Raw genomic sequence first — 54,707 nt, 5'->3', positions numbered from 1 at the left:
TCATCCACGTAGATATCGCTCGCACTGTGCGAAGGTGGCGGAATTGGTAGACGCGCTAGCTTCAGGTGTTAGTGTCCTTAGGATGTGGGGGTTCGAGTCCCCCCCCTCGCACCACGACTTTAAAGAATTGAACTAAAAATTCAAAAAGCAGTATATCGGCGAGTAGCGCAGCTTGGTAGCGCAACTGGTTTGGGACCAGTGGGTCGGAGGTTCGAATCCTCTCTCGCCGACCAATTTTGAACCCCGCTTCGGCGGGGTTTTTTGTTTTCTGATATCGCAAAAAATCCTCGTATCTCCCTGATTTAAAAAATAAAACCTCCCTGCTTCTACCACTATTATTTGTCCAGAAAACTCCCAATTCACCCTCAGGGGAGATGTCATCTCCACAGAACCTGTGCGATAATAAACGGGTAGATGCTCATTCCATCTCTTATGTTCGCCTTAGGGCCTCATAAACTCAGGAATGACGCAGAGCCGTTTACGGTGCTTATCGTCCACTGACAGATGTCGCCATTATCTGGTCTCATCAAACACCATGGACACGACGTTGAGTGAAGCACCCAATTTGTTGTCAAACAGACCTGTTTTAACGCCCGCCCTGATTATCAGTGCGGGCGTTTTTTTCTTTCAGGGGCTGGTAAGAAAAGGGCAGGGGATAAACGGAGAAGGCGGCGTGCAGAGAGAAGAGCGCTGTCGCCCCGGATGAGGCGACAGCGGCAGGGACGGCTACTGCGGCGTATTGTTCTGCAGGGTTAGCAGCAGGCCATCGCGGCGCAGAGTGGCGGCCTCTTCCGGCTGGTGCAGCCGGTCGAGCGTATCGGCCAGCCAGGCGTAGTCAAACGCATCCGGGCGCTGCTTCAGGGCGGCGCGGAACGCGATGCTGGCTTCCTGCCATTCGCCATGACGCATCAGCGATTGCCCCAGCGTACTCCACAGCAGCGGACGATCGCCGACGGCTTTGATCTGCTGGCGCAGCACTTTTTCCAGCTGTTCCGGATTGTTGGTCTTCAGGCGCGGGATAAGCATCACCAGGCGATCGTCATACTGCTTTTTCAGACCGTCGATAATAATCTGCTGCGCGGTATCGTGGTCATCGCTCTCGATGAGCAGATTGGCCATCGCCACCTGCAGCGCGACCTGGCCACGCGTTTTGCGGCTTTGGTTTTTCCACCATTCGCGCAGGCCTTCGCTGCCCCGATCGGCCAGCGTCTTATCCATTAATCCAATCCACGCCTGCTGCTCCAGCGCGGCGCGATGCTCTTCATCGCTGACGTTGGCTTTGGCCATCGACGGGATGATGTCCAGCAGCGAGTGCCAGGCGCCGGTGCGGGTGTAGGCCTGCTCCGCGAGACGCAGGACTTCAGGATGGCGGGGAGTGATTTCCAGCAGCTTATCAATACCGTGGCGCGCCGCATGATTTTCATTGCGCGCCAGCTGCAGGCGCACGCGGGCAATCTCTACCGGGATCAGATCGTCACCGGCGAGCTCCGTTGCGCGCTCAAGATGCTGATTGGCGCGGGCTTCATCGCCGCGCTGCTGGGCCGCTTCCGCCGCCAGGAGATAGTTAACCACCGGCTGCTCGGCATGATCGGCATTTTTGGCCATCAGCTTTTCAACCTGCTGATAGTCGCCTTCCGCCAGTTTTAGCAGCGCCTGCTCGGTTTGCTTGCGCGCGCGGCGGCGTTTACGTCCTACGAACCAGCCGCGAGTATGGGCGCTGGTGCGAAAAATACGCCGCAGCAGCCATTCGATGGCAAACAGCACCACCATTGTGAGGATCAGTACGATCGCCAGACCGGTGACGCTGGTTTCAATGTTGTAGTTATCGGTTTGGATCAGCACGTAGCCCTGATGGCCAGAAATGATCGGACCGATAACGATCCCGGCGATCAGCAGTGCGAAGAGTAAGAGAATTTTCAACATGCGTTACTCTCCTTGTGGCGCAGGGGCTGGTGCCGGCACGGCTGGCGTCGGGGCGGGAGCCGGAGCACCGCTCTGCGCGACGGCGGGTTGTGCCATCAGGTTACGCACTCGCGTCTGCATCAGCTTCTCGAGTATGGCCTGACTCTGCAGATTTTCCGGTACGCTCATGGTGATGCTCTGCTGGCTCAGCTTATCGACTTCCTCAAGGAAGGCTTTGGTGGTGGCATCGTCAGTATCGTAATAGGCGCGAACCCAGGTCGATACGTTTTCCAGAGCCTGCTTGTACGTCTCTTCCTGGTGGCGCGGAACCGCCTGCGCGGCGACCAGCAGGCGGGAGCGAATATTCTCGCGCAGGTAGACGTCCTGGTTTGGCGCCAGCAGCGGCACTGCCGTTTCATCGCGGCGGCGGATGGTGATAAAGCTGTCCATAAAGCTCTGCCAGCTCTTCTGCAGGTTAATGCGCCACTCGCCGATTGAGCTGGACAGCTCTTCGCTGTCGGAATCCATCGGGGAGTCGTCGTCGTTATTATCCGCCAGACGCAGATTGTCTATCTGATTAGCGAGCTGATTCACTTTGAGAATGATGCCGTCGTAGTCGACCTGGCTTACCGCCGAGAGCGAGGCGATATCGTCGGTGATGGCGCGGCGGGCGCCAATCAGGCTGGGGTCGTTCATGTCGGCGAGGCTGGCATCGGCGCTTTTGAGCAGCGCGGCGGCGGTGGTGACGTCCTGATCGCTCCACAGCTTGCGTCCGGCAACTTTCACCAGGAAATCAGCCTGCGCCAGCAGCCAGGTTTTAGCGTCGCTGCCGGAGATAACGGCCACTTTCTGCTGCACTTCTTCCAGCTGCTTCGCCAGCGCATCCTGCTGACTTTTGGCTGCGGTCAGCTGGTCAGCCTGCTGCCTGATGATGCCTTCGAGTTCGGTTTTTTGGCCTTCCTGCGATTTCTGCAGGGCCGCAATCTGCGCGGCTAATGCTGAGCTGGCCGCGTTCTGTCGGGATAGCTGCTGCTTGTGCACGCTGTACAGACCCACGCCGGCGGCGAGGGCAATAGCGATAGCGACCGCGCTCAAAACAAGACTGGTTTTATTCCCGCCCTTTTCCTTCCCGGTTTTCTCTGGCTGTGGCGTCTTTTCCACGGCCTCCCTGGTCTCTTCAACCACGGCGGATTGATTTTGTTGTTCCGTCATTATGGCTTCCAATGTTGAGAGTTATTGTAATGCGCGTAGCAGCGTATCGTTGTCGGCGCTTTCGGCAACCTGGATATCCTGCCAGCCCAATTCCCGTGCCTGCTGGGCCAGGCGCTCGCTGACAACTAAAATGCGACAGCGGAGGAGCCACCGTTCTCGATACCATTGCGGGATCAGCGTCCAAAGCTGTTGCAGCATCTCACCGCTGGTGACGACCAGCGTGGAGACGCCGCGAGACTGCCAGCGCATTGCTTCTTCTGCACCATCATAATGCTTTGCACAACGTTGATAGCACTCACAAAAAGTGACATCAGCGCCGCGCTCGCGGAGCGTTTCGCCGAGTAATTCCCGGCCGCCGTTGCCGCGAAGCAGGAGGGCCTTCTTACCAGCAATGTTTTGTAATTCAGGTAATTGTAGCAAGACTTCGCTGATTTCCCGATCTAATGGGTAGCGAATATTCTGGCTGCTGACCTTATGCAGGGTCAGCGCCGTGGTGCGGCCAATGGCAAAATAGCCGGGAGCCAGCGGCCAGCGCAGGCCCTGCTGCTGCAGGTGAGCGTGGGCAAACTCCACGGCGTGCTGCGAGAGGGCGAACAATAGATCGCCCGCGGAGAGGGCCGCCAGCCGGTCGCCGAGCGTGTGCAGCTCGCGGCCGGGCGTAAATTCAATCAGTGGAAAGCTCCAGGCCACGCGTCCCAGCCCGCGCAGGCGGCTGACCAGCTCTTCGCCCTGCGGCAGCGGACGGGTGACCAGGATACTCATCGTGGTGCTTCTCCAGCATAAACGGCGGTCAGGATCTCCCGGGCACCGTTATCCAGCAGCTCTTCCGCCAGAGAGACGCCAAGGCGCTCGGCGTCTTCAGGGCGCCCGCGGCGTTCGCCGTGAACCAGCTGTGAACCGTCCGGCGCGCCGACTAGCGCGCGTAGCCACAGCTCGCCGTCAATAAGCTCGGCGTAGCTGCCGATCGGCACCTGACAGCCGCCCTCAAGGCGGGTGTTCATCGCCCGCTCGGCGCGAACCCGTATCGCCGTTGGCGTATGGTTCAGCGGCGCCAGCAGCGCCTGCGTCCACTCGTCGTCAAGGCGGCACTCAATGCCGACTGCGCCCTGCCCGACGGCGGGGAGAGATTGTTCTGGGCTTAACGGCTGGCGAATACGCGCTTCGAGCCCGAGGCGTAGCAGCCCCGCCGCGGCGAGAATAATCGCGTCATACTCACCGCTATCCAGTTTGCCCAAACGGGTACCGACGTTACCGCGCAGGGAACGAATCTGCAGATCCGGGCGCCGTGCGGCCAGTTGACACTGGCGGCGTAAACTTGATGTGCCAACGATGCTGCCCTGAGGCAACGCGTCAATAGAGGCATAGTGATTTGAGACAAAAGCGTCGCGCGGATCTTCTCGCTCACAAATCGTTACCAGCCCGAGGCCCTCGGGAAACTCGACGGGAACATCCTTCATAGAATGGACGGCGATATCGGCGCGCCCTTCCATAATGGCAAGCTCTAACTCTTTGACAAACAGGCCCTTGCCACCCACTTTTGCGAGGGGTGTATCAAGGAGCACGTCGCCGCGAGTGACCATTGGCACCAGTTCAACCTTGAGCTGCGGATGGCAGGACTCAAGGCGCTCTTTCACATAATGCGCCTGCCATAGCGCAAGTGGGCTTTGCCTTGTGGCAATTTTCAAAACTTTGTCTAACATGCTTGTTACCGTCATTGTCGACCACAAACCATCCTAACATTGTTGTCTTATGGATGTTAGTTTTGTGGGTCAGGGCCTTGGCCATCTCTTTATTGGCCTTTTATGCGCATACCGGTTGCCGAACCGTAGAGAGGAATTTACACGCAGTAAACGGTGCTACACTTGTATGTAGCGCATCTTTCTTTACGGTCAATCAGCAAGGTGTTAGATTGATCACGTTTTAAACCATTTGTCCGTCAGCAGTTCATCACAACCACACCGACGACGAATGGTGACGGTTTTTGTTGAAATACTGAAACCCGGTACTGGCTATGGTACGTCGGGTTTTTGAACATCAGGCGATATGTCTTGTACCTCTATATTGAGACACTGAAACAGAGACTGGATGCCATCAACCAACTGCGCGTAGATCGCGCGCTTGCTGCCATGGGACCCGCTTTTCAGCAGGTTTACAGTCTACTGCCGACATTACTACATTATCATCACCCGTTGATGCCGGGTTACCTTGACGGTAACGTTCCCCGAGGCATTTGCCTTTACACGCCTGATGAAACCCAACGCCACTACCTTGACGAGCTTGAGCTAAACCGCGGAATGCTGACGCAGGAGCCGCCGAAAGGCGAGCTGCCGATTACCGGCGTTTACTCCATGGGCAGCACCTCATCCGTCGGCCAAAGCTGCTCTTCCGACCTTGATATCTGGGTTTGCCACCAGGCCTGGCTCGATACCGACGAGCGCCAGCTGCTGCAGCGTAAATGCAGCCTGCTGGAGAGCTGGGCGGCGTCGCTTGGCGTGGAAGTCAGCTTCTTCCTGATCGATGAAAACCGCTTCCGCCATAACGAAAGCGGCAGCCTGGGCGGCGAAGACTGCGGCTCCACGCAGCATATCCTGCTGCTGGACGAATTTTACCGCACCGCCGTGCGCCTTGCCGGCAAGCGTATTCTGTGGAACATGGTGCCGTGCGACGAAGAAGAGCACTATGACGATTACGTCATGAGCCTCTACGCGCAGGGCGTGCTGACGCCGAACGAATGGATGGATCTCGGCGGCCTGAGCTCGCTGTCGGCGGAAGAGTACTTCGGCGCCAGCCTGTGGCAGCTGTATAAAAGCATTGATTCGCCTTATAAAGCGGTGCTGAAAACGCTGCTGCTGGAAGCCTATTCCTGGGAATACCCCAATAACCGCCTGCTGGCGAAAGATATTAAACAGCGCCTGCACGACGGCGAGATCGTTTCCTTCGGTCTCGATCCCTACTGCATGATGCTGGAACGCGTCACGATCTACCTGCAGGCCATCGAGGACGAGACGCGCCTCGACCTGGTACGCCGCTGTTTCTACCTGAAAGTATGCGAAAAGCTGAGCCGCGAGCGCGCCTGCGTGGGCTGGCGTCGCGAGGTGGTGAGCCACCTGGTGAAAGAGTGGGGCTGGGATGAAAAGCGTCTGGCGATGCTGGACAACCGGGCCAACTGGAAGATCGACGAAGTACGCAAAGCGCACAACGAACTGCTTGATGCGATGATGCAGAGCTACCGCAACCTGATTCGGTTTGCGCGTCGCAACAACCTCAGCGTTTCCGCCAGCCCGCAGGATATTGGCGTGCTGACCCGCAAGCTGTACGCGGCGTTTGAAGCGCTGCCGGGGAAAGTGACCCTGGTGAACCCGCAGATATCGCCGGATCTCTCCGAACCGAATCTGACCTTTATCCACGTGCCGCCGGGCCGCGCTAACCGCACCGGATGGTATGTCTATAACCGCGCGCCGGATATGGAATCGATCGTTAGCCATCAGCCGCTGGAATATAACCGCTATCTGAACAAGCTGGTGGCATGGGCGTGGTTTAACGGCCTGCTGACGTCGCGCACCCGCTTGTTTATTAAGGGCAACGGCATTGTCGACCTGGCGAAGCTGCAGGAGATGGTGGCCGATGTTTCTCACCACTTCCCGCTGCGTCTGCCTTCGCCTACGCCGAAAGCGCTGTATAGCCCCTGCGAAATCCGCCATCTGGCGATTATCGTTAACCTTGAATACGATCCGACCGCCGCGTTCCGCAATCAGGTAGTGCATTTTGACTTCCGCAAGCTGGACGTATTTAGCTTTGGCGAAGAGCAGAAGTGCCTGATAGGCAGCGTGGATCTGCTGTATCGCAACTCGTGGAACGAAGTGCGAACCCTGCACTTCAACGGCGAGCAGGCGATGATCGAAGCGCTGAAGACCATTCTGGGCAAAATGCACCAGGACGCGGCGCCGCCGGATAGCGTTGAAGTGTTCTGCTACAGCCAGCATCTGCGCGGGCTCATCCGCACTCGCGTGCAGCAGCTGGTCTCCGAGTGCGTTGAGCTACGCCTCTCCAGTACCCGTCAGGACACCGGCCGCTTCAAGGCGCTGCGCGTCTCAGGGCAGACGTGGGGCCTGTTCTTCGAACGTCTTAACGTCTCGGTGCAGAAGCTGGAAAATGCCATTGAATTCTATGGCGCTATCTCGCACAACAAGCTGCACGGTCTGTCGGTTCAGGTAGAAACCAACCACGTCAGGCTGCCGCAGGTGGTGGATGGCTTTGCCAGCGAAGGGATTATTCAGTTCTTCTTTGAAGAGGCGGATAACGACAGCGGGTTTAATATCTATATTCTCGACGAGAGCAACCGCGCCGAGGTTTACCATCACTGTGAAGGCAGTAAAGAGGAGCTGGTGCGTGACGTTAGCCGCTTCTACTCCTCCTCGCACGACCGGTTCACCTACGGCTCCAGCTTTATCAACTTCAACCTGCCGCAGTTCTATCAGATCGTTGACGTTGACGGCCGGCCGCAGGTCATTCCCTTCCGTAGCCAGGCCATCGGCGCCGTGACGGCACCGGTCAATCAGGATGCCGCGGCGTCGCCGATGCTCCAGCAGCACTACTCCTGATATCGCGTCCTGATATCGCGAAGTATTCCCCGGCTGCGCGCAGCGTACCGGGGATACCGATGAGCGTAGCCAGCTAGCCCGCTTTAACGGAAGCTCACCGCTTCGCCTGCCTGATGCGTTGCCGCCTGCTCCAGCAGATCCCAGAAGGTTTCGCCGCTGCGATCGCAGATCCACTCGTCGCCTTTGAGGTCAAAATGGTAGCCGCCCTGCTTGGTCGCCAGCCAGACCTGATGCAGCGGTTCCTGACGGTTAATAATGATTTTGCTGCCGTTTTCAAAGCTAATGGTCAGCACGCCGCCGTTAATTTCACAATCGATATCGCTATCGCCGTCCCACTCGTCCAGGCGCTCTTCGATAGTCATCCACAGGCTGTCGGCCAGGCGATGGAATTCACTGTCATTCATGGTTCTACCCTGCTTTTTTGAAGATGGCGGCAGTATAGCGCGAAACAAAAGCGCGCGCAGTCGGATGCTAAACGCTTGCTTTTACGTCTTCTCCTGCGATGATAGAAAGCAGAAAGAATGACTCACGGGCAACTATCAATGAAAAACGTTTTTCCTACGCTTGCCGTTCTGCTGGCGATCTTCAGCCTCACCGGCTGTGGTCTGAAGGGGCCGCTCTATTTCCCACCGGCGGATAAAACGGCACCGCCGCCGACTAAACCGGTCGATAGCGGTATCCAGAGCGCGACGCCGGATCGTAACGATCGCGGCGATAGCGGTGGCCCGACCCAGGTAGACTACTGACGCTACTCCCCGGGACGAACGGCCTGCCGTCCTCCTGAAACGCAAATTAGTTAGAGTACAGATGATGCAGTTTTCTAAGATGCATGGCCTGGGTAACGACTTTATGGTCGTTGACGCGGTAACACAGAATGTTTTTTTCTCTCCGGAGCTGATTCGCCGGCTGGCAGACCGGCATCTTGGCGTGGGCTTCGATCAGCTGCTGGTTGTCGAGCCGCCCTACGATCCGGATCTGGATTTTCATTACCGCATCTTTAACGCTGACGGCAGCGAAGTGTCGCAGTGCGGCAACGGCGCGCGTTGCTTTGCGCGGTTTGTACGTCTGAAAGGCCTGACCAATAAACGTGATATCCGCGTCAGCACGGCGAACGGTCGTATGGTATTAAGCGTAACGGAAGACGATCTGGTGCGCGTGAATATGGGCGAGCCGAACTTCGAGCCGTCCCAGGTCCCGTTCCGCGCGAACAAAGCGGAAAAGACCTATATTATGCGCGTCGCTGAGCAGACAGTATTGTGCGGCGTGGTCTCAATGGGGAACCCGCACTGCGTCATCCAGGTCGATGATGTGGAAACCGCGGCGGTGGAAACGCTTGGCCCGGTGATGGAAAGCCACGAACGCTTCCCGGAACGCGCGAACATCGGTTTTATGCAGATAGTCGAGCGTCATCGCATTCGCCTGCGGGTCTTTGAACGCGGCGCGGGCGAGACCCAGGCCTGCGGCAGCGGCGCCTGTGCGGCGGTCGCGGTCGGTATCCAACAGGGGCTGCTGGCCGAGGAAGTACGCGTGGAATTACCAGGCGGGCGTCTTGATATCGCCTGGAAAGGCCCGGGTCAACCGTTGTTTATGACTGGCCCGGCGGCACACGTCTACGACGGATTTATTCATTTATGAAACAACTCGGGGAAGAACAGCAGGATACGATCGGCGCGCTGGATGACCGTGCGGTGGTGGACTATCTGTTGCAACATCCTGAATTCTTTATTCGTAATGCCGCTCTTGTGGAGCACATGCAGGTTCCTCACCCAGTTCGGGGGACGGTTTCGCTGGTCGAGTGGCACATGGCACGCGCACGTAATCATATCAACGTGCTGGAAGAGAACATGTCGCTGCTGATGGAGCAGGCGACGGCCAACGAAAGCCTGTTTCAGCGGCTCCTCCATCTGCAGACGCGGCTGGCGGCGGCAGAAAGCCTCGATGAGATGCTCAATCGCTTTCATCGCTGGGCCCGCGAGCTCGGCCTGGCCGGCGCGACGGTGCGCCTGTTCCCCGACAGCTGGCGGCTCGGCGCGCCCTCAAAATTCACCCACCTTGCGTTGACCCGACAGGCCTTTGAACCTGTGCGCATTCAGCGTCTCAGGCAGGAGCGCCACTACCTCGGTCCGCTGAACGGACCGGAGCTGCTGGTGGTGCTGCCGGAGGCGAAAGCCATCGGCTCGGTGGCGATGTCGCTGCTGGGCGGCGATGATGCGCCCGGCGTTATGCTGTTCAGCAGCCGCGATGCGCAGCACTATCAGCAGGGGCAGGGCACACAGCTGCTTCAGGAAATTGCCCTGATGCTGCCAGGCCTGCTGGAGCGCTGGGTTGAACGCGCATGACCGACTCTCCGCTGTTTACCGCCGTTGCCCGCTTCCTGCGCTATCTTGGCGTGGAGCGTCAGCTTAGCCCGATTACGCTGCTTAACTACCGACGACAGCTTGATGCGCTGGTGGCGCTGGCTGAAAACGCCGGCTTGAAAAGCTGGCAGCAGTGCGATGCGGCTCAGGTGCGCGGTCTGGCGGTGCGGAGTCGAAAACAGGGGCTGGGCCCGGCAAGCCTGGCGCTGCGCCTCTCGGCGTTGCGCAGCTTCTTTGACTGGCTGGTGGCGCAGGGCGAGCTGACCGCCAACCCGGCAAAAGGAATTTCGGCGCCTAAAATACCGCGCCATTTACCGAAAAATATCGACGTCGACGACGTTAACCGCCTGCTGGATATCGATCTGAACGATCCGCTGGCGGTACGCGACCGGGCGATGCTGGAAGTGATGTACGGCGCGGGCCTGCGTCTTTCTGAGCTGGTGAACCTCGACATTAAGCACCTCGACCTGGAGTCAGGAGAGGTGTGGGTGATGGGGAAAGGCAGCAAAGAGCGCCGCCTGCCGATTGGCCGCAGCGCGGTGGCGTGGATTGAGCACTGGCTGGATCTACGCGGCCTCTTCGGCACCGATGACGATGCGCTGTTTTTGTCGAAGCTTGGCAAACGCATCTCCGCGCGCAATGTTCAAAAACGTTTTGCCGAGTGGGGAATTAAGCAGGGGCTGAACAGCCACGTTCATCCGCACAAGCTGCGCCACTCCTTTGCCACGCATATGCTGGAATCGAGCGGCGATCTGCGCGGCGTGCAGGAGCTGCTGGGCCATGCCAATCTCTCCACCACTCAAATCTATACCCATCTTGACTTTCAACACCTTGCCTCGGTGTACGATGCGGCGCATCCGCGCGCCAAACGGGGGAAATAATGCGTTTTTACCGACCTCTGGGCCAGATTTCAGCACTGACGTTTGACCTGGACGATACCCTTTACGACAACCGCCCGGTCATCGACCGGACGCTGCACGAGTCGCTGGCCTTCGTGCGCAGCTACCACCCTTCGCTGAGCCAGTTCGACGCCCATCACCTGCAGCAGCTGCGCCAGACGCTGCTGGAGACCGAGCCGGATATTTACCACGACGTGACCGAATGGCGACGGCGTGCTCTGGTGCTGGGGATGATGAACACCGGACTCTCTGCCGCGCAGGCCGAATCCGGCGCCGATGCGGCGATGGCGAACTTTGCCCACTGGCGCAGCCTGATTGACGTACCGCAGGAAACCCACGATACCCTGGCCGCGCTGGCGGAGAAGTGGCCGCTGGTGGCGGTGACTAACGGCAATGCGCAGCCGGAACTGTTCGGCCTGAGCGACTATTTCCGCTTTGTGCTTCGCGCCGGGCCGGACGGGCGTTCTAAGCCGTTTGCCGATATGTATCATCTGGCGGCGGAGCGTCTGGCGCTGCCGCTGGGGCAGATACTCCACGTCGGCGATGACCTGACCACCGACGTGGCGGGCGCTATCCGCTGCGGCATGCAGGCCTGCTGGATTAAGCCCCAGGGCGCCGACCTGATGCACACCACCGACAGCCGGCTGCTGCCGCACATTGAAATTTCGCGGTTGGCATCTCTGACCTCGCTGATATAATCACCATTAGTTCTGTATATATTAACAGTATGCCCGCCAGGCTAAGCGCTGCCGGGCTGCTCATTTCCGGCGGTGCCAATGGACGTTTCTTACCTGCTCGACAGCCTTAATGATAAACAGCGTGAAGCCGTCGCGGCCTCGCGCACCAATATGCTGGTTCTGGCTGGAGCGGGCAGCGGTAAGACCCGCGTACTGGTGCATCGCATTGCCTGGCTTATCAGCGTAGAAAACTGTTCGCCCTACTCCATTATGGCGGTGACCTTTACCAACAAAGCGGCGGCGGAAATGCGCCATCGTATCGGCCAGCTGATGGGCACCACCCAGGGCGGCATGTGGGTAGGCACCTTCCACGGCCTGGCGCACCGTCTGCTGCGTGCCCACCATCTTGATGCCGGGCTGCCGCAGGATTTCCAGATCCTCGATAGCGAAGATCAGCTGCGCCTGCTGAAGCGGCTGATCAAAGCGATGAACCTCGACGAGAAGCAGTGGCCGCCGCGCCAGGCGATGTGGTACATCAACAGCCAAAAAGATGAGGGGCTGCGCCCGCACCATATCCAGAGCTACGGCAATCCGGTGGAGCAGACCTGGCAGAAGGTGTATCAGGCCTACCAGGAAGCCTGCGATCGCGCAGGGCTGGTGGATTTTGCCGAGCTGCTGCTGCGCGCGCACGAGCTGTGGCTCAACAAGCCGCATATTCTTCAGCACTACCGCGAACGCTTTACCAATATCCTCGTCGACGAATTCCAGGATACCAACAATATTCAGTATGCCTGGATCCGTCTGCTGGCGGGCGATAGCGGCAAGGTGATGATCGTCGGCGATGATGACCAGTCGATCTACGGCTGGCGCGGCGCGCAGGTTGAGAATATCCAGCGCTTCCTGACCGATTTCCCCGGCGCTGAGACCATTCGCCTGGAGCAGAACTACCGCTCAACCAACAATATCCTCAGCGCCGCCAACGCCCTGATTGAAAATAACAGCGGACGTCTGGGCAAGAAGCTGTGGACCGACGGCGCCGACGGCGAACCGATCTCCCTGTACTGCGCCTTTAACGATCTCGACGAAGCGCGTTTCGTGGTTAACCGGATTAAAACCTGGCAGGAAAACGGCGGGGCGCTGGAGCAGTGCGCCATCCTTTACCGCAGCAACGCCCAGTCGCGCGTGATGGAAGAAGCGCTGCTGCAGGCCAGCATGCCGTACCGTATTTACGGCGGCATGCGCTTCTTCGAACGTCAGGAGATCAAAGATGCGCTCTCCTACCTGCGCCTGATTGCCAATCGCAACGATGACGCCGCGTTTGAGCGCGTGGTCAATACGCCGACCCGCGGCATCGGCGATCGCACCCTGGACGTGGTGCGCCAAACGTCGCGCGACCGCCAGCTGACGCTGTGGCAGGCGTGCCGCGAGCTGCTGAAAGATAAAGCCCTCGCGGGCCGCGCCGCCAGCGCCCTGCAGCGCTTTATGGAGCTGATCGACGCGCTGGCGCAGGAGACGGCGGATATGCCGCTGCACGTTCAGACCGACCGGGTGATTAAAGATTCCGGCCTGCGCATCATGTACGAGCAGGAGAAGGGCGAAAAAGGCCAGACGCGTATCGAGAACTTAGAAGAGCTGGTGACGGCAACGCGCCAGTTTAGCTACAACGATGAAGATGAGGATTTAATGCCGCTGCAGGCGTTCCTTTCTCATGCCGCGCTGGAGGCGGGCGAAGGGCAGGCTGATACCTGGCAGGATGCGGTCCAGCTGATGACCCTGCACTCGGCGAAAGGTCTGGAGTTCCCGCAGGTGTTTATCGTCGGCGTGGAGGAGGGGATGTTCCCGAGCCAGATGGCGCTCGACGAGGGCGGACGCCTGGAAGAAGAGCGGCGTCTTGCCTACGTGGGCGTAACCCGCGCGATGCAGAAGCTCACGCTGACCTACGCCGAAACCCGTCGCCTGTACGGCAAAGAGGTTTACCATCGTCCGTCGCGTTTCATCGGCGAGCTGCCGGAGGCGTGCGTGGAAGAGGTGCGCCTGCGCGCCACGGTGAGTCGTCCAGTGAGCCATCAGCGCATGGGCACGCCGATGGCGGAGAACGATACCGGCTACAAACTGGGTCAGCGCGTGCGCCATCCGAAATTCGGTGAAGGCACCATCGTGAATCTGGAAGGCAGCGGCGAGCATAGCCGTCTGCAGGTGGCTTTCCAGGGGCAGGGCATCAAATGGCTGGTGGCGGCCTATGCGCGGCTGGAAACAGTGTAACAGTAAGAAAAGTATCGTTTTTTTGTAATAATCTGCTAGCCTTATATGCTAAAGGGCAGGATTTGCTCTTTAGCGTTTCGTTGCGTGTTGACGCCGTTTTTGCGCTGGCGTAACATGCGCGCACGATTACGCTAAGAGGACATTCGCCTTGGACACACCCAGTAGATGCTGGCTCAACTTCCTGTCCGTCAGGAACAACTCCTAAGGCTATCCTCTTATGCTGATAGCCTTAGCGGTTGTCAGCGACCCGTCATTCCCGTCGCTCTGAGTCAGGCTTAATGGTCTGAAACCCCTTTTGTTTCTGTGTGCCCACCGAACTGTCCGATAATTTTTTTGCATTGGGAGTCCCGGTCATGCTGAGCGCATTTCAACTGGAAAATAATCGTCTGACGCGCCTGGAAGCCGACGAGATCAAGCACCTTGCCAGCTCGGTGTGGGTCGATCTGGTCGAGCCTGACGATGAAGAACGTAGCCGCGTGCAGACGGAACTGGGTCAGAACCTGGCAACCCGTCCGGAGCTGGAAGATATCGAAGCGTCGGCGCGTTTCTTCGAAGATGAAGACGGTTTACACATTCACTCATTTTTCTTCTTTGAAGATGCAGAGGATCACGCCGGTAACTCCACGGTGGCGTTTACCATCCGCGAAGGGCGCCTTTTTACCCTGCGCGAGCGTGAGCTACCCGCATTCCGTCTCTACCGCATGCGCGTGCGCAACCAGTCAATGGTTGATGGTAACGCCTACGAGCTGCTGCTCGATCTGTTCGAAACAAAAATCGAACAGCTGGCGGATGAAATTGAAAATATCTACAGCGACCTGGAAAAGCTGAGCCGGGTGATTATGGAAGGTCGCCAGGGCGACGAGTACGATGACGCGCTCTCTACCCTGGCGGAACAGGAAGATATCGGCTGGAAGGTGCGCCTGTGCCTGATGGATACCCAGCGGGCGCTGAACTTCCTCGTGCGCAAGGCGCGCTTGCCGGCGGGCCAGCTGGAGCAAGCGCGTGAGATCCTGCGAGATATCGAATCGCTCCTGCCGCATAACGAATCGCTGTTCCAGAAGGTGAACTTCCTGATGCAGGCGGCGATGGGCTTTATCAACATCGAGCAGAACCGCATCATCAAGATCTTCTCGGTGGTCTCCGTGGTCTTCCTGCCGCCAACCCTGGTGGCATCAAGCTATGGGATGAACTTTGAGTTTATGCCTGAGCTGCACTGGAGCTTTGGTTATCCGGGGGCGATCGTCTTTATGATGCTGGCCGGCCTGGCGCCATACCTCTACTTTAAGCGTAAAAACTGGCTTTAAAACAATAAATTATATCAAAACCGGCTGCCTTATAAGGTGGCCGTTTTTTTTCGCCTTTATGTCAGCCGCCGCGCCGGAGAACGGAAACAGGCTGTGATTATCGCGAGTGACTTAATTCTCTACGCATCATAAGTGTGGGCAATAAGTCACATAACGGCTGAGGGATAATTGTTACCATCGCAATATTCCCAATAAAAAAAAGGTGAAATTTTAGAATGAAAAGTATCTTTACACTACCCTTCCTGGCCCTTGCCTGCCTCTCCCTTAATGCACACGCTGTTGAAAAACTTGCTGGTAATGAGATTCTTGCGGTTCAAAAAGGCGGCGTTGCGGATAAGGTCTACGCCGAGAATTATCCTCAGCTGAAGATTGCGACCTATAACATCGGCAAGAATGAAGCTTCCGATAACGCGGCGGATTTTACCTCACTCAATTTAGCGATTAAGCACATTGGCGCCGATATTATTGCGGTTCCGGAGGTCGATAATAAAACCGCCAGAAGCCAAAAGATCGATCAGCTAAAAACTATCGCGGACGCCAACCATTATTACTATGCCTTCGGCAAGGCGCTGGATTTCGACGGCGGAGAATATGGCGTCGGTATTCTGTCCAAATATAAAATTGACCACACCCAGGTGATTAAGCTGCCGTCGGGGGATGCCGAGCAGCGAATCGCGCTGTTGGCGCAAATCGCCGTTCCCGGCTTTGACAGCCCGGTGCTGGTGATGGTGACCCATCTCGACTGGCAGAAGGATCCGACGATGCGCGTGGAGCAGGTTCGCCATCTTCTGGACGTGAGCATCGGCGATGCCCCATCCGACTTTAAAGATATCGCCTCATCGATCAAAATCCTCGCGGGTGATTTTAACTCCACGCACGATGAGCAGCCGTTAAAAGAGGTGGGTTATTTCTTTAACCCCGTAATGAAGCAGGGGACGGATTACCGCACCTGGCCCGCGGTTAACCCGGCAATCGATATTGACCATATTTTTACCTTCAAGGGGCAAAAATGGAATGTGAAAAAAATCGAGGTGCCGCATAACTCGCCGGCCTTTGCCTGGTCATCCGCCAGCGATCATTTACCCCTGATTGCCGAGCTGGAGCTCACCGAGCAGTAAAAATAACGCGCCGGCCTCTGTGGATGAGAGGCCGACGCGTGATGCGGGCGCGACGACGTTAAGCCCGACGCAGCCGGCGCTGGGTGTACAGCGCGTCGACGATAAATACCGCCAGCGCGACCCAGATAAAGGCGAAGGTGACCATCTTATCTGCCCCCGGAACTTCCCCGTAAAACAGCACCGCCAGCAGGAACATCAGCGTTGGGCCAATGTACTGGAAAAAGCCCAGCGTGGAGAGGCGCAGGCGGGTGGCCGCGCCGGTAAAGCACAGCAGCGGGATAGTGGTCACGACGCCGGCAGCCATCAGCAGCAGGTTCAGCGACCACGGGTTTTGGCCCATATGGCTGGTGGGGCTATCGGCAATACCGAACAGGTAAAGGGCGGCAACCGGCAGCAGCCACAGGGTTTCAAACAGCATCCCGGTTTGGGCATCAACGGCAATCTTCTTGCGCACCAGCCCGTAGAAGGCAAAGCTAAACGCCAGTCCGAGGGCAATTATCGGCAGCGAGCCAAAGGTCCATAGCTGCACCAGCACCCCGCAGAACGCCAGCAATACCGCCAGCCACTGCATGCGGCGAAAACGTTCACCGAGGAAAAGCATCCCCAGCACAATGTTGACCAGCGGGTTAATAAAGTAACCCAGGCTGGCTTCCAGCATATGGTGGTTATTCACCGACCAGATGAAGAGCAGCCAGTTGCCGCCAATCAGCACCGCCGACAGCGCCAGCAGGAGCACCTTTTTTGGCGTCTGCAGCAGCTTTCTCACCTGCGGCCACTGGCGGCTAAGGCTGATAAGCGCCAGCATAAAGAAGAAGGACCAGATCACGCGGTGAGTCAGAATTTCATCTGCGGGAACGTAGTAGATAAGCTTGAAATATGCGGGTGCAATACCCCAGATAAAATAGGCGGCAAGAGCCAGAATAACGCCAAGCCGCGTTTGTTTTGCATCCATCGGTAAAATCCGTTACGCCAAAACAGCGATGTTACTCGATTTACGCCGATCAACCCACCATATACGTCGCCGTGGCGCTGGCGATATAAACCTGATCTTCGTTATGTAATTCTACGCGGGCGACCGCCACTTTATTCCCGGCGCGCAGCAGGCTGCTGGTGGCGGTGAAGTGCTCTCCGCGCCCCGGCCGCAGGTAGTCGACGCGCAGGTCGATGGTGCCCATACGCGACAGGCGCTGGCGCAGCTCTTCTTCGTTAATGGTCTCATGGCGGGTCAGCGTACTGCCGACGCACACCAGGCCGGCGGCAACGTCCAGCGCCGAGGCGATCACGCCGCCGTGCAGAATGCTTTGCGCCCAGTTGCCGACCATCATAGGCTGGTTTTTAAAGCTCAGCTGGGCGAACTCTTTTTCGTAACGCTCCAGCTTCAGGCCTAAGGCGCGGTTAAACGGCATATGGTTGACAAAAATTTCTCCCACCAGCTTTAGGGCGGCTTCGGAAGTGAGTTCAGACATAGCGGGTGTATCCATTCGTTAATGAGATGTTGATTTTATGCCTCTAAAATATTGATTTCCACTTTCGGAACGGATAACCGAGCAGGGAGTCGATAAACAGGTAAAATAAGCCCGGTGTAAAATAGAAATAAAAATCACTCTTTCAGGAGAACAGTAATGCGTATCTCTTTGGCCTGGCTGCTGGCGCTGGTTGCGCTCCCGGCCGGCGTTTTGGCGCAGGACGCGCCGATTAATCATCAGATCCACGATACTCCCGCGGTGCGCGGTAGCATTATCGCTAACCTGCTGCAGGATCATGATAATCCGTTCCTGCTCTATCCCTATGAGAGCAACTATTTGCTCTATACGTGGAGCAGCGATATCAACAAGGAAGCGATCTCCAGCTATGACTGGGCCGAAAATGCCCGCAAGGATGAGGTGAAGTTCCAGCTCAGCCTCGCCTTCCCGCTGTGGCGGGGGATCCTCGGTGATAATTCGCTGCTCGGTGCTTCCTATACGCAGAAATCCTGGTGGCAGCTCTCAAACAGCAAGGAGTCTGCACCGTTTCGCGAAACGAACTATGAGCCGCAGCTGTTCCTCGGCTTTGCGACGGATTATCGGCTTGCCGGCTGGACGCTGCGCGATATTGAGGTAGGCTATAACCACGACTCCAACGGCCGCTCCGATCCCACCTCCCGCAGCTGGAATCGCCTGTATACCCGCCTGATGGCGCAAAACGGCAACTGGCTGGTGGAAGTGAAGCCCTGGTACGTTATCGGCAGCACCGATGATAATCCGGACATCACCAAATATATGGGCTATTACCGGCTCAAAGTTGGCTATCAGCTAGGCGATGCCATCCTCAGCGCGCAGGGGCAATATAACTGGAATACCGGCTACGGCGGCGCAGAGGTTGGCGTCAGCTATCCGATTACCCGCCACGTGCGTTTTTATACCCAGGTCTACAGCGGCTATGGCGAGTCGCTCATCGACTATAACTTTAACCAGACGCGCGTCGGCGTCGGCGTGACGCTCAACGATCTGTTTTAATCGTTGCACTCTGGCTCACGGGCGCTGAAAATAGCGCCTGTTTTTCTTTTCAGGCAGACGGGGTCAATGTGGCACAGGCGGAAGTATTGAATCAAACATTGCTGGCAAAGCAGGTTTTACAGGAAACCTTCGGCTACCAGCAGTTCCGCCCGGGTCAGGAAACCATTATCGACACGGCGCTGCAAGGGCGTGATTGCCTGGTCGTGATGCCAACCGGCGGCGGCAAATCGCTGTGCTATCAGGTGCCGGCGCTGGTGCTGGGCGGCCTGACGGTGGTGGTATCGCCGCTGATCTCGCTAATGAAAGATCAGGTCGATCAGCTGCTGGCGAACGGCGTGTCGGCGGCCTGCCTGAACTCAACCCAGAGCCGCGAGCAGCAGCAGGAGGTCATGGCCGGCTGCCGCAGCGGACAGATTCGCCTGCTCTACATCGCCCCTGAACGCCTGATGCTGGATAATTTCCTCGAGCATCTCAGCCACTGGAACTTGTCGATGCTGGCGGTGGATGAGGCGCACTGCATTTCCCAGTGGGGGCATGATTTCCGTCCGGAATACGCCGCCCTGGGGCAGCTGCGTCAGCGGATGCCGCAAATCCCGTTTATGGCGCTGACCGCCACCGCCGATGACACCACCCGTCGCGATATCGTTCGCCTGCTGGGGCTGAACGACCCGCTGATTCAGGTCAGCAGCTTCGATCGCCCCAACATCCGCTATATGCTGATGGAAAAATTTAAGCCGCTGGACCAGCTGATGCGCTACGTGCAGGACCAGCGCGGCAAGTCGGGCATTATTTACTGCAACAGCCGCTCGAAAGTAGAAGATACCGCCGCGCGCCTGCAAAGCCGCGGCGTCAGCGCGGCGGCCTACCACGCCGGGCTGGAGCATCAGGTCCGTGCCGATGTGCAGGAGAAGTTCCAGCGCGATGACCTACAAATCGTGGTGGCGACGGTGGCCTTCGGAATGGGCATCAATAAGCCGAACGTCCGCTTTGTGGTGCACTTTGATATTCCCCGTAACATTGAGTCCTACTATCAGGAAACCGGCCGCGCCGGGCGTGATGGCCTGCCGGCGGAGGCAATGCTGTTTTACGATCCGGCCGATATGGCGTGGCTGCGCCGCTGCCTTGAGGAGAAGCCCGCCGGGCCGCTGCTGGATATTGAACGCCATAAGCTGAACGCCATGGGGGCCTTTGCCGAGGCGCAAACCTGCCGCCGCCTGGTGCTGCTGAACTACTTTGGCGAAGGGCGTCAGGAGCCGTGCGGCAACTGCGATATCTGCCTTGACCCGCCGAAGCAGTACGACGCGTTAATGGATGCGCGCAAGGCGCTGTCGACGATTTATCGCGTCAACCAGCGGTTCGGGATGGGCTACGTGGTGGAGGTTCTGCGCGGCGCCAATAACCAGCGTATTCGCGATATGGCCCACGATAAGCTGCCGGTTTACGGTATTGGTCGCGATCAGAGCCACGAGCACTGGGTGAGCGTGATTCGCCAGCTGATCCACCTCGGGCTGGTGACGCAGAATATCGCCCAGCACTCGGCGCTGCAGCTCACCGAAGCCGCTCGCCCGGTGCTGCGCGGCGAAGTTCCGCTACAGCTGGCGGTGCCGCGCATCGTGGCGCTGAAGCCGAAAGCGATGCAAAAATCATTTGGCGGCAACTACGACCGCAAGCTGTTTGCCAAGCTGCGTAAGCTGCGTAAAGCCATTGCCGACGAAGAGAATATCCCGCCCTATGTCGTCTTTAACGATGCGACGCTTATCGAAATGGCCGAGCAATCGCCGATTACCGCCGGCGAGATGCTCAGCGTCAACGGCGTCGGTACGCGCAAGCTGGAGCGCTTCGGTAAAGAGTTTATGGCGCTGATCCGCGCGCATGTTGATGGTGAAGAGGAGTAGTCAGGCGGGCGAAAAGGTGCCAGGATGTTCTCTTCATCCTTCAAGCTGCTCTGCGTTGACTGCGCTCACTCACCCTCGTCGCCGGCTGTTTTTCGCGCCTGGGAATGTCCTCATTTGTCACCCTGACGCATCTTGATCACTCTATTCCAGTGGGTTAACTATGCTGATGCTTTTTCTTACCGTCGCGCTGGTGCACATCATCGCGCTGATGAGTCCGGGCCCGGACTTCTTCTTCGTTTCGCAAACTGCCGTCAGCCGCTCGCGCAAAGAGGCGATGATGGGCGTACTCGGGATCACCTGCGGGGTCATGGTCTGGGCGGGCGTGGCGCTGCTCGGTCTGCACCTGATTATTGAAAAAATGGCCTGGCTGCACACCATTATTATGGTCGGCGGCGGGCTCTATCTCTGCTGGATGGGCTATCAGATGCTGCGCGGCGCGCTGAAAAAGAGCGAGGCACCTGCCGCAGAACCGCAGGTTGAACTGGCCCGCAGCGGGCGTAGTTTCCTCAAAGGGCTGCTCACCAACCTGGCTAACCCGAAAGCGATTATCTACTTCGGCTCGGTTTTCTCGCTGTTTGTTGGCGATGACGTCGGCGCGGGCGAGCGCTGGGGTATTTTCCTGCTGATCGTCCTGGAAACGCTGGCGTGGTTTGCGGTCGTGGCCAGCCTGTTTGCGCTGCCGGCGATGCGCCGCGGCTACCAGCGGATGGCGAAGTGGATTGACGGCGTGGCCGGCGCGCTTTTCACCGGGTTTGGCATTCACCTGATTATTTCACGCTAAGTCCGAAGACCCGCCAGGCTGCGCCTGGCGGAGTTATTCACCTCAGGCGTGGCGTGCCGAAGCCAGCAGCGCGCCAACCAGCATAAACAGCGATCCAAAGACCTTGTTCAACGCCGTCATCTGCTTCGGCCCCTTAATCCATGCCGCAATGCGCTGTGCCAGGGTGGCATAGCCGATCATCACGATGATATCGACCACAATGGTGGTGACCCCCAGAACCAGATACTGCATCACCTGGGGCTGATGCGGCACGATAAACTGCGGGAACAGGGCCGCGAGGAACACGATGCTCTTCGGGTTGGTCAGATTAACGAAAACCGCCCGCTGGTATAATTTCCCCTGGGTTTGCGCCTTAGCCAGGGTGGTCAAGTTGATTGCCCCCGCGGCCCGCCACTGCTGAATGCCCAGCCAGATAAGATAGGCCGCACCCGCCCATTTCAATACTTCAAAGGCCAGCACCGAGCGGGAAAACAGCGTTCCCAGGCCAATACCCACCAGAACGATGTGAATCGCCAGCCCGGTCTGCAGGCCGGCAATCGAGGCCGTTGCCCCGCGGTAGCCGTGGCTGATTGAGGTGGTCATGGTATTAATCGCCCCTGAACCCGGGGACAGGCTGAGAATAATCGATGTCAGCAGATAGGCGAACCACCACTCGAACGTCATGAGAAACTCCCTGGTTGTCTGTTTTTATGCCACAATACGCTATTGTGTAAGCCTTGTGTGATACACGGTAAAAAAACGATTTCTGGCGGTTAACAGGGGTGTAAACCCGATGTTTTGGCAGCAAAAGGATTGGGACACACGAGAAAACGCGTTTGCGGCTTTCACTATGGGGCCTCTGACCGATTTCTGGCGACAGCGGGAAGAAGCGGAATTTACGGGCGTCGACAGTATCCCGGTCCGCTTTGTTCGCTTCTGCGCCAAACAACACGACCGGGTGGTGGTTATCTGCCCTGGGCGTATCGAAAGCTACGTGAAGTACGCCGAGCTGGCCTACGATCTGTTCCACAGCGGTTTCGATGTGATGATTATCGATCATCGCGGACAGGGGCGATCGGGGCGCATATTAACCGACAGCCACCGTGGCCACGTCGTCAACTTTAGCGATTATGTTGACGATCTTGCTGCGCTTTGGCAGCAGGAAGTTGCGCCAGGCCACTGGCGAAAACGCTTTATACTGGCTCACTCAATGGGCGGCGCAATCGCGACCTTATTTTTGCAACGCCACCAGCAGCATTGTGATGCCATCGCGCTGTGCGCGCCGATGTTCGGGATAGTCATGCGCTTTCCGGACTGGATGGTGCGCCATATTCTCGACTGGGCTGAGGGCTATCAGCGCATTCGAGAAGAGTACGCCATTGGCACCGGCCGCTGGCGGGCGCTGCCCTTCTCGGTCAACGTCCTGACGCATAGCCGCCAGCGCTACCGGCGCAACCTGCGCTTTTATGCGGACGAACCCCAGCTGCGGGTGGGCGGGCCAACGTACCACTGGGTGCGCGAGGGGATCCTCGCGGGCGAAGAGGCGCTGGCTGGCGTAGAAAAAGATATTACCCCCACGCTGTTGTTGCAGGCTGAAGAAGAACGCGTGGTCGACAACCGTATGCACGAGCGCTACTGCGAACTCCGCGCTGCGGCGGGCCATCCCTGCGAAGGTAATAAGCCGCTTGTTATAGAAGGGGCATACCATGAGATCCTTTTTGAAAAGGACGCCATGCGCTCAGTCGCGCTAAATGCCATCGTCGATTTTTTCACTCGACACAATTAGAGCCTATCCCCGCAGGTGTCAATTGTTGCCGCCAGTGGGGCACGGTCAGCGCGGAACAACCGGAGCGTACAGGTCGTACGTGAGGATTGTGAGCACTGCCCAGGTCCGCAATGGCAAATAAAATAGCCTGATGGGATAGGCCCTTAATCCGACGAAGACTCTCGTCGCCCTGCTTAGAGGTTAAAATTTTTATGTACCAGGTTGTTGCGTCTGACTTAGATGGCACGCTGCTTTCCCCCGATCACACCCTAAACCCCTACGCGAAAGAGACGCTGCAGCTGCTGACCGCTCGCGGCATCAACTTTGTTTTTGCTACCGGCCGTCATTACATCGACGTCGGGCAGATTCGCGATAATCTCGGCATTAAGTCCTACATGATCACCTCCAACGGCGCGCGCGTGCACGATAGCGAGGGCAATCAGATATTCGCCCATAACCTCGATCGCGATATTGCCAGCGATCTGTTTGAGATGATGCGCAGCGATCCGCTGGTCGTCACCAACGTCTATCGCGAAGACGAATGGTACATGAACCGCCACCGCCCGGAAGAGATGCGCTTTTTCAAAGAGGCGGTGTTTAACTACAAGCTGTACGAGCCCGGCGAGCTTGATTCCCAGGGGATCAGCAAGGTGTTTTTCACCTGCGAGGATCATCAGCATCTGCTGCCGCTGGAGCAGGCGATCAACGCCCGCTGGGGCGATCGCGTGAACGTCAGCTTCTCAACGCTGACCTGTCTGGAAGTGATGGCGGGCGGCGTATCGAAAGGTCATGCCCTCGAAGCGGTTGCCAAAATGCAGGGCTACGCCCTGAAGGACTGTATCGCCTTTGGCGACGGCATGAACGATGCAGAGATGCTGTCGATGGCGGGCAAGGGCTGCATTATGCTGAATGCACACCAGCGCCTGAAAGATCTTCACCCCGAGCTGGAGGTGATTGGCAGCAACGCTGACGACGCGGTGCCGCACTATCTGCGCAGGCTCTATCTCTCCTGATAAAGATTGACGACTGGCGATTTATTATCCAGTTGTCAACCTGACTCTTCGCTACAATGAGCGTTCTTCCTCCTGAGAGACATTCATTGTGGCGCTACTGATTATTACCACCATCCTGTGGGCCTTCTCCTTTAGCCTGATCGGCGAGTACCTGGCGGGCAGCGTTGATAGCTATTTTTCGGTGCTGATGCGCGTTGGGCTGGCGGCGCTGGTATTCCTGCCGTTTTTGCGCACCCGCGGGCAGTCGCCGCGGACTATCGTGCTGTATATGCTGGTAGGGGCCATGCAGCTTGGCATCATGTATCTGCTGGCGTTCCGCGCTTACCTCTACCTGACGGTCTCCGAATTTCTGCTGTTTACGGTGTTTACGCCGCTCTATATCACCCTGATTTATGACCTGATCAGCGGGCGCAGGCTGCGCTGGGGCTATCTGCTCAGCGCCGGGCTGGCGGTGCTGGGGGCGGCCATTATTCGCTACGATAAAGTGAGCGATCATTTCTGGACCGGGCTGCTGCTGGTTCAGCTGTCGAATATCTGCTTTGCCATCGGCATGGTGGGCTACAAACGCCTGATGGAGCTGCGGCCGATGCCCCAGCACAACGCTTTTGCGTGGTTCTATATGGGAGCGCTACTGGTGGCGGTAGCGGCCTGGCTTATGCTGGGCAACCCGCACAGGCTGCCGACGACCACGGTGCAGTGGAGCATTCTGGTATGGCTTGGCGTGGTGGCTTCAGGGTTGGGGTACTTTATGTGGAACTACGGGGCGACGCAGGTGGATGCCGGAACGCTGGGCATCATGAATAACGTCCATGTTCCAGCCGGGCTGCTGGTTAACCTTGCCATCTGGCAGGAACAGCCCCACTGGCCGAGCTTTATTATCGGGGCTCTGGTGATCCTGGCCTCGCTGTGGGTCCATCGCCATTGGGTCGCTCCGCACTCCGGACAAACGGCAGATGATCGCAAGCGTGGTTCCGCGCTGAGCGAATAAATGCTTCGGTAACCGGCTGACGCTGCTCGCCGTCGCGCACGGCGGAGTATAGCCGGCTCCACAGGCCTTCACCCAGGGTTTTGGTGACCACCAGACCCTGGCGTTCAAAATTCTCCACCACCCAGTGCGGCAGCGCCGCGATGCCCATCCGCGCGGCAACCATCTGAATGAGCAGCAGCGTATTATCGACGCTCTTCAGCTGCGGGCTGATACCTGCCGGCTGCAGAAAGTGGCGCCAGATATCCAGGCGACTGCGTTGCACCGGGTAAATCAGCAGCAGCTCTGCGGCCAGGTCTTCCGGCACAATCCGCGTTTTCAAGGCCAGCGGATGATCCGGCGCCAGCACCAGGCGCACTTCAAAATCAAACATCGGCGAATAGTGCAGCCCGCTGCGCGGCAGAATATCGGACGTCATCACCAGATCCAGCTCGCCCTGCTGGAGCGCGGGCTGCGGGTCAAAGGTCACCCCGGACTGGAAATCAACCTCAACGTGCGGCCAGCTGGCGCGGAAGCTCTCGAGCGCCGGCGTCAGCCACTGTATGCAGCTATGACACTCAATGGCGATGCGCAGCCGGGTTTGCTGCGGCTCGTTACAGTCCTGCAGGGCGCGGGTGATTTGCGGCAGCACCTGGTGTGCTAGCTGCAGCAAAATTTCGCCCTGCGCGGTGAAGCGCAAAGGCTGACTTTTACGCACAAACAGACGGAAGCCAAGGCGCTGTTCCAGATCGCTGAACTGGTGGGACAGGGCGGATTGGGTCTGGTGCAGGGCCGCCGCAGCGCCCGCGAGTGAACCGCTATTCCGCAACGCCAGCAGCGTTTTCAGGTGTTTAATTTCGATCATGAAAGTCCTTCACTTCGGCATGAATAATTTGCGCTTGAGGAATATACAGTAACCGCCAATTATGGATGTGTAAACATCTGGACGTCTAAATCCTTTATCTTTCGAATTTATGGTGCGTTGGCCGCACTTCCTCACCCCGGTCACTTACTTATGTAATCTCCCGGGGATGAGCAAACTTGCCGCCTTCTCTGAATTTAAAATCCTTAGGATTGGCACATCATGAGGCTCAAAAAATGACAATTATCAATCACACCCTCGGTTTCCCTCGCGTTGGTCTTCGCCGCGAGCTGAAAAAAGCGCAAGAGAGCTACTGGGCGGGTAACGCAACCCGTGAAGAGCTGCTGGCAGCGGGCCGTGAGCTGCGCGCTCGCCACTGGGATCAGCAAAAGCAGGCGGGTATCGATCTGCTGCCGGTGGGCGATTTCGCCTGGTACGACCATGTTCTGACTACCAGCCTGCTTCTGGGCAACGTGCCGGCTCGTCATCAGAACAAAGACGGCTCCGTCGATATCGATACGCTGTTCCGCATTGGCCGCGGCCGCGCGCCGACCGGTGAGCCGGCGGCAGCGGCGGAAATGACCAAATGGTTTAACACCAACTATCACTACATGGTGCCGGAGTTTGTGAAAGGTCAGGCGTTCAAACTGACCTGGACCCAGCTGCTGGACGAAGTTGACGAAGCGCTGGCGCTGGGCCATAAGGTGAAGCCCGTGCTGCTTGGCCCGGTTACTTATCTGTGGCTGGGTAAAGTGAAGGGCGAGCAGTTCGATCGCCTGGCGCTGCTGAATGACATTCTGCCGGTCTATCAGCAGGTGCTGGCTGAGCTGGCAAAACGCGGCGTTGAGTGGGTGCAGATTGATGAGCCGGCGCTGGTGCTGGAGCTGCCGCAGGCGTGGCTGGATGCCTTCAAGCCGGCATACGACGCGCTGCAGGGCCAGGTTAAGCTGCTGCTGACCACCTATTTTGAAGGGGTTAGCGCCAACCTCGACGTCATCACCGCGCTGCCGGTGCAGGGTCTGCACGTTGACCTGGTTCACGGTAAAGATGATGTTGCCGGGCTGCACGCGCGCCTGCCGTCAGACTGGCTGCTCTCCGCGGGCCTGGTCAACGGTCGTAACGTCTGGCGTGCAGATCTCACCGAGAAATATGCGCAAATTAAAGAGATCGTCGGCAAACGTCAGCTGTGGGTCGCCTCCTCCTGCTCCCTGCTGCACAGCCCGATCGACCTGAGCGTGGAAACCCGCCTGGATGCGGAGGTGAAAAGCTGGTTTGCCTTCGCTCTGCAAAAATGCGCCGAGCTGGCGCTGCTGCGCGATGCGCTGAACAGCGGCGATACCGGCGCCATTGAGGCGTGGAGCGCGCCGATTCAGGCCCGCCGTCACTCAACTCGCGTACACAACGCCGCGGTGGAAAAACGTCTGGCGGCCATTACCGCCCGGGACAGCCAGCGCAACAGCCCGTACGCAGAGCGTGCCCAGGCCCAGCGCAGCCGCTTTAACCTGCCGGCGTGGCCGACCACGACCATCGGCTCTTTCCCGCAGACCACCGAAATTCGCGGCCTGCGCCTGGACTTCAAGAAAGGCAATCTCGACGCTAATAACTACCGTACCGGCATCGCGGAGCATATTAAGCAGGCGATCGTTGAGCAGGAGCGTTTAGGTCTCGACGTGCTGGTGCACGGTGAAGCCGAGCGTAACGACATGGTGGAGTATTTCGGTGAGCACCTCGACGGCTTTATCTTTACGCAAAACGGCTGGGTGCAGAGCTACGGTTCGCGCTGCGTCAAGCCGCCGGTGGTGATTGGCGACGTCAGCCGCCCGGAAGCTATCACCGTTGAGTGGGCGAAATACGCGCAGTCTCTTACCGACAAGCCGGTGAAAGGCATGCTCACCGGTCCGGTGACGATCCTGTGCTGGTCATTCCCCCGCGAAGACGTCAGCCGCGAAACCATCGCGAAGCAGATTGCGCTGGCGCTGCGTGACGAAGTGGCGGATCTGGAAGCGGCCGGTATCGGCATTATCCAGATTGATGAACCGGCGCTGCGAGAAGGCCTGCCCCTGAAGCGGAGCGACTGGGATGCATACCTGCAGTGGGGCGTGGAAGCCTTCCGTATCAACGCCGCCGTGGCGCAGGATGATACCCAGATCCATACCCATATGTGTTACTGCGAGTTCAATGACATCATGGATTCTATCGCCGCGCTGGATGCGGACGTGATTACCATTGAGACCTCGCGTTCCGACATGGAGCTGCTGGAGTCGTTCGAGGAGTTCGAATATCCGAACGAAATCGGCCCGGGCGTGTATGACATCCACTCGCCTAACGTCCCGAGCGTGGCGTGGATTGAAGCCCTGCTGGAGAAGGCCGCTCAGCGCATCCCGGCGGAGCGTCTGTGGGTTAACCCGGACTGCGGACTGAAGACTCGCGGCTGGCCGGAAACCCGTGCGGCGCTGGCGAACATGGTCAAAGCCGCGCAGAACCTGCGTCAGGCGTAATGTAGCGCTCGCAAGAAGTTGCTCGGCGGTGCGGCGCTTGCATCGGCCCACGGGAATCGCATAATCCATTGATATTGCAGTTTTTAGGCGGTAGGTCAGGCGCCATCCGGCAGAGATTCGGGCGACGGTAGCCCAGCCAAGCGCAGCGCGACCCGGGTAATGCCAGCCCAATATCCCACATCTACTTCAGGAGGCTTCGGCCTCCTTTTTCGTTTCTTCCCCCAATAGCGATCGTTAATTCGCCTTTATGACACCCTTCACAAACATGATAACATTATATTGTTATAACAATTGCCGCCAAAATAATAAAGGAACCTCTGTATGGACTACAACCAGGTGGGAAACGCGATTGTGAAGCACTGTGGCGGCTTATCCAATTTGCTGCATGTCACTAACTGTATGACCCGCGTGCGGATAACTATCGGTGACCAATCACTCGTGGATATCACCGCGCTTAAAAGTATTGCAGGCGTGCTCGGCGTGGTGGAGGACGACACCTTGCAGGTTATCGTCGGGCCGGGTAAATCGTCGAAGGTTGCCAATGTGATTAACGACCGGCTCAAGGGGCAACCGGCGGATGATACCCCGCTCAGCGCCGTCGAGCTAAAAGCTAAGCAGGCGCGGGAAAAGGCGAAAAAGCAGACCCGGACTAAAATCATTCTCAAACATATCGCCAATATATTCGTGCCCATCCTGCCGTCATTGATTGCTGCCGGTATCCTGATGGGCATTAACAACATGCTGTCGAACTCTGCCGCCTCCTGGGCGCTGGCACATCATGTGGCGGCGTTGGGCGATCTGTCGCCAACTCAGGTGGTGCTCGATCAGCGGCACATGCTGGGCGTCAGCCAGTTCCTTGATATCGTCTCTAAGGCGCTGTTTGGTTTCCTCTCCATCTATACCGGCGTGACGGCGGCGAAGGAGTTTGATGGCAACGCGGTGATGGGCGGCCTGCTGGGGGCGATCACCATCGTGCCGCAAATTACCGCGCTGGGGCTGATCCCGGGGCAAGGTGGGCTGGTTGGCGTCATTCTTTGCGCCTGGCTGATGTGTCTGCTGGAAAAACAGGTCCGCCGCTTTGTCCCGGATATTGTTGATGTCGTGGTGACTCCGACCATTGTTCTGGTGGTGATGGCGGCGGCGTTGCTGTTCGTAATCATGCCCGTTGCCGGAGTCGTTTCCGACGGCATTCTTCATAGCCTGAACGGCCTGCTTGCTGGCGGCGGTATCGCTGCAGGCTTTGTTCTCTCTGCACTCTTCCCGTTTTTAATCTCTCTTGGCCTGCACCATGGCCTGTTTCCTATTCATATTGAAATGATTAACGCCACCGGCCACGCGCCGCTGTTCGCCATCCAGATTATGTCCAACGCCGGAATGGTTGGTGCGGCGACGGCGGTACTGCTGCTGACGCGTGACCCGATGATGAAGAAAATAGCCAAAGGGGCGATCCCGACCTCCATCCTGGCTGTCGGTGAACCGACTATTTTCGGCGTCAATATTCCGGCCGGATTCGCTTTTATTACCGGTTCTATTGGGGCGGGCTTCGGCGGGATGATGGTGGTGCTGCTGGGCGTTTCGACTAATGGCATCGGGGCGGCCGGACTGTCCGCACTGCCTCTCATCGCAGACGGTAAATATTTACAGTACATCATGTCGTGGTTAACCGGCTGTGCCGCAGCCTTCGTGCTGACATATATCGTCGGAAAAATACGTGGTTACGATAAAGAAACGGCGTGAACGAAAAACAAGGAGTAAAGCATGAAAGCGATTATGTTGATGTTTGATTCGCTGAACAAACGTCTGTTGTCAGCTTACGGCAGCGATCGGGCGATCACGCCGAATTTTCAGCGACTGCGGGAGCGCACGGTGCGTTTTGATAACTTTTACGTTGGCAGCATGCCGTGTATGCCTGCCCGTAGAGAGTTGCATACCGGGCGCTACAATTTTCTCCATCGTGGCTGGTCGCCGCTCGAGCCATTCGATGATTCTGTCCCGGAAATACTGAAGAAAAAGGGTATTCACACTCACCTGGTGACGGACCATAAGCACTACTGGCGAGATGGCGGGGCGACCTATCATTCGCGCTACAGTTCTTTTGAGTTCGTGCGCGGGCAGGAGGGCGACGCCTGGAAGGGGGTCGTGAAGAAACCAGAATACCGCTACGAATCGGGTGAACCGAATGAGATTAAGCAGCGACGAATCGCCAGCCGGGTGCAGCACCAAATTAACGTGCAGTTTATGCAGAACGAAGAAGACCACCATCTGGCGAGGACGATCGGCAAGGGGCTTGAGTTTATTGATACCAACCATGCCAGCGACAATTGGTTCTTGCAGCTGGAGTGTTTCGATCCGCATGAGCCGTTTTTCGTGCCGGAAAAGTACCTGAAGATGTACGGCATTGATGATCCTGCGCAGTTCGACGGCTGGCCGCCCTACTATTTTGTCACCGAAACTGCCGAACGTAAGAGTGTCATCCAAAAGTATTATATGGCGCTGCTGACTATGGTGGATACGTATGTTGGCAAAGTTCTGGATTATATGGATCGTTACGATCTGTGGCGCGACACCATGCTTATCGTCAACACCGACCACGGTTTTCTGCTCGGCGAGCACGAATGGTGGGGGAAAAATATTATGCCGCTGTATAACGAAGTCGCGGATATACCCTGCTTTATCTGGCATCCGCAGTACGGCGGCGCGGGGGAGTCCCGCCAGGCGCTGGCGCAAACTATCGATATTCCCGCAACGCTTCTCGACTGTTTCGGTGTCGATAAACCGGCGGATATGCAGGGCATGTCGCTGCTTCCCGTGCTGCGCGATGATACGCCGGTACGCGACTATGCCCTGTTTGGCTATCATGGTTGCCATATCAATATTACCGATGGGCGCTATGTTTATATGCGCTCGCCCGTTGAGAGGGGCATTGATGGCCTGTTCGAATATACCCTGATGCCGACCCGTATCAATCGCCGCTTTACGCCGCAGGAACTACGTGAAACGACCCTGCATCCACCGTTTCGTTTTACCAAAGGCTGTCCGGTAATGAAAATCCCCGTCGAGTCGGTGATGACTCGCAGCGTCGATCGCTTTGGCCACCGTTTATATGATTTAGAGACCGACCCGACGCAGCAAACCCAGTGCCGTGATGAACAAGCGGCACAGAGGCTGCGAGAAAATATGATTAGGATCATGCAGGAAAACGATACGCCCGGTGAACTGTACGTGCGCTATGGCCTGGATGATAAACAGAGCCCGCTGTTGGGGCTGGACCCGCATCTGTTGCCAGAACTGGCCGACTTTGAACCGCAGGTGCGCTATGGCCTGTTTGCGTTGTTCCAGCATCTGGAGGGGAGCGGTCAGCAGGCGCTGGCGGCAAAACTACGGGCTACCTGCGAAGCTGAATGGACTCGCGAAAATCTGTGGACCTTCGTACAGAACGAGGTTCCGGAGGAGCAGCATCAGAGTGTGTACTATAAGATGGCGTTAGAAATGCGACTTGATTGAGTGGTATCCCCGGCTGAGGCCGGGGTAACGGAGTGAGAAGTTTATGAAAGAAGAGCTGGATTATTCTCGTGGTGCGAAACCTTTATACGCCCAACTATACGACATTCTGCTGAAGAGGTTGAAAACCGGCACCTACAAAAAAAATGATGTGCTGCCGACTGAAGCGGAGTTTGAAGAGTTGTTTGGTGTGAGCCGCATTACGGCTCGGCGGGCGCTGGCCGAGCTGGTGGCGAAAGGGTTGGTAAAACGCCAGGCGGGCATTGGTACGATGGTTATCAGCACCTCTGAGAAACAGGGGGTGAAAACTCGAATTCGATTAGTGGATGGGCAACAGCAGCATCCTATTTCACGTAATAACCTGAAGCTGGAGCGGCTGTTGCCGCCGGAGCCGATCGCACGCGAGTTCGATCTGAATGCTGGAACCATGATCTATCGGCTGACCAGGACAATCTTCCGGCAAAATGAGTTGCCTGCACAGGTGAACTATATCTGGCTAACCCCGCGTCTGGGTCAATTGACGTTGGAGGCATTTGACGGCGGCTTGTACAGCATGCTGGAGGAAAATAACGAAAATATTGAAAGCTTCCAGGACATTATTACCGCGGAGCTTCCCACGGAAAGCGATAGTGAAATTCTGCAAATCAGCGCGTCAGAGCCTCTGCTGGTAAAAAACCGCCGAGGCTATAACGAGCGAGGGGAACTGGTGGAGTTTGGTATCGCTAAGCATATCGCCAGCTGCTACCAGTATATCGTCGAGAATAGCCGATGAAATGGATAAGCGAGGGCAAAGCGCCTGACTACCGTTTTTCATTGGCGAATGAACGCACGTTTCTGGCCTGGATTCGTACCGCGCTGGCGTTTATGGCAATGGCTATTGCTGTCGACCAGTTCGCGGAAAATCTCGCTTCCTCTAATGTGCGTGAGCTGCTGGTGGGCGTGTTGAGTCTCACGGCAGCCCTGCTTTCCTGGTACGCCTATCGCCGCTGGTCGGGTAACGAGCGCGCGATGCGTGAAGGTACTGATTTAGCCTATCCCGGAGTGCTGGTCTGGCTCAGTAGCGGGCTGGCGGTGACCATATTACTTACCCAGGCAATATTACTTCTGCTATGACGACGAGACGACGTCTCCGCGACCCGGGGCTTCAGCCTGAGCGAACGGCTCTTTCCTGGCAAAGAACGACATTTTGCGTTTTGATCCTTGCGCTGGCCGTGAGTCGTGGCGGTTTCTCCCGTGGAGATGCGGTAGTCGCAGGTCTTGGGAGCCTCGCATCAGGGTTGGCCCTGGCACTGGTGGTTATCTCGTATTATCGGCAGAAAAAAACGGTGCGGGATGAGGAGTTAACAACACGTTCTTCGGTTCAGATTAAACGGCTGCTGAGTTTTATTCTCAGCCTTATAGCGCTGTCGCTGGTATTCCCGATATTTCTCAGACTGCAATAACAAGGATTTTTCTGACATGGCGATAAGCGGCTGTCACGTGATGGCGAAGCCCACGGGTTCGGTATGTAATATCGATTGTGCCTACTGTTTTTATCTTGAGAAAGAAGCACTTTACCCGGAGCGTAATGCGAACTGGCGTATGTCCGATGAGACGCTGAAAAATTATATTCGTCAGCATATTGAAGCCCAGTCGGGTGATTCGGTTACGTTTGCCTGGCAGGGGGGAGAACCGACGATGATGGGGCTGCCGTTTTTTTATCGCGTCATCGAAATATGTAACGAATATGCCGGCGGGAAAAAAATAACGCACGCGCTGCAGACGAACGGAATGCTGCTTGACGAGTCGTGGGCCTGCTTTTTTGCCGAACATCGTTTTTTGGTGGGGCTGTCGATAGATGGTCCCGCGCAATTACATAATCAGTATCGTGTTAATCGCGCGGGAAAGGGCACTCATGAAAGGGTGATGGCGGCGATGTCGTTACTGAAGGCACATCATGTTGAGTTCAATACGCTAACCGTTGTCGGTAAACATAACGTTGAGCATGCCCGCGAGGTCTATGAGTTCCTGCTGGCTGCGGGTTCGCGCTACATGCAATTTATACCTCTGGTAGAGCGTCTTAGCAGCGACTCATCGTCGTCGTTACAGCTGGTATTGCCCGGTGAAAGTGCTGCAAAGCTCGCGCCCTGGAGTGTACCTTCGTGGCAGTTTGGTGATTTTCTTCGCCAGATTTTCGATGTATGGATACGACGTGATGTTGAGCGAGTCTCGGTACAGATGTTTGACGTCGCGCTGGCGGCCTGGACCGGGCAACCGCCCGTGCTATGCGTTCATTCGGCAACCTGCGGACACGCTTTTGCGTTGGAATCAAACGGCGATCTCTACAACTGCGATCACTATGTTTACCCGGAACATAAGCTGGGGAATATTCATCAGAACAGTATCCATGAGCTTAATCATAGCGAACGGGCGATCGCTTTTGGCGAGGCGAAAGAAACGACGTTAACGGCGGATTGTCGTCGCTGCGAATTCCGGCCAGTATGTCATGGCGGCTGCCCAAAACATCGTTTTGCGGTGTCGCCGGGCGGTCATCCTGGTCACAACTATTTGTGTGCGGGCTATAAGCATTTTTTCAAACACATCACGCCTTATATGAATGTCTGGCAGCAGCTTCTGGAAAGCGGCTACCCGTCATCGGCGATCATGCAGTGGCTGGCCGAAGAGGAGCAACAGACGTTAGCGGCAGCGTGTCGAAACGATCCCTGCCCGTGCGGAAGTCGGCGAAAGTATAAAAAATGCTGCGGGACATAACCTGAAAGGCGTTATGTGCGCTCCGCAACAGGCAGAGCATTATGAATTTATTCTTCGCGGCCTGACAACACGGCTGGAGGACGGGATGATTGCCGAAATGATTAACTGTCATAATCGGCAATCAAGAGCGGTTTAGGTGCGCTTCCCGCCATACTGAGCAAACCACGCCAGCATGCGCTGCCAGCCGTCCTGCGCCGACTCTTCATGGTAGCTGGCACGATAGTCGGCATTAAACGCGTGGCCGGCCTGCGGGTAGACCACGATCTCTGCCGTCGCGTTGGCGGCGCGCAGCGCCTGGCGCATGGTTTCTACCGTATCCTGCGGGATGCTGTCATCCTTCGCGCCGTAAAGTCCCAGCACCGGGGCGTTAAGATCGACGGCGACGTCCACCGGATGCTTCGCGGAGTTCAGCGTTTTCTGCCCGACCAGCTTGCCGTACCAGGCGACGGCGGCCTTCAGCTGCGGGTTATGCGCGGCATAGAGCCAGGTAATGCGTCCACCCCAGCAGAAACCGGTGATCAGCAGGCGATGAGCATCGCCCCCGTGACGTCCCGCCCAGCTGGCGACATGATCAAGGTCTGCCAGCACCTGCGAGTCCGGGACTTTGCTGACCAGCTCCTGGAATAGCGTCGGGATATCGGTGTACTCGTTCGGATCGCCCTGGCGAAAGTACAGCTCTGGGGCGATCGCCAGATAGCCTTCCAGCGCCAGACGACGGCAGACGTCGCGGATGTGCTCATGGACGCCGAAAATTTCCTGCACCACGATCACCACCGGAAGCGGGCCATCGCTATTTTTCGGCCGGGCATGGTACGCCGGCATGTTCTCGCCCTGAGAAGGGATCGAGGTTTCTCCAGCGGTAATGCTCTCTTCCGGCGTATAAACGGCGGTAGAAGCGTGCGGGGTGGCTGCAGGTGCAAAGCCGGGTTGCTTGGTTGTGGTCATGGTATTCTCCGTACCCTTAATTTATTAGCGCATCGATAACTATAGACTCTTAAGACCGGACGTTAACAAATCACAGTGCCCGAAACAGGCTATCTTTTGTTCAGGCACGGTGAATATAACTTGTTAATGTGACGTAACTCACTATTTAATGGAATATTGTTGCAATGATTTTCATTCATGGTGATTGGTGTCACAAAATTAAGCGGATGGCTTCTGTAAAGTACCGTTTTGCTTCTGCTGATAATTCGACCCACAGAGGAGTTTTTTATGTCTAAGTCTGATGTTTTTCATCTCGGCCTCACCAAAAACGATTTACAAGGGGCTACGCTGGCTATCGTCCCTGGCGATCCGGAGCGTGTGGAAAAGATCGCCGCGCTGATGGATAAGCCGGTCAAGCTGGCATCGCACCGCGAATTTACCTCCTGGCGCGCCGAGCTTGACGGCAAGCCGGTGATCGTATGCTCTACCGGTATCGGCGGCCCGTCGACGTCGATTGCCGTTGAAGAACTGGCTCAGCTGGGAATCAATACCTTCCTGCGTATCGGCACCACTGGCGCCATCCAGCCGAATATCAACGTTGGCGACGTGCTGGTGACCACGGCATCCGTGCGCCTTGACGGCGCGAGCCTGCACTTTGCGCCAATGGAATATCCGGCCGTCGCTGACTTTGCCTGCACCACCGCGCTGGTGGAAGCGGCTAAATCAATCGGCGCAACGACCCATATTGGCGTGACCGCCTCTTCCGACACCTTCTATCCGGGCCAGGAGCGCTATGACACCGTTTCCGGTCGCGTGGTGAGCCGTTTTAAAGGCTCGATGGCAGAGTGGCAGGCGATGGGCGTCATGAACTACGAAATGGAATCCGCCACGCTGCTGACCATGTGCTCCAGCCAGGGCCTGCGTGCCGGGATGGTTGCCGGGGTTATCGTTAACCGTACCCAGCAGGAAATTCCTAACGCCGAAACCATGAAGCAAACCGAAAGCCATGCGGTGAAAATTGTCGTTGAAGCGGCCCGCCGTCTGCTGTAGTTCCTCCCCTTATCGTGAAGGCCGGCTCGCCCGGCCTCTCTTTTTTGCGCTGCGCCTCGCAGGAAATTCCTTTTAAACTGGACGTTTGTACAGCACAATTCTATTTTTGTGCCGTAGGCGGTTGCAGTAGCAGGGGGCGTTGTGGATATCTCAATTATTATAAGTGCCATCGCGGCGCTGGTCGTAGGGCTGGTCGTCGGCTGGCTGGCGACGAAGGCCGCTGCCGATCAAACGCGTGCCGACCTCATCGAAGAGCGGCGCGAGCTGGATATTGAGCTGAGCTCGGCCCGCCAGCAGCTGGTGCAGGCGGCCCACTGGCGCGATGAGTGCGAGCTGCTGAATAATGAGCTGCGCAGCCTGCGCGATATCAATAGCTCGCTGGAGGCTGACCTCCGTGAAGTCACCACCCGCCTCGAATCCACCCGGCTAAATGCGGAAGAGAAAGTTCGCCAGATGGTGAACAGCGAACAGCGCCTCAGCGAGCAGTTTGAAAATCTGGCGAACCGCATTTTCGAGCACAGCAACCGCCGGGTTGATGAGCAGAATCGACAAAGCCTGCACGGCCTGCTGACGCCGCTGCGTGAACAGCTGGACGGCTTTCGTCGCCAGGTACAGGACAGCTTCGGCCAGGAGGCGCGAGAGCGCCACACGCTGGCCCATGAAATCCGCAATCTGCAGCAGCTGAATACCCGGATGGCGCAGGAAGCCCTGAACCTGACCCGCGCGCTTAAGGGCGATAACAAAACGCAGGGCAACTGGGGGGAAGTGGTTTTAACCCGCGTGCTGGAGGCTTCCGGGCTGCGGGAAGGCTACGAATACCAGACCCAGGTCAGCATTGAAACGGAAAACCGCTCGCGGATGCAGCCGGACGTGATCGTCCGTTTGCCGCAGGGAAAAGACGTGGTCATTGATGCCAAAATGACGCTGGTGGCCTATGAGCGTTACTTCAACGCTGAAGATGATTACGCCCGCGAGGCGGCGCTGCAGGAGCACATTGCCTCGGTGCGCAGCCATATCCGCCTGCTTGGCAGGAAAGACTATCAGCAGCTGCCGGGGCTGCGATCGCTCGACTATGTCCTGATGTTTATCCCCGTTGAGCCCGCATTTCTGCTGGCGATAGACCGCCAGCCAGAGCTTATCAGCGAAGCGCTGCAGCACAATATTATGCTGGTCAGCCCCACCACGCTGCTGGTTGCGTTACGCACGATAGCCAACCTCTGGCGCTATGAGCATCAGAGCCGCAATGCGCAGAAAATTGCCGAACGCGCGGGCCGCCTGTACGACAAGATGCGGCTGTTCGTCGATGACATGTCCGCAATAGGCCAGAGCCTCGACAAAGCGCAGGATAATTACCGCCAGGCGATGAAAAAGCTGGCCTCCGGTCGCGGCAACCTGCTGGTGCAGGCTGAAGCCTTTCGCGGCCTCGGGGTGGAGGTTAAGCGCGGGATTAATCCGGACTTAGTCGAACAGGCAACCGCCCAGGACGACGAATACCGGCTGGACGACGATGATAACCCATCGGAAAGTAACGGTTTTTCATCCGAACCTTCCGCCGCATCGATGGCGGGCGAGGGTTCTCAGCCGCGTTGAACCGTATGGGAAATGCGCTAAATCTGTTACACTCGGCGAACATTTTCTTGATAAGCAAGCAGGCATTGAGATGGTTGAGGATTCACAAGAAACGACGCACTTTGGCTTTCAGACGGTTGCCAAAGAGCAGAAGGCGGACATGGTTGCGCATGTATTCCATTCTGTGGCCGCGAAATATGATGTGATGAACGATTTGATGTCGTTTGGTATTCATCGTTTGTGGAAGCGTTTCACCATCGATTGTAGCGGCGTGCGTCGCGGGCAGACCGTGCTGGATCTGGCCGGCGGCACCGGCGACCTGACGGCAAAATTCTCCCGCCTGGTCGGTGAATCTGGCCGCGTCATGCTCGCCGATATTAACGATTCAATGCTGAAAATGGGCCGCGAAAAGCTGCGCAACGTCGGCATCGTCGGCAACGTTGAGTACGTTCAGGCCAATGCCGAAGCGCTGCCGTTTGCCGATAACACCTTTGACTGCATTACTATTTCATTCGGCCTGCGTAACGTCACCGATAAAGAAAAAGCGCTGCGCTCTATGTACCGGGTTCTGAAGCCGGGCGGACGCCTGCTGGTGCTGGAGTTTTCAAAACCGATTATTGAACCGCTGAGCAAAGCGTACGACGCCTACTCCTTCCATATCCTGCCGCGCGTGGGCGAACTGGTAGCCAGCGACGGCGAAAGCTATCGCTATCTGGCGGAATCTATTCGCATGCACCCCGATCAGGACACCCTGAAGGGCATGATGCAGGATGCGGGCTTTGAAAGCGTCGACTACTACAACCTGACGGCAGGTATCGTGGCGTTACACCGCGGTTATAAGTTCTGACAGGGGGGACGCTATGCCTTTCAAACCACTGGTAACTGCGGGTATTGAGACGGTTCTGAATACCTTTCTCTGGCGTGATAAAGCCTTAAAACCGGCGCGTCAGCGTCTGTCAGGGAAAGTGCTGCGCGTGGAGCTGCAGGAGCTGGCGACGCCGGTGGTTCTGGCCTTTAGCGAGCGCCAGATCGATGTGCTCGGCGCGTGGGAAGGCGAAGCAGACTGTACCGTCATCACCCGCCTGAGCGTCCTGCCGCAGCTGCGCAATCGTCAGCAGCTTACCGCGCTTATCCGCAGCGGTGACCTGCAGGTGCAGGGCGATCTGCAGGTGGTGCAGAATATGGTGACGCTGTGCGATCTGGCGGAGTTTGATCCCGCTGAGCTGCTGGCCCCGTATACCGGCGATATTGTCGCCGAGGGCGTCAGCAAAGTATTCCGCACCGGCGCTCGCTTCCTGCTGCACGGCGCGCAGCGCCAGCAGCGGTATGTTGCTGAGGCGCTCACCGAAGAGTGGCGTCTGGCGCCGGGCCCGCTGGAAATGGCCTGGTTTGGGGAAGAGACCGCCGCCGTGGAACGCGCCGTGGCTGCGCTTGAAAAACGGCTGGAAATGCTGGAGGGCAAATGACGCCAGGAGAATTACGGCGCCTGTATCTTATTATCCGCACCTTTTTGAGCTACGGGCTCGATGAGCTGATCCCCAAAATGCGTATCACGCTGCCGCTGCGTATCTGGCGGCGTACGCTGTTCTGGATGCCAAATCGTCACAAAGACAAACCTCTCGGCGAGCGCTTACGCCTTGCGCTGCAGGAGCTGGGGCCCGTGTGGATCAAATTTGGCCAGATGCTGTCAACCCGTCGCGACCTCTTTCCTCCGCAAATTGCCGATCAGCTCGCGCTCCTGCAGGATCGCGTGGCGCCGTTTGATGGCCAGCTGGCTAAAAAGCAGATCGAGCAGGCGATGGGCGGCCTTTCGGTTGATGCCTGGTTTGATGATTTCTCGATTGAGCCGCTGGCCTCCGCCTCGATTGCTCAGGTGCATACCGCGCGCCTGAAAGAGAACGGCAAAGAGATTGTGATTAAGGTTATCCGCCCGGACATCGTGCCGGTTATCAAAGCGGATATGAAGCTTATCTATCGCCTGGCGCGCTGGGTACCTCGCCTGCTGCCCGACGGCCGCCGCCTGCGCCCGCAGGAAGTGGTGCGCGAGTATGAAAAGACGCTGCTCGACGAGCTCAACCTGCTGCGCGAATCGGCAAACGCCATCCAGCTGCGGCGCAATTTTGAAGATAGCCCGATGCTCTACGTTCCGGAGGTTTACTCCGATTACTGTAGCGAAGGCATGATGGTGATGGAGCGGATTTACGGCATCCCGGTTTCCGATGTCGAGGCGCTGGAAGCTCAGGGCACCAACATGCAGCTGCTCGCAGAGCGGGGCGTGCAGGTCTTTTTCACCCAGGTATTCCGCGACAGCTTCTTCCATGCGGACATGCACCCGGGCAATATTTTTGTCAGCTATGAGCATCCGGAGAACCCGAAATATATCGGCATTGACTGCGGTATCGTGGGCTCGCTGAATAAAGAAGATAAGCGCTATCTGGCGGAAAACTTCATCGCCTTCTTCAACCGTGACTATCGCAAAGTTGCCGAGCTGCACGTCGATTCCGGCTGGGTGCCTGCGGATACAAACGTTGAAGAGTTCGAGTTTGCCATCCGCACCGTCTGCGAACCTATCTTCGAAAAGCCGCTGGCTGAAATCTCCTTTGGGCATGTACTGCTGAACCTGTTCAATACCGCCCGACGCTTCAATATGGAAGTGCAGCCGCAGCTGGTATTGCTACAGAAGACATTACTTTACGTAGAAGGGGTAGGTCGCCAGCTCTATCCTCAGTTAGACTTGTGGAAAACGGCGAAGCCTTTCCTTGAGTCGTGGATTAAAGATCAGGTCGGCATTCCGGCGCTGGTACGCGCGTTTAAAGAAAAAGCGCCGTTCTGGATTGAAAGAATGCCGGAGATACCGGAACTGGTGTACCAGAGCCTGCAGCAGAGCAAACAGCTGCAGCACAGCGTTGATACGATTGTCCGCGACATCCAGGTGCGACACGCTCGCCAGGGAGAGTCCCGTTATCTGTTTGGTATAGGCGCCGTTTTGTTACTCAGCGGTACGCTGTTATTTATCCACCGGCCGGAGTGGGGCCTGATGCCCGGCTGGCTAATGGCCGGTGGCGTTGTGACCTGGCTGATTGGCTGGCGGAAAACGCGCTAAGCGGTATGGCCTCCATCACGGCGCATTCGTTCTTGCGCGAAGTCATGCGAGCGGCCTGACGAAGAGGCAGCCCGCAGGATGACGTGTATAATGCGTCCCATTAATTCATCATCTGTCATAGGGGAATGTGTATGGGTGGTATCAGTATCTGGCAGTTATTAATTGTTGTCGTCATCGTCGTTCTGCTTTTTGGGACAAAAAAGCTGAGCTCGCTGGGGTCGGATTTAGGCGCATCAATCAAAGGCTTTAAAAAGGCGATGAGTGATGATGAAAAGCCTGAAAACGGAACTCCGGACGCGGATTTTGCGGCGAAATCTATCGCTGACAAGCAGGATGATGCGAAAAAAGACGAGACAAAACGCCACGACAAAGAGCAGGTGTAATTCGTGTTCGATATCGGTTTTAGTGAACTACTGCTGGTGTTTGTGATTGGCCTCATCGTACTGGGGCCACAGCGACTGCCTGTAGCGGTAAAAACGGTGGCTAGCTGGATCCGCACGCTGCGGTCGCTGGCGGCCACCGTGCAAAATGAGATCACTCAGGAACTAAAACTGCAGGAGTTTCAGGAAAGCCTGAAGAAAGTCGAAAAGGCGAGCCTGGATAACCTGACGCCTGAGCTGAAGGCCTCAATGGACGAGCTGCGTGAAGCCGCCGAATCCATGAAACGCTCCTATTCCGCGCACGATCCTGAGAAAGCCAGCGACGAAGCGAACACTATCCATAACCCGGTGGTGAAAGGCAGCGAAGAACAGCGCCAGGACATCACGCCAGCGACGGCTGAACACCAGGCCAGCGCACCGGTTCATGCGCCAGCCAGCGCTGTCGATGAGCCGCTGACGCCGTCGAGTGAGCTTCCTGAAGCCAAAGAAAAGGCTGCCGTAAAAGCTACCGATTCCTCCCCCGCATCGAGTGATAAACCGTAAACATGGGCGTAGACGATACTCAACCGCTAATTTCGCATCTGATTGAGCTGCGTAAGCGTCTGATCAACAGCATTCTCGCGATTCTGGTGATTTTTCTGGCGTTGGTTTACTTTGCCAACGACATCTATCAGCTGGTTTCGGCCCCGCTTATCCGGCAGATGCCGGTTGGCGCGACGATGATCGCCACGGACGTAGCCTCTCCTTTCTTTACGCCGATCAAGCTGACATTTATGGTCTCGGTCATTTTGTCGGTGCCGGTCATTCTTTATCAGGTCTGGGCGTTTGTGGCGCCGGCCTTGTATAAGCATGAACGCCGGCTGGTGATGCCGCTGCTGATCTCCAGCACGCTGCTGTTCTACATCGGTATGGCCTTCGCCTACTTTGTGGTGTTCCCGCTGGCGTTTGGCTTCCTGACGCACGCGGCGCCGGAAGGCGTGCAGGTCTCCACCGATATCCGCAGCTATCTCGACTTCGTCATGGCGTTATTTATCGCTTTTGGCGTCTCGTTTGAAGTGCCGGTGGCCATCGTGCTGCTGTGCTGGATGGGCGTCACCACGCCGGACGATCTGCGCAAGAAACGGCCCTATGTGCTGGTCGGCGCCTTCGTTGTGGGTATGCTGCTGACGCCGCCGGACGTATTCTCGCAAACGCTGCTGGCGATTCCGATGTACTGCCTGTTTGAAGTTGGGGTCTTCTTCGCCCGCTTCTACACCGGAAAACGCCTGACGCGCGATGAAGATGCCGCCGCCGAAGAGGCGGGCAGTAAAGAAGAGTAACTAACCGCCCGTCAGGGCGGTTGTCATATGGGAGGGGCGATGTTTGATATTGGCGTAAATCTGACCAGTTCACAGTTTTCTCGCGATCGTGATGAGGTCGTTGCCCGCGCTCAGGCAGCCGGCGTGACCGGCATGCTGCTGACCGGTACCAATCTTCATGAAAGCGAACAGGCGCAGCAGATGGCGCGGCGCTATTCCCGCTGCTGGTCAACCGCAGGCGTGCACCCGCATGACAGCAGCAGCTGGACGGAGTCGGTCGCGGTGGCGATCGGCGAGCTGGCACGCAGGCCGGAAGTGGTGGCAATCGGTGAATGCGGCCTCGATTTCAACCGCAACTTTTCGACTCCGGCGGAGCAGGAAGCGGCGTTTAGCGCCCAGCTGGCGCTGGCGGCCGAGCTTTCTCTGCCGGTATTTTTGCACTGCCGCGACGCCCACGAGCGCTTTCTGACGCTGCTCGCGCCGTGGCTGGATAAGCTGCCCGGAGCCGTGCTGCACTGCTTTACCGGCAGTCGTGATGAAGTACGCGCGTGTCTGGAGAGAGGTTTGTATATCGGGATCACCGGCTGGGTATGCGACGAGCGTCGCGGCCTCGAGCTGCGCAATCTGCTGACGGAAATCCCGGCCGATCGCCTGCTGATTGAGACCGATGCGCCCTATCTGCTGCCGCGAGACCTGAGCCCTAAACCCAATTCCCGGCGCAATGAGCCCGTGCACCTGCCGCACATTCTGACCCGAGTTGCGGGCTGGCGCGGCGAGGAGGCTCAGCGGCTGGAGGAGGTGACGGACGCCAACGCCAGAACGCTCTTTGGCGTTCGCTTTTAACCGCGCCGTCAGATTTTATGGAAATCGGTATTTTTGACGCTCTGCAGCACCTGCTTGTTAAGCAGGTTCAGCAGCAGCATAGAGCGAGTTTCGCCATCCGGCTCGCTGAAGATTGCCTGCAGGCCTTCGAACGCGCCGTCGGTAATCAGCACGCTATCGCCGCCATGCGGCGTTTCCGGATCCGTAATGCCTTCCGGTTTATAGATAGAGAGCTGATGGATAACCGCCGACGGTACGGTAGCCGGCTGGGCGCCAAAGCGAACGAAGCTGTTCACGCCGCGCGTAGCGCTAATGGTCGTGGTATGGATAACTTCCGGATCGAATTCGATAAACAGATAGTTAGGGAACAGGGGTTCGCTGACCGTAGTGCGTTTACCGCGGACGATTTTTTCCAGTGCGATCGTCGGCATCAGGCAATTGACCGCCTGCCGTTCGAGATGTTCCTGGGCGCGCTGAAGCTGCCCACGCTTGCAATACAGTAAATACCAGGCTTGCATAATAACTCTTTCCACTCGATTAGTAGCAAGCATAACAAAAGCCTGGAGCGATCGCGAAAGCCATTATAAGTGAAAACTAAAATTCTATATTCTTTCACGCTAATTTAACAAAAGTACAGCATGGCACCGGCGAACACCGTATAATCAGCCGCCTGTATAGAGGTCAATAACAACTCCATGAAATACCACGATCTACGCGACTTTCTGACATTACTGGAGCAGCAGGGGGAACTGAAAAGGATATCCCTGCCGGTCGATCCTCATCTGGAAATCACCGAAATTGCCGATCGCACTTTACGTGCCGGCGGCCCGGCTCTGCTATTTGAAAATCCTAAAGGTTACACCATGCCGGTGCTGTGTAATCTGTTTGGCACGCCTAAGCGCGTGGCGATGGGCATGGGGCAGGAAGACGTTAGCTCGCTGCGGGAAGTGGGCAAGCTGTTAGCTTTCCTCAAAGAACCTGAGCCGCCAAAAGGCTTTCGCGATCTCTTCGATAAGCTGCCGCAGTTCAAGCAGGTACTGAACATGCCGACTAAGCGCCTGCGCGGCGCTCCCTGTCAGCAGAAAATTATCGAAGGCGAGAGCGTCGACCTGACGCAGATCCCGATTATGACCTGCTGGCCGGATGATGCCGCGCCGCTGATTACGTGGGGGCTGACGGTCACCCGCGGCCCGCATAAGGAGCGGCAGAACCTGGGCATCTATCGCCAGCAGCTGATTGGCAAAAATAAGCTGATTATGCGCTGGCTATCCCATCGCGGCGGCGCGCTGGATTTCCAGGAGTGGTGTGCGGCGCATCCGGGAGAGCGTTTCCCGGTCTCCGTGGCGCTTGGCGCCGACCCGGCGACCATCCTTGCGGCAGTGACGCCGGTTCCCGATACCCTTTCAGAGTACGCTTTCGCCGGCCTGCTGCGCGGAACGAAAACGGAAGTCGTGAAGTGTATTTCTAACGATCTGGAAGTGCCCGCCAGCGCTGAAATTGTGCTGGAAGGGTATATTGAGCCAGGTGAAATGGCGCCGGAAGGGCCGTATGGCGATCATACCGGCTATTACAATGAAGTGGACAGCTTCCCGGTGTTTACGGTGACCCATATCACCCGACGCGAAGATGCCATTTACCATTCGACCTACACCGGAAGACCGCCCGACGAGCCTGCCGTATTAGGCGTGGCGCTAAACGAAGTCTTTGTGCCGATTCTGCAAAAGCAGTTCCCGGAAATTGTCGATTTCTACCTGCCGCCGGAAGGGTGCTCCTACCGCCTGGCGGTCGTCACGATGAAGAAACAGTACGCCGGACATGCTAAACGCGTGATGATGGGCGTATGGTCCTTCCTGCGCCAGTTTATGTACACCAAATTCGTTATTGTCTGCGATGATGACGTTAACGCGCGCGACTGGAACGATGTGATCTGGGCGATTACTACCCGGATGGACCCGGCTCGTGATACGGTACTGGTAGAAAATACGCCAATTGATTATCTGGATTTTGCCTCGCCGGTTTCCGGCCTGGGTTCAAAAATGGGGCTGGATGCCACAAACAAATGGCCAGGCGAGACCCAGCGAGAATGGGGTCGCCCAATCAAAAAAGATCCTGAGGTGACGGCGCGCGTCGACGCCATCTGGGACGAGCTGGCTATCTTTAAATAACAGTAAGCGGGGCTAACGCCGCTGTTTTGCTCTATAGACCCGACAGAGGGGACGCATGACAACCTTAAGCTGTAAAGTGACCTCGGTGGAGGCGATTACCGATACCGTGTATCGCGTTCGATTAGTGCCAGAAGCGGCTTTCTCTTTCCGCGCCGGCCAGTATTTGATGGTGGTAATGGATGAGCGCGATAAGCGTCCGTTCTCTATGGCCTCTACGCCAGCGGAACAGGAGTTTATTGAACTGCATATCGGCGCTTCTGAGCTAAACCTGTATGCGATGGCGGTCATGGATCGCATCCTGAAAGAGCGTGAAATTGAGGTTGATATCCCGCATGGCGAAGCCTGGCTGCGTGAAGATGAGGATCGTCCGCTCATTCTCATTGCCGGGGGAACCGGTTTTTCATACGTGCGTTCCATTTTGTTAACGGCTCTGGCCCGCAATCCGAATCGTGATATTGCCATCTACTGGGGCGGCCGCGAGGCGAAGCACCTCTACGATCTGTCTGAGCTGGAAGCGCTGAGCATTGAGCATCCTGGCCTGCGCATCGAGCCGGTTGTTGAACAGCCGGAAGAGGAGTGGCGCGGACGTTCCGGGACCGTGCTGACCGCGGTGCTGCAGGATTACGGCACTCTGGCGGAGCATGATATCTACATCGCCGGTCGCTTCGAGATGGCTAAAATTGCCCGCGACCTGTTCTGTAACGAGCGCCAGGCGCGTGAAGATCGCCTGTTTGGCGATGCCTTCGCGTTTATCTGATTATCGGCGCCCCGTTCTTGCGGGAAGGGGCGGCTGATGGTGAATTGCAGAAATAAAAAACCCGCCCCTGACAGGCGGGAAGAACGGCAACTAAACCCCTCCCCGTCATAATTCGCGCGGTCTCTTTGTTGGCTGGCCTTGTTCACCCCGGTCACATAGTTATCTATGCTGCCGGGGATTTACCTGGTTACCGCCGCGATGCCGCAAGAATTATTCAGGGATTAACTCTGTAATCAAACCCGCTCAAATACCGTCGCAATCCCCTGACCTAAACCAATGCACATGGTGGCCAGCCCAAACTGCGCGTCTTTGCGCTCCATCTGATTAATTAACGTGGTACTGATACGCGCGCCGGAGCAGCCCAGCGGGTGGCCCAGGGCGATCGCACCGCCGTTAAGGTTGATCTTTTCGTCGATCTGCTCCATCAGGCCCAGATCTTTTATGCACGGCAGGATCTGCGCGGCAAACGCTTCGTTCATTTCAAAAACGTCGATATCACTGGCGCTCAGTCCGGCCTTTTTCAGCGCCAGCTTTGATGCCGGAACCGGGCCGTAGCCCATGATGGACGGATCGCAGCCAACAACGGCCATTGAGCGTACGCGGGCGCGGGGTTTCAGCCCCAGCTCCCGGGCGCGGCTCTCGCTCATTAGCAGCATGGCGGCAGCGCCGTCGGAGAGGGCGGAAGAGGTACCTGCCGTGACGGTGCCGGTGACCGGGTCAAAGGCGGGCCGCAGCGCGGCCAGCGCCTCCACGGTGGTTTCCGGGCGAATAACTTCATCATAGTTAAATGATTTCAGTACCCCGTCGGCGTCGTGACCGCCCGTGGCGACAATCTCATTTTTAAAGGCGCCGGATTGCGTCGCAGCCCATGCGCGAGCGTGGGAGCGTGCGGCAAACTGGTCCTGCATTTCGCGGCTGATGCCGTGAAGACGCGCCAGCATTTCTGCCGTCAGGCCCATCATGCCGGCCGCTTTGGCGACGTTACGGCTAAGGCCCGGGTGGAAATCGACGCCGTGGCTCATCGGGACATGGCCCATATGCTCCACGCCGCCAATCAGGCATACGCTCGCATCGCCGGTCATGATCATGCGCGCCGCATCGTGCAGCGCCTGCATCGATGAACCGCACAGGCGGTTAACCGTTGTCGCGGGTACCGAGTGCGGGATCTCCGCCAGCAGCGCAGCGTTACGTGCGATGTTAAAACCCTGCTCCAGCGTTTGCTGTACGCAGCCCCAGTAGATATCGTCAATCGTGGTCGCGTCGAGCGCCGGATTGCGCGATAGCAGGCTACGCATCAGGTGTGCGGAGAGGTCTTCCGCACGAACGTGGCGAAACGCGCCGCCTTTTGAACGGCCCATCGGGGTACGAATTGCATCGACAATGACAACCTGTTCCATTGTGACTCCTTAAGCCGTTTTCAGAACACCCGCCGGGCGGGCTGGTTCTACCGGAGGATAATACGGTTCGTTATGGCGTGCTTTGCTGCGCAGACCTTCCGGCACCTCATACAGCGGGCCGAGGTGCTGATACTGCTGTGCCATATCGAGATATTTTGCGCTGCCCAGCGTATCCAGCCAGCGGAAGGCTCCGCCGTGGAATGGAGGGAAGCCGAGGCCATAAACCAGCGCCATATCCGCTTCCGCCGGGCTGGCGATAATGCCTTCTTCCAGGCAACGCACCACTTCGTTGACCATGGGAATCATCATGCGGGCGATAATTTCTTCGTCGCTGAAGTCGCGCTTTGGCTGGCTTACGTCCGCCAGCAGGCCGTCAACGACCGCGTCCTCTTCTTTCTTCGGTTTGCCTTTGCTGTCCTGGGTATAGCGCCAGAAGCCAAGGCCGTTTTTCTGGCCGAAGCGGGTTGCGTCGAACAGGGCGTCAATCGCATCGCGATAATCTTTCTGCATGCGCTGCGGGAAGCCGGCGGCCATCACCGCCTGCGCGTGGTGAGCGGTATCGATGCCGACCACGTCGAGCAGGTACGCCGGGCCCATCGGCCAGCCGAACAGCTTCTCCATGACCTTATCGACTTTGCGGAAGTCCGCGCCATCGCGCAGCAGCTGGCTGAAGCCGGCGAAGTAGGGGAACAGCACGCGGTTGACGAAGAAACCGGGGCAGTCGTTAACCACGATCGGCGTTTTGCCCATCTTGCTGGCCCAGGCCACCACTTTGGCAATCGTCTCGTCCGAGGTTTTTTCGCCGCGAATCACTTCAACCAGCGGCATACGGTGCACCGGGTTAAAGAAGTGCATACCGCAGAAATTCTCCGGACGCTGCAGAGCGTCCGCCAGTTCACCGATCGGGATCGTTGAGGTGTTGGAAGCCAGCACCGTATCCGGGCGCACTTTGCCTTCGGTCTCAGCCAGCACCGCTTTTTTCACTTTCGGGTTTTCGACAACGGCTTCAACGACCACGTCCACGCGCTCAAAGCCAGAGTAGTCCAGCGTTGGCTGAATGGTGCCGATGACGCCAGCCAGCTTCAGGCCGTCAATCTTGCCGCGCTCAAGCTGTTTGTTAAGCAGCTTGGCGGCTTCATTCATGCCGAGCGTCAGCGATTTGTCGTTAATATCCTTCATGATGACCGGCACGCCTTTCCAGGCAGACTGATAGGCGATACCGCCGCCCATAATCCCGGCGCCCAGCACGGCGGCCTGTTTCGGGGTTTCAACGTCTTTGGTGAGCTTCTTCGCTTTGCCTTTGACGTACTGATCGTTGAGGAAGATGCCGACCAGCGCGCGGGCTTCTTTGGTGTGCGCCAGCGGGACGAAGCTTTGATTTTCCAGCTTCAGCGCCTCATCACGGCCGAGTCGGGCGGCAGCTTCGATGGTTTTGACGGCAGTCATCGGCGCCGGATAGTGTTTCCCGGCGGTCTGGGCAACCATGCCTTTCGCAATGGTGAAGCTCATGGTCGCTTCGATTTTGCTGAGCTTCAGCGGCTCCAGCTTCGGCTGGCGCTTCGCCTGCCAGTCGAGATCGCCGCTAATGGCCTGGCGTAAAATGCTGAGCGCGCCGTCGCGCAGTTTCTCTGGCTTGACGATGCCGTCGACGAGACCGATTTTCAGAGCCTGATCTGCACCGACGTCTTTGCCGGCGGCGATAATTTCCAGCGCGCTATCGGCGCCGAGTAGACGCGGCATACGCACTGAACCGCCGAAGCCCGGCATGATGCCCAGCTTAGTTTCCGGCAGGCCGATGCGCAGGTCCGGCGTAGCCAGACGATAGTCCGTTGCCAGCACGCACTCGCAGCCGCCGCCCAGCGCATAGCCGTTGACCGCTGAAACGGTGGGCACCGGTAAATCTTCGAGGCGGTTGAAAACGCTATTGGCAAAATGCAGCCATTGGCTCAGCTGCTCCTGTGGGACCAGGAACAGGGAGAGAAATTCGGTTATATCGGCACCGACGATAAAGGCCGCTTTTTCAGAGCGCAGCAGCAGCCCTTTAAGATCTGTTTGCTTTTCGAGCACGTCCAGCGCATGGCCGAGGCTGGCTACGGTTGCGGTATCGAGCTTGTTCACCGAGCCGGGGGCATCGAACACCAGTTCGGCAATGCCATCTTCCAGCCAGTCGAGGTACAGGTTGTCGCCTTTGTAGAGCATGTCAGTCTCCTGAATCCAGCAATATGATCTGGTCGTACCAGATGAGTCGGAGTGTGGGATTTATGTTAAAGAATTGCAAACAAGTCTTTAAATAAATGCTGGTTGGATCACACCCGGCGGAAATCGCCCTGCCTGAAGTCGATGTGCTAAGATGCGGAGAGTCACGATCTAATAAAATCAAAGGATAAATAGATGGAATCACTAGCCGCGCTCTATAAAAACCATATTGCTACCCTACAAGAACGTACCCGTGATGTTTTATCTCGCTTTAAGCTCGATGCCTTACTGATTCACTCCGGTGAGCTGGTTAACGTTTTTCTTGACGATCATCCCTACCCGTTCAAGGTCAATCCGCAGTTTAAAGCGTGGGTGCCCGTCACGCAGGTTCCTAACTGCTGGCTGTTGGTGGATGGCGTCAATAAGCCGAAGCTGTGGTTCTACCTGCCGGTTGATTACTGGCATAACGTTGAGCCGCTGCCGACTTCATTCTGGACCGAAGAGGTAGACGTGATTGCGCTGCCGAAGGCGGATGGTATCGGTAGCCAGCTCCCGGCGGCGCGCGGCAACATCGGCTATATCGGCCCGGTCCCTGAGCGCGCGCTGGGGTTAGAGATAGCCGCGGATAAAATCAACCCGAAAGGGGTTATCGACTATCTGCACTACTACCGCTCCTATAAAACGGATTACGAGCTGGCCTGCATGCGCGAAGCGCAGAAATCAGCGATCAACGGTCATCGGGCGGCGCATGAAGCCTTCCTGTCCGGGATGAGCGAGTTCGATATCAACCAGGCCTATCTGACCGCGACCGGCCACCGCGATACCGATGTACCGTACAGCAACATCGTGGCGATCAATGAGCACGCCTCCGTGCTGCACTACACCAAACTGGATCACCGAGCGCCGGCGGAAGCGCGCAGCTTCCTGCTCGATGCCGGTGCGGAATATAACGGCTATGCGGCGGATCTCACGCGTACCTGGGCCGCGCACGGCGATAGCGACTTTGCCCAGCTGATTAAGGACGTTAATGACGAGCAGCTGGCGCTGATTAGCACGCTGAAAGTCGGCACCAGCTACGTGGATTACCACGTCCAGTTCCATCAGCGCATTGCTAAGCTGCTGCGTAAACATCAGATCGTCACCAACATGAGCGAAGAGGCGATGGTCGAAAACGACCTGACCGGGCCGTTTATGCCTCACGGCATCGGCCACCCGCTGGGCCTGCAGGTGCATGATGTCGCCGGCTTTATGCAGGATGATGCCGGTACACATCTGGCGGCGCCGTCTAAATATCCGTACCTGCGCTGCACGCGCGTGATCCAGCCGCGTATGGTGCTGACCATAGAGCCGGGTATCTACTTTATTGAATCCCTGCTGGTGCCGTGGCGCGAAGGGCAGTTCAGCAAGCACTTCAACTGGCAGAAAATTGAAGCGCTAAAACCGTTTGGCGGCATTCGTATCGAAGATAACGTCGTTATCCATGAAAGCAGTGTCGAAAATATGACGCGTGATCTGAAACTGGCCTGATGGACAGCTGGTTGATACCGGCCGCGCCGGTGCGCTTTGTCGAAGAGATTAAGAAGAGCCGGTTTATTACGCTACTGGCGCATACCGATGGCGTAATGGCGGCAAAGGCGTTTGTTGAATCAGTAAGAGCGGATCACCCGGACGCTCGCCACCACTGCGTGGCGTGGGTGGCCGGGCCGCCGAATGATTCACAACAGCTGGGTTTCTCCGACGATGGCGAACCGGCGGGAACGGCAGGTAAACCGATGCTGGCACAGCTTATGGGCAGCGGTGTCGGTGAGATAACTGCCGTCGTAGTGCGTTACTACGGCGGTATTCTGCTGGGTACCGGTGGTCTGGTGAAGGCCTATGGCGGTGGCGTACACCAGGCGCTTGCTCAGCTGACAACGCAGCGCAAGACGCCGCTGACCGCATATACTTTGCAGTGTGAATACGGGCAATTAGCCGGTGTTGAAGCGCTGTTGGCCCAGTTCGCAGGGCACATTGTCGAAAGCGAATATCAGGCGTTCGTCCAGCTGCGTGTTGCGCTTCCTCAAGCTGAAGTGGCGTCATTTTCAGCAAAACTGGCTGATTTTAGCCGTGGCTCGTTGCAATTACTGAAGATTGACGAATAATCCCCACCTGATTTTTTGCATATCAAAGGAAGCGCCAGAGATGCATTTTCGCGCGATTACCCGAATCGTTGGACTGCTGGTCATTTTATTTTCGGGGACCATGATCCTCCCGGGATTAGTGGCCCTGATATACCGTGATGGTGCCGGGCGGGCGTTTACCCAGACCTTTTTCGCCGCTTTAGCTATTGGCTCTCTATTATGGTGGCCGAACCGCCGTGAAAAGGGTGAGTTGAAATCCCGCGAGGGCTTTTTGATTGTCGTCCTCTTCTGGACCGTGCTGGGCAGCGTCGGTGCGCTACCGTTTATCTTCGCCGAGCAGCCAAACCTGACGGTAACCGATGCGTTTTTTGAATCCTTCTCTGGCCTCACCACCACGGGCGCAACCACGCTGGTTGGCCTCGACTCGCTGCCCCATGCCATCCTTTTCTATCGCCAGATGCTGCAGTGGTTTGGCGGTATGGGGATCATTGTGCTGGCGGTCGCGATCCTGCCGATACTCGGCGTCGGTGGGATGCAGCTGTACCGGGCGGAGATGCCCGGGCCGCTGAAGGATAACAAAATGCGCCCGCGAATTGCCGAAACGGCAAAAACGCTGTGGCTTATCTACGTTCTGCTAACCATCGCCTGCGCGCTGGCGCTGTGGTTTGCCGGGATGCCGGCGTTTGACGCCATCGGTCACAGCTTTTCGACCATCGCTATTGGCGGCTTCTCCACGCATGACGCCAGCGTCGGCTACTTTGACAGTCCGACGATTAACTCGATTATCGCGGTCTTCCTGCTGATCTCCGGCTGTAACTACGGCCTGCACTTTTCATTACTCAGCGGACGAAGCCTGAAGGTGTACTGGCGTGACCCCGAATTCCGCATGTTTATTGGCGTACAGCTGACGCTGGTGGTGATTTGTACGCTGGTGCTGTGGCTGCATGATGTCTATAGCTCCGCGTTAACCACCTTGAACCAGGCGTTCTTCCAGGTTGTCTCAATGGCCACGACGGCGGGCTTCACCACCGATAGCATTGCACGCTGGCCGCTGTTCCTTCCGGTGCTGCTGCTGTGCTCGGCATTTATCGGCGGCTGTGCCGGTTCGACGGGCGGTGGTCTGAAGGTTATTCGTATCCTGCTGCTCTTTAAGCAGGGGAACCGCGAGCTGAAACGTCTGGTACACCCGAATGCGGTGTACAGCATTAAGCTGGGCAACCGCGCGCTGCCGGAACGCATCCTCGAAGCAGTATGGGGATTCTTCTCCGCCTATGCGCTGGTGTTTATCATTAGTATGCTGGCGATTATTGCTACCGGTGTCGATGACTTCTCCGCATTTGCTTCGGTCGTCGCAACCTTAAACAACCTGGGGCCGGGCCTGGGGGTCGTGGCGGATAACTTTGCGACGATGAATCCGGTCGCAAAATGGATCCTGATTGCTAATATGCTGTTTGGTCGTCTGGAAGTGTTCACCCTGTTGGTGCTGTTTACTCCCACTTTCTGGCGTGAATAGCTGGAGTATTTGTGAAAACGTTGATTCTATTTTCCACCCGTGATGGGCAGACTCGTGAAATTGCCTCCTTTCTGGCATCCGAGCTGAAAGAGCTGGGCGTCGATGCGGACACCCTAAACCTTAACCGCGCCGATGCGGTTGCATGGCACGACTACGATCGCGTGGTGATTGGGGCATCCATTCGCTATGGCCACTTTCATCCTGCGGTTGACCGCTTCGTGAAGAAACACCTGCAGTCGCTGAACGCGCTGCCCGGTGCGTTTTTTTCGGTTAACCTCGTGGCGCGTAAACCTGAGAAGCGTACTCCGCAAACCAATAGCTATACGCGCAAGTTCCTGCTTAGTTCACCGTGGCAGCCGCAGCGTAGCGCGGTGTTTGCCGGTGCGCTGCGCTATCCGCGCTATAGCTGGTACGACCGCGTAATGATCCGCCTGATTATGAAGATGACCGGCGGTGAAACGGATACCAGTAAGGAAGTGGTCTATACCGACTGGCAGCAGGTCGCTAATTTTGCGCGAGAGATCGCACAAATGAACAGCAAATAGCGGATAAAATCACCGTGATGATGGCAAACTGA

The 54,707-nt window shown here is 57.2% G+C and carries 51 protein-coding genes and 2 tRNA genes; 40 read left to right on the top strand and 13 right to left on the bottom strand.

The features are described 5' to 3' along the window. Positions 1 to 28: 28 nt before the first annotated feature. Positions 29 to 114: transfer RNA gene (locus RTE01_RS23655), tRNA-Leu, on the top strand. A 42-nt stretch (positions 115 to 156) separates the two neighbouring features. After that, a tRNA-Pro gene (locus RTE01_RS23650) sits at positions 157 to 233 on the top strand. Positions 234 to 726: 493 nt separating this feature from the next. Here the strand turns inward: RTE01_RS23650 and hemY are convergent. Genes hemY through hemC form a run of 4 tightly spaced genes read right to left on the bottom strand, consistent with a single transcriptional unit; the run spans position 727 to position 4,814 of the window. After that, positions 727 to 1,923 (bottom strand): protoheme IX biogenesis protein HemY, encoded by a 1,197-nt coding sequence (gene hemY / locus RTE01_RS23645; RefSeq protein WP_041143485.1) that lies wholly within the window; start codon positions 1,921 to 1,923, stop codon positions 727 to 729. A 3-nt stretch (positions 1,924 to 1,926) separates the two neighbouring features. After that, complete coding sequence (gene hemX, locus RTE01_RS23640) at positions 1,927 to 3,114, bottom strand: uroporphyrinogen-III C-methyltransferase (protein WP_133601426.1); 1,188 nt, start codon at positions 3,112 to 3,114, stop codon at positions 1,927 to 1,929. Between the two features lie 21 nt (positions 3,115 to 3,135). Next, the gene (hemD, locus tag RTE01_RS23635; RefSeq protein WP_123550840.1) at positions 3,136 to 3,876 is read right to left on the bottom strand and encodes a uroporphyrinogen-III synthase; all 741 of its coding nucleotides are present in this window, start codon (positions 3,874 to 3,876) and stop codon (positions 3,136 to 3,138) included. After that, entirely contained in the window at positions 3,873 to 4,814 is a 942-nt protein-coding gene (gene hemC / locus RTE01_RS23630) for a hydroxymethylbilane synthase (RefSeq protein ID WP_045853608.1), read from the bottom strand. Before hemC ends, hemD begins: the two co-directional genes overlap by 4 nt. A gap of 348 nt (positions 4,815 to 5,162) precedes the next feature. Between hemC and cyaA the strand changes: the two genes are divergently transcribed. Next, positions 5,163 to 7,715 carry a class I adenylate cyclase gene (gene cyaA / locus RTE01_RS23625; RefSeq protein WP_041143489.1) on the top strand — a complete coding sequence of 851 codons (2,553 nt, stop codon included), beginning with the start codon at positions 5,163 to 5,165 and terminating at the stop codon, positions 7,713 to 7,715. Between the two features lie 83 nt (positions 7,716 to 7,798). On the opposite strand, the gene cyaY is transcribed toward cyaA, so the two are convergent. Next, on the bottom strand, positions 7,799 to 8,119 hold the full coding sequence (gene cyaY, locus RTE01_RS23620; protein WP_041143490.1) for an iron donor protein CyaY: 321 nt from the start codon (positions 8,117 to 8,119) through the stop codon (positions 7,799 to 7,801). Positions 8,120 to 8,257: 138 nt separating this feature from the next. On the opposite strand from cyaY, the gene lptM reads away from it, so the two are divergent. The 9 genes from lptM to RTE01_RS23580 all read left to right on the top strand — a co-directional run bounded on the left by lptM (position 8,258) and on the right by RTE01_RS23580 (position 16,332). Continuing rightward, entirely contained in the window at positions 8,258 to 8,461 is a 204-nt protein-coding gene (gene lptM / locus RTE01_RS23615) for an LPS translocon maturation chaperone LptM (protein ID WP_041143491.1), read from the top strand. 64 nt (positions 8,462 to 8,525) lie between these two features. Further along, entirely contained in the window at positions 8,526 to 9,350 is an 825-nt protein-coding gene (dapF, locus tag RTE01_RS23610; RefSeq protein ID WP_041147498.1) for a diaminopimelate epimerase, read from the top strand. Continuing rightward, positions 9,347 to 10,054 (top strand): DUF484 domain-containing protein, encoded by a 708-nt coding sequence (locus tag RTE01_RS23605; protein ID WP_041143492.1) that lies wholly within the window; start codon positions 9,347 to 9,349, stop codon positions 10,052 to 10,054. The genes dapF and RTE01_RS23605 overlap by 4 nt, the downstream gene beginning before the upstream one ends. Next, positions 10,051 to 10,953, top strand: coding sequence for a tyrosine recombinase XerC (gene xerC, locus RTE01_RS23600; protein ID WP_041143493.1), 903 nt, complete (start codon positions 10,051 to 10,053; stop codon positions 10,951 to 10,953). The genes RTE01_RS23605 and xerC overlap by 4 nt, the downstream gene beginning before the upstream one ends. Further along, on the top strand, positions 10,953 to 11,669 hold the full coding sequence (yigB, locus tag RTE01_RS23595) for a 5-amino-6-(5-phospho-D-ribitylamino)uracil phosphatase YigB (protein WP_134528345.1): 717 nt from the start codon (positions 10,953 to 10,955) through the stop codon (positions 11,667 to 11,669). Before xerC ends, yigB begins: the two co-directional genes overlap by 1 nt. A gap of 78 nt (positions 11,670 to 11,747) precedes the next feature. Beyond that, positions 11,748 to 13,910 carry a DNA helicase II gene (gene uvrD, locus RTE01_RS23590; RefSeq protein ID WP_076947994.1) on the top strand — a complete coding sequence of 721 codons (2,163 nt, stop codon included), beginning with the start codon at positions 11,748 to 11,750 and terminating at the stop codon, positions 13,908 to 13,910. Positions 13,911 to 14,058: 148 nt separating this feature from the next. Further along, positions 14,059 to 14,115, top strand: coding sequence for a YsgD/CorL family protein (ysgD, locus tag RTE01_RS26670; protein WP_350028775.1), 57 nt, complete (start codon positions 14,059 to 14,061; stop codon positions 14,113 to 14,115). 148 nt (positions 14,116 to 14,263) lie between these two features. Then, positions 14,264 to 15,214: a magnesium/cobalt transporter CorA gene (corA, locus tag RTE01_RS23585; protein ID WP_041143496.1), complete on the top strand. Its 951-nt coding sequence runs from the start codon at positions 14,264 to 14,266 to the stop codon at positions 15,212 to 15,214. A gap of 215 nt (positions 15,215 to 15,429) precedes the next feature. Beyond that, positions 15,430 to 16,332, top strand: a complete 903-nt coding sequence (locus tag RTE01_RS23580; protein WP_134528348.1) for an endonuclease/exonuclease/phosphatase family protein — start codon at positions 15,430 to 15,432, stop codon at positions 16,330 to 16,332. A gap of 58 nt (positions 16,333 to 16,390) precedes the next feature. Here the strand turns inward: RTE01_RS23580 and rarD are convergent, their stop codons facing one another. Then, complete coding sequence (gene rarD / locus RTE01_RS23575; protein ID WP_041143498.1) at positions 16,391 to 17,284, bottom strand: EamA family transporter RarD; 894 nt, start codon at positions 17,282 to 17,284, stop codon at positions 16,391 to 16,393. A 49-nt stretch (positions 17,285 to 17,333) separates the two neighbouring features. Beyond that, on the bottom strand, positions 17,334 to 17,798 hold the full coding sequence (gene yigI / locus RTE01_RS23570) for an acyl-CoA thioesterase YigI (RefSeq protein WP_041143499.1): 465 nt from the start codon (positions 17,796 to 17,798) through the stop codon (positions 17,334 to 17,336). Positions 17,799 to 17,954: 156 nt separating this feature from the next. Between yigI and pldA the strand changes: the two genes are divergently transcribed. From pldA to rhtC, 3 genes are all read left to right on the top strand, one after another. After that, positions 17,955 to 18,827, top strand: a complete 873-nt coding sequence (gene pldA / locus RTE01_RS23565) for a phospholipase A (RefSeq protein WP_041143500.1) — start codon at positions 17,955 to 17,957, stop codon at positions 18,825 to 18,827. Between the two features lie 68 nt (positions 18,828 to 18,895). Beyond that, entirely contained in the window at positions 18,896 to 20,722 is a 1,827-nt protein-coding gene (gene recQ / locus RTE01_RS23560) for an ATP-dependent DNA helicase RecQ (protein WP_134528351.1), read from the top strand. A gap of 160 nt (positions 20,723 to 20,882) precedes the next feature. Next, positions 20,883 to 21,503 carry a threonine export protein RhtC gene (gene rhtC / locus RTE01_RS23555; protein WP_041143502.1) on the top strand — a complete coding sequence of 207 codons (621 nt, stop codon included), beginning with the start codon at positions 20,883 to 20,885 and terminating at the stop codon, positions 21,501 to 21,503. 42 nt (positions 21,504 to 21,545) lie between these two features. Here the strand turns inward: rhtC and rhtB are convergent, their stop codons facing one another. Then, positions 21,546 to 22,166: a homoserine/homoserine lactone efflux protein gene (gene rhtB / locus RTE01_RS23550; RefSeq protein ID WP_041143503.1), complete on the bottom strand. Its 621-nt coding sequence runs from the start codon at positions 22,164 to 22,166 to the stop codon at positions 21,546 to 21,548. Between the two features lie 109 nt (positions 22,167 to 22,275). On the opposite strand from rhtB, the gene pldB reads away from it, so the two are divergent. The 3 genes from pldB to RTE01_RS23535 all read left to right on the top strand — a co-directional run bounded on the left by pldB (position 22,276) and on the right by RTE01_RS23535 (position 25,248). Then, positions 22,276 to 23,268: a lysophospholipase L2 gene (pldB, locus tag RTE01_RS23545; RefSeq protein WP_041143504.1), complete on the top strand. Its 993-nt coding sequence runs from the start codon at positions 22,276 to 22,278 to the stop codon at positions 23,266 to 23,268. 191 nt (positions 23,269 to 23,459) lie between these two features. Further along, positions 23,460 to 24,260: a sugar/pyridoxal phosphate phosphatase YigL gene (gene yigL / locus RTE01_RS23540; RefSeq protein WP_041143505.1), complete on the top strand. Its 801-nt coding sequence runs from the start codon at positions 23,460 to 23,462 to the stop codon at positions 24,258 to 24,260. Positions 24,261 to 24,348: 88 nt separating this feature from the next. Next, positions 24,349 to 25,248, top strand: coding sequence for a carboxylate/amino acid/amine transporter (locus RTE01_RS23535; RefSeq protein WP_141335412.1), 900 nt, complete (start codon positions 24,349 to 24,351; stop codon positions 25,246 to 25,248). Here RTE01_RS23535 and metR read toward each other — a convergent pair. Continuing rightward, on the bottom strand, positions 25,136 to 26,089 hold the full coding sequence (metR, locus tag RTE01_RS23530; RefSeq protein WP_041143507.1) for an HTH-type transcriptional regulator MetR: 954 nt from the start codon (positions 26,087 to 26,089) through the stop codon (positions 25,136 to 25,138). The two genes, RTE01_RS23535 and metR, sit on opposite strands and share 113 nt — an antisense overlap. A gap of 233 nt (positions 26,090 to 26,322) precedes the next feature. On the opposite strand from metR, the gene metE reads away from it, so the two are divergent. The 7 genes from metE to RTE01_RS23495 all read left to right on the top strand — a co-directional run bounded on the left by metE (position 26,323) and on the right by RTE01_RS23495 (position 34,836). After that, positions 26,323 to 28,584: a 5-methyltetrahydropteroyltriglutamate--homocysteine S-methyltransferase gene (gene metE / locus RTE01_RS23525; RefSeq protein WP_134528354.1), complete on the top strand. Its 2,262-nt coding sequence runs from the start codon at positions 26,323 to 26,325 to the stop codon at positions 28,582 to 28,584. A gap of 321 nt (positions 28,585 to 28,905) precedes the next feature. Next, entirely contained in the window at positions 28,906 to 30,321 is a 1,416-nt protein-coding gene (locus RTE01_RS23520; protein WP_141335410.1) for a PTS transporter subunit EIIC, read from the top strand. A 21-nt stretch (positions 30,322 to 30,342) separates the two neighbouring features. Next, positions 30,343 to 32,088, top strand: coding sequence for a sulfatase (locus RTE01_RS23515; protein WP_141335408.1), 1,746 nt, complete (start codon positions 30,343 to 30,345; stop codon positions 32,086 to 32,088). A gap of 43 nt (positions 32,089 to 32,131) precedes the next feature. Continuing rightward, positions 32,132 to 32,857 carry a GntR family transcriptional regulator gene (locus RTE01_RS23510; protein ID WP_041143511.1) on the top strand — a complete coding sequence of 242 codons (726 nt, stop codon included), beginning with the start codon at positions 32,132 to 32,134 and terminating at the stop codon, positions 32,855 to 32,857. Continuing rightward, entirely contained in the window at positions 32,854 to 33,198 is a 345-nt protein-coding gene (locus RTE01_RS23505; RefSeq protein WP_041143512.1) for a YidH family protein, read from the top strand. Before RTE01_RS23510 ends, RTE01_RS23505 begins: the two co-directional genes overlap by 4 nt. Beyond that, positions 33,195 to 33,527, top strand: a complete 333-nt coding sequence (locus RTE01_RS26665; protein ID WP_052474444.1) for a DUF202 domain-containing protein — start codon at positions 33,195 to 33,197, stop codon at positions 33,525 to 33,527. Before RTE01_RS23505 ends, RTE01_RS26665 begins: the two co-directional genes overlap by 4 nt. Before the next feature lie 16 nt (positions 33,528 to 33,543). After that, entirely contained in the window at positions 33,544 to 34,836 is a 1,293-nt protein-coding gene (locus RTE01_RS23495) for an anaerobic sulfatase maturase (RefSeq protein WP_141335406.1), read from the top strand. Positions 34,837 to 34,968: 132 nt separating this feature from the next. Here RTE01_RS23495 and RTE01_RS23490 read toward each other — a convergent pair whose 3' ends face one another. After that, on the bottom strand, positions 34,969 to 35,781 hold the full coding sequence (locus tag RTE01_RS23490; protein WP_041143514.1) for a dienelactone hydrolase family protein: 813 nt from the start codon (positions 35,779 to 35,781) through the stop codon (positions 34,969 to 34,971). A gap of 267 nt (positions 35,782 to 36,048) precedes the next feature. Here RTE01_RS23490 and udp point away from each other — a divergent pair, with 267 nt between their 5' ends. The 9 genes from udp (at position 36,049) to tatD (ending at position 44,003) form a co-directional block, all read left to right on the top strand. Then, entirely contained in the window at positions 36,049 to 36,810 is a 762-nt protein-coding gene (gene udp, locus RTE01_RS23485) for a uridine phosphorylase (RefSeq protein WP_041143515.1), read from the top strand. Between the two features lie 141 nt (positions 36,811 to 36,951). Continuing rightward, positions 36,952 to 38,400 (top strand): DNA recombination protein RmuC, encoded by a 1,449-nt coding sequence (rmuC, locus tag RTE01_RS23480; protein WP_134528357.1) that lies wholly within the window; start codon positions 36,952 to 36,954, stop codon positions 38,398 to 38,400. A gap of 70 nt (positions 38,401 to 38,470) precedes the next feature. Next, a complete protein-coding gene (gene ubiE, locus RTE01_RS23475; RefSeq protein ID WP_041143517.1) occupies positions 38,471 to 39,226 on the top strand; it encodes a bifunctional demethylmenaquinone methyltransferase/2-methoxy-6-polyprenyl-1,4-benzoquinol methylase UbiE in 756 nt (251 codons plus the stop codon). A gap of 13 nt (positions 39,227 to 39,239) precedes the next feature. Further along, complete coding sequence (ubiJ, locus tag RTE01_RS23470) at positions 39,240 to 39,845, top strand: ubiquinone biosynthesis protein UbiJ (RefSeq protein ID WP_041143518.1); 606 nt, start codon at positions 39,240 to 39,242, stop codon at positions 39,843 to 39,845. Then, complete coding sequence (gene ubiB / locus RTE01_RS23465; RefSeq protein ID WP_115193808.1) at positions 39,842 to 41,482, top strand: ubiquinone biosynthesis regulatory protein kinase UbiB; 1,641 nt, start codon at positions 39,842 to 39,844, stop codon at positions 41,480 to 41,482. The genes ubiJ and ubiB overlap by 4 nt, the downstream gene beginning before the upstream one ends. Before the next feature lie 131 nt (positions 41,483 to 41,613). Continuing rightward, positions 41,614 to 41,865 (top strand): Sec-independent protein translocase subunit TatA, encoded by a 252-nt coding sequence (tatA, locus tag RTE01_RS23460; protein WP_041143520.1) that lies wholly within the window; start codon positions 41,614 to 41,616, stop codon positions 41,863 to 41,865. Between the two features lie 3 nt (positions 41,866 to 41,868). Beyond that, entirely contained in the window at positions 41,869 to 42,405 is a 537-nt protein-coding gene (gene tatB, locus RTE01_RS23455) for a Sec-independent protein translocase protein TatB (protein ID WP_041143521.1), read from the top strand. 2 nt (positions 42,406 to 42,407) lie between these two features. After that, positions 42,408 to 43,181, top strand: coding sequence for a Sec-independent protein translocase subunit TatC (gene tatC / locus RTE01_RS23450; protein WP_134528360.1), 774 nt, complete (start codon positions 42,408 to 42,410; stop codon positions 43,179 to 43,181). Between the two features lie 27 nt (positions 43,182 to 43,208). After that, positions 43,209 to 44,003 (top strand): 3'-5' ssDNA/RNA exonuclease TatD, encoded by a 795-nt coding sequence (tatD, locus tag RTE01_RS23445; RefSeq protein ID WP_166793764.1) that lies wholly within the window; start codon positions 43,209 to 43,211, stop codon positions 44,001 to 44,003. 8 nt (positions 44,004 to 44,011) lie between these two features. Here the strand turns inward: tatD and rfaH are convergent, their stop codons facing one another. Then, positions 44,012 to 44,500 (bottom strand): transcription/translation regulatory transformer protein RfaH, encoded by a 489-nt coding sequence (gene rfaH / locus RTE01_RS23440; RefSeq protein ID WP_041143524.1) that lies wholly within the window; start codon positions 44,498 to 44,500, stop codon positions 44,012 to 44,014. 177 nt (positions 44,501 to 44,677) lie between these two features. On the opposite strand from rfaH, the gene ubiD reads away from it, so the two are divergent. Further along, entirely contained in the window at positions 44,678 to 46,147 is a 1,470-nt protein-coding gene (ubiD, locus tag RTE01_RS23435; RefSeq protein WP_041143525.1) for a 4-hydroxy-3-polyprenylbenzoate decarboxylase, read from the top strand. A 55-nt stretch (positions 46,148 to 46,202) separates the two neighbouring features. Beyond that, on the top strand, positions 46,203 to 46,904 hold the full coding sequence (fre, locus tag RTE01_RS23430) for an NAD(P)H-flavin reductase (protein ID WP_041143526.1): 702 nt from the start codon (positions 46,203 to 46,205) through the stop codon (positions 46,902 to 46,904). Positions 46,905 to 47,137: 233 nt separating this feature from the next. Here fre and fadA read toward each other — a convergent pair whose 3' ends face one another. Continuing rightward, positions 47,138 to 48,301, bottom strand: coding sequence for an acetyl-CoA C-acyltransferase FadA (gene fadA, locus RTE01_RS23425; RefSeq protein ID WP_041143527.1), 1,164 nt, complete (start codon positions 48,299 to 48,301; stop codon positions 47,138 to 47,140). A 9-nt stretch (positions 48,302 to 48,310) separates the two neighbouring features. Further along, positions 48,311 to 50,500, bottom strand: coding sequence for a fatty acid oxidation complex subunit alpha FadB (gene fadB, locus RTE01_RS23420; RefSeq protein WP_141335404.1), 2,190 nt, complete (start codon positions 50,498 to 50,500; stop codon positions 48,311 to 48,313). 192 nt (positions 50,501 to 50,692) lie between these two features. Between fadB and pepQ the strand changes: the two genes are divergently transcribed. Genes pepQ through hemG form a run of 4 tightly spaced genes read left to right on the top strand, consistent with a single transcriptional unit; the run spans position 50,693 to position 54,675 of the window. Then, positions 50,693 to 52,024, top strand: a complete 1,332-nt coding sequence (gene pepQ, locus RTE01_RS23415; protein ID WP_134528366.1) for a Xaa-Pro dipeptidase — start codon at positions 50,693 to 50,695, stop codon at positions 52,022 to 52,024. Then, positions 52,024 to 52,638: an IMPACT family protein gene (locus RTE01_RS23410; RefSeq protein WP_041143530.1), complete on the top strand. Its 615-nt coding sequence runs from the start codon at positions 52,024 to 52,026 to the stop codon at positions 52,636 to 52,638. The genes pepQ and RTE01_RS23410 overlap by 1 nt, the downstream gene beginning before the upstream one ends. Before the next feature lie 40 nt (positions 52,639 to 52,678). Then, the gene (gene trkH, locus RTE01_RS23405; RefSeq protein ID WP_041143531.1) at positions 52,679 to 54,130 is read left to right on the top strand and encodes a Trk system potassium transporter TrkH; all 1,452 of its coding nucleotides are present in this window, start codon (positions 52,679 to 52,681) and stop codon (positions 54,128 to 54,130) included. Between the two features lie 11 nt (positions 54,131 to 54,141). Then, positions 54,142 to 54,675, top strand: a complete 534-nt coding sequence (gene hemG, locus RTE01_RS23400; RefSeq protein WP_041143532.1) for a menaquinone-dependent protoporphyrinogen IX dehydrogenase — start codon at positions 54,142 to 54,144, stop codon at positions 54,673 to 54,675. Positions 54,676 to 54,707: the final 32 nt, after the last annotated feature.

The organism is Klebsiella terrigena (assembly GCF_006539725.1).
Lineage (GTDB): Bacteria > Pseudomonadota > Gammaproteobacteria > Enterobacterales > Enterobacteriaceae > Klebsiella > Klebsiella terrigena.
Note: the sequence above shows the minus strand (reverse complement) of the source record. Positions and strands in the feature narration are given on the sequence as shown.

What these genes read in the sequence shown, in the direction of transcription:
- ubiE (WP_041143517.1), top strand. Translation starts at nt 38,471, where the DNA reads ATGGTTGAGGATTCACAAGAAACGACGCACTTTGGCTTTCAGACGGTT.
- dapF (WP_041147498.1), top strand. Translation starts at nt 8,526, where the DNA reads ATGCAGTTTTCTAAGATGCATGGCCTGGGTAACGACTTTATGGTCGTT.
- yigB (WP_134528345.1), top strand. Translation starts at nt 10,953, where the DNA reads ATGCGTTTTTACCGACCTCTGGGCCAGATTTCAGCACTGACGTTTGAC.
- RTE01_RS23505 (WP_041143512.1), top strand. Translation starts at nt 32,854, where the DNA reads ATGAAATGGATAAGCGAGGGCAAAGCGCCTGACTACCGTTTTTCATTG.
- trkH (WP_041143531.1), top strand. Translation starts at nt 52,679, where the DNA reads ATGCATTTTCGCGCGATTACCCGAATCGTTGGACTGCTGGTCATTTTA.
- metR (WP_041143507.1), bottom strand. Translation starts at nt 26,089, where the DNA reads ATGATCGAAATTAAACACCTGAAAACGCTGCTGGCGTTGCGGAATAGC.
- pldA (WP_041143500.1), top strand. Translation starts at nt 17,955, where the DNA reads ATGCGTATCTCTTTGGCCTGGCTGCTGGCGCTGGTTGCGCTCCCGGCC.
- fadA (WP_041143527.1), bottom strand. Translation starts at nt 48,301, where the DNA reads ATGGAACAGGTTGTCATTGTCGATGCAATTCGTACCCCGATGGGCCGT.
- metE (WP_134528354.1), top strand. Translation starts at nt 26,323, where the DNA reads ATGACAATTATCAATCACACCCTCGGTTTCCCTCGCGTTGGTCTTCGC.
- udp (WP_041143515.1), top strand. Translation starts at nt 36,049, where the DNA reads ATGTCTAAGTCTGATGTTTTTCATCTCGGCCTCACCAAAAACGATTTA.
- fadB (WP_141335404.1), bottom strand. Translation starts at nt 50,500, where the DNA reads ATGCTCTACAAAGGCGACAACCTGTACCTCGACTGGCTGGAAGATGGC.
- hemX (WP_133601426.1), bottom strand. Translation starts at nt 3,114, where the DNA reads ATGACGGAACAACAAAATCAATCCGCCGTGGTTGAAGAGACCAGGGAG.
- rarD (WP_041143498.1), bottom strand. Translation starts at nt 17,284, where the DNA reads ATGGATGCAAAACAAACGCGGCTTGGCGTTATTCTGGCTCTTGCCGCC.
- rhtC (WP_041143502.1), top strand. Translation starts at nt 20,883, where the DNA reads ATGCTGATGCTTTTTCTTACCGTCGCGCTGGTGCACATCATCGCGCTG.
- tatA (WP_041143520.1), top strand. Translation starts at nt 41,614, where the DNA reads ATGGGTGGTATCAGTATCTGGCAGTTATTAATTGTTGTCGTCATCGTC.
- RTE01_RS23495 (WP_141335406.1), top strand. Translation starts at nt 33,544, where the DNA reads ATGGCGATAAGCGGCTGTCACGTGATGGCGAAGCCCACGGGTTCGGTA.
- yigI (WP_041143499.1), bottom strand. Translation starts at nt 17,798, where the DNA reads ATGTCTGAACTCACTTCCGAAGCCGCCCTAAAGCTGGTGGGAGAAATT.
- ubiB (WP_115193808.1), top strand. Translation starts at nt 39,842, where the DNA reads ATGACGCCAGGAGAATTACGGCGCCTGTATCTTATTATCCGCACCTTT.
- fre (WP_041143526.1), top strand. Translation starts at nt 46,203, where the DNA reads ATGACAACCTTAAGCTGTAAAGTGACCTCGGTGGAGGCGATTACCGAT.
- tatC (WP_134528360.1), top strand. Translation starts at nt 42,408, where the DNA reads ATGGGCGTAGACGATACTCAACCGCTAATTTCGCATCTGATTGAGCTG.
- rfaH (WP_041143524.1), bottom strand. Translation starts at nt 44,500, where the DNA reads ATGCAAGCCTGGTATTTACTGTATTGCAAGCGTGGGCAGCTTCAGCGC.
- RTE01_RS23520 (WP_141335410.1), top strand. Translation starts at nt 28,906, where the DNA reads ATGGACTACAACCAGGTGGGAAACGCGATTGTGAAGCACTGTGGCGGC.
- pldB (WP_041143504.1), top strand. Translation starts at nt 22,276, where the DNA reads ATGTTTTGGCAGCAAAAGGATTGGGACACACGAGAAAACGCGTTTGCG.
- RTE01_RS23490 (WP_041143514.1), bottom strand. Translation starts at nt 35,781, where the DNA reads ATGACCACAACCAAGCAACCCGGCTTTGCACCTGCAGCCACCCCGCAC.
- RTE01_RS23605 (WP_041143492.1), top strand. Translation starts at nt 9,347, where the DNA reads ATGAAACAACTCGGGGAAGAACAGCAGGATACGATCGGCGCGCTGGAT.
- uvrD (WP_076947994.1), top strand. Translation starts at nt 11,748, where the DNA reads ATGGACGTTTCTTACCTGCTCGACAGCCTTAATGATAAACAGCGTGAA.
- hemD (WP_123550840.1), bottom strand. Translation starts at nt 3,876, where the DNA reads ATGAGTATCCTGGTCACCCGTCCGCTGCCGCAGGGCGAAGAGCTGGTC.
- RTE01_RS23515 (WP_141335408.1), top strand. Translation starts at nt 30,343, where the DNA reads ATGAAAGCGATTATGTTGATGTTTGATTCGCTGAACAAACGTCTGTTG.
- rhtB (WP_041143503.1), bottom strand. Translation starts at nt 22,166, where the DNA reads ATGACGTTCGAGTGGTGGTTCGCCTATCTGCTGACATCGATTATTCTC.
- yigL (WP_041143505.1), top strand. Translation starts at nt 23,460, where the DNA reads ATGTACCAGGTTGTTGCGTCTGACTTAGATGGCACGCTGCTTTCCCCC.
- pepQ (WP_134528366.1), top strand. Translation starts at nt 50,693, where the DNA reads ATGGAATCACTAGCCGCGCTCTATAAAAACCATATTGCTACCCTACAA.
- tatD (WP_166793764.1), top strand. Translation starts at nt 43,209, where the DNA reads ATGGGAGGGGCGATGTTTGATATTGGCGTAAATCTGACCAGTTCACAG.
- corA (WP_041143496.1), top strand. Translation starts at nt 14,264, where the DNA reads ATGCTGAGCGCATTTCAACTGGAAAATAATCGTCTGACGCGCCTGGAA.
- xerC (WP_041143493.1), top strand. Translation starts at nt 10,051, where the DNA reads ATGACCGACTCTCCGCTGTTTACCGCCGTTGCCCGCTTCCTGCGCTAT.
- RTE01_RS26665 (WP_052474444.1), top strand. Translation starts at nt 33,195, where the DNA reads ATGACGACGAGACGACGTCTCCGCGACCCGGGGCTTCAGCCTGAGCGA.
- RTE01_RS23580 (WP_134528348.1), top strand. Translation starts at nt 15,430, where the DNA reads ATGAAAAGTATCTTTACACTACCCTTCCTGGCCCTTGCCTGCCTCTCC.
- RTE01_RS23510 (WP_041143511.1), top strand. Translation starts at nt 32,132, where the DNA reads ATGAAAGAAGAGCTGGATTATTCTCGTGGTGCGAAACCTTTATACGCC.
- ubiD (WP_041143525.1), top strand. Translation starts at nt 44,678, where the DNA reads ATGAAATACCACGATCTACGCGACTTTCTGACATTACTGGAGCAGCAG.
- hemY (WP_041143485.1), bottom strand. Translation starts at nt 1,923, where the DNA reads ATGTTGAAAATTCTCTTACTCTTCGCACTGCTGATCGCCGGGATCGTT.
- lptM (WP_041143491.1), top strand. Translation starts at nt 8,258, where the DNA reads ATGAAAAACGTTTTTCCTACGCTTGCCGTTCTGCTGGCGATCTTCAGC.
- RTE01_RS23410 (WP_041143530.1), top strand. Translation starts at nt 52,024, where the DNA reads ATGGACAGCTGGTTGATACCGGCCGCGCCGGTGCGCTTTGTCGAAGAG.
- cyaY (WP_041143490.1), bottom strand. Translation starts at nt 8,119, where the DNA reads ATGAATGACAGTGAATTCCATCGCCTGGCCGACAGCCTGTGGATGACT.
- ubiJ (WP_041143518.1), top strand. Translation starts at nt 39,240, where the DNA reads ATGCCTTTCAAACCACTGGTAACTGCGGGTATTGAGACGGTTCTGAAT.
- hemC (WP_045853608.1), bottom strand. Translation starts at nt 4,814, where the DNA reads ATGTTAGACAAAGTTTTGAAAATTGCCACAAGGCAAAGCCCACTTGCG.